This is a genomic window from Streptomyces sp. NBC_01428, from assembly GCF_036231965.1.
Classification (GTDB): domain Bacteria; phylum Actinomycetota; class Actinomycetes; order Streptomycetales; family Streptomycetaceae; genus Streptomyces.
In genome coordinates, this window is sequence record NZ_CP109499.1 from 4058778 (window position 1) to 4116448 (window position 57671).

The 57671-nt window shown below is 71.0% G+C and carries 47 protein-coding genes and 1 riboswitch (2 of these 48 cut by a window edge); of the genes, 14 read left to right on the forward strand and 33 right to left on the reverse strand.

What is annotated here, in order from left to right; all coding sequences use genetic code 11:
- The 10 genes in view from OG406_RS17540 to OG406_RS17585 are tightly spaced (at most 6 nt apart) and all read right to left on the reverse strand, a layout consistent with a single transcriptional unit that may run on beyond the window.
- A protein-coding gene (locus tag OG406_RS17540; RefSeq protein ID WP_329186562.1) for an NADH-quinone oxidoreductase subunit N crosses the window boundary here: on the reverse strand, window positions 1-435 show its start. The gene continues 1065 nt to the left of window position 1, outside the view; 435 of the gene's 1500 nt are visible here — the first part of the coding sequence; the start codon lies at window positions 433-435; the stop codon falls past the left edge of the window.
- Complete coding sequence (locus OG406_RS17545; protein ID WP_329186563.1) at window positions 432-2006, reverse strand: complex I subunit 4 family protein; 1575 nt, start codon at window positions 2004-2006, stop codon at window positions 432-434. The genes OG406_RS17540 and OG406_RS17545 overlap by 4 nt, the downstream gene beginning before the upstream one ends.
- Window positions 2007-2012: 6 nt before the next feature.
- The gene (locus tag OG406_RS17550) at window positions 2013-4004 is read right to left on the reverse strand and encodes an NADH-quinone oxidoreductase subunit 5 family protein (protein WP_164373194.1); all 1992 of its coding nucleotides are present in this window, start codon (window positions 4002-4004) and stop codon (window positions 2013-2015) included.
- Window positions 4001-4381, reverse strand: coding sequence for an NADH-quinone oxidoreductase subunit NuoK (gene nuoK, locus OG406_RS17555; protein WP_164373195.1), 381 nt, complete (start codon window positions 4379-4381; stop codon window positions 4001-4003). The genes OG406_RS17550 and nuoK (OG406_RS17555) overlap by 4 nt, the downstream gene beginning before the upstream one ends.
- Window positions 4381-5061, reverse strand: coding sequence for an NADH-quinone oxidoreductase subunit J family protein (locus OG406_RS17560; protein WP_404125616.1), 681 nt, complete (start codon window positions 5059-5061; stop codon window positions 4381-4383). The genes nuoK (OG406_RS17555) and OG406_RS17560 overlap by 1 nt, the downstream gene beginning before the upstream one ends.
- The gene (locus OG406_RS17565; protein WP_329186566.1) at window positions 5058-5831 is read right to left on the reverse strand and encodes a NuoI/complex I 23 kDa subunit family protein; all 774 of its coding nucleotides are present in this window, start codon (window positions 5829-5831) and stop codon (window positions 5058-5060) included. The genes OG406_RS17560 and OG406_RS17565 overlap by 4 nt, the downstream gene beginning before the upstream one ends.
- 2 nt (window positions 5832-5833) lie before the next feature.
- Window positions 5834-6802, reverse strand: a complete 969-nt coding sequence (locus OG406_RS17570; protein WP_329186567.1) for a complex I subunit 1/NuoH family protein — start codon at window positions 6800-6802, stop codon at window positions 5834-5836.
- A complete protein-coding gene (locus OG406_RS17575; protein ID WP_329186569.1) occupies window positions 6799-8355 on the reverse strand; it encodes an NADH-quinone oxidoreductase subunit C in 1557 nt (518 codons plus the stop codon). Before OG406_RS17575 ends, OG406_RS17570 begins: the two co-directional genes overlap by 4 nt.
- Window positions 8352-9077, reverse strand: a complete 726-nt coding sequence (locus OG406_RS17580; RefSeq protein WP_239154680.1) for an NADH-quinone oxidoreductase subunit B — start codon at window positions 9075-9077, stop codon at window positions 8352-8354. Before OG406_RS17580 ends, OG406_RS17575 begins: the two co-directional genes overlap by 4 nt.
- On the reverse strand, window positions 9068-9481 hold the full coding sequence (locus tag OG406_RS17585; protein WP_081218818.1) for an NADH-quinone oxidoreductase subunit A: 414 nt from the start codon (window positions 9479-9481) through the stop codon (window positions 9068-9070). Before OG406_RS17585 ends, OG406_RS17580 begins: the two co-directional genes overlap by 10 nt.
- A 305-nt stretch (window positions 9482-9786) precedes the next feature.
- Here OG406_RS17585 and OG406_RS17590 point away from each other — a divergent pair, with 305 nt between their 5' ends.
- The 5 genes from OG406_RS17590 to OG406_RS17610 all read left to right on the forward strand — a co-directional run bounded on the left by OG406_RS17590 (window position 9787) and on the right by OG406_RS17610 (window position 17128).
- Window positions 9787-10986 (forward strand): sensor histidine kinase, encoded by a 1200-nt coding sequence (locus OG406_RS17590; RefSeq protein WP_329186570.1) that lies wholly within the window; start codon window positions 9787-9789, stop codon window positions 10984-10986.
- A 518-nt stretch (window positions 10987-11504) separates the two neighbouring features.
- Window positions 11505-12860, forward strand: coding sequence for a sensor histidine kinase (locus OG406_RS17595; protein WP_266847487.1), 1356 nt, complete (start codon window positions 11505-11507; stop codon window positions 12858-12860).
- A gap of 357 nt (window positions 12861-13217) precedes the next feature.
- Window positions 13218-13877 carry a response regulator transcription factor gene (locus OG406_RS17600; RefSeq protein ID WP_277625246.1) on the forward strand — a complete coding sequence of 220 codons (660 nt, stop codon included), beginning with the start codon at window positions 13218-13220 and terminating at the stop codon, window positions 13875-13877.
- 235 nt (window positions 13878-14112) lie between these two features.
- Window positions 14113-16056, forward strand: coding sequence for a 2-oxoacid:acceptor oxidoreductase subunit alpha (locus OG406_RS17605; RefSeq protein ID WP_329186572.1), 1944 nt, complete (start codon window positions 14113-14115; stop codon window positions 16054-16056).
- A complete protein-coding gene (locus OG406_RS17610) occupies window positions 16049-17128 on the forward strand; it encodes a 2-oxoacid:ferredoxin oxidoreductase subunit beta (protein WP_329186574.1) in 1080 nt (359 codons plus the stop codon). The genes OG406_RS17605 and OG406_RS17610 overlap by 8 nt, the downstream gene beginning before the upstream one ends.
- Window positions 17129-17230: 102 nt before the next feature.
- On the opposite strand, the gene OG406_RS17615 is transcribed toward OG406_RS17610, so the two are convergent.
- Entirely contained in the window at window positions 17231-17647 is a 417-nt protein-coding gene (locus tag OG406_RS17615; RefSeq protein WP_164369630.1) for a winged helix-turn-helix transcriptional regulator, read from the reverse strand.
- A 91-nt stretch (window positions 17648-17738) separates the two neighbouring features.
- On the opposite strand from OG406_RS17615, the gene OG406_RS17620 reads away from it, so the two are divergent.
- From OG406_RS17620 to OG406_RS17630, 3 genes are all read left to right on the forward strand, one after another.
- On the forward strand, window positions 17739-18593 hold the full coding sequence (locus OG406_RS17620) for an SDR family oxidoreductase (RefSeq protein ID WP_329186576.1): 855 nt from the start codon (window positions 17739-17741) through the stop codon (window positions 18591-18593).
- A gap of 256 nt (window positions 18594-18849) precedes the next feature.
- Window positions 18850-19818, forward strand: coding sequence for an EamA family transporter RarD (gene rarD, locus OG406_RS17625; protein WP_267051571.1), 969 nt, complete (start codon window positions 18850-18852; stop codon window positions 19816-19818).
- Between the two features lie 202 nt (window positions 19819-20020).
- Window positions 20021-20485: a VOC family protein gene (locus OG406_RS17630; RefSeq protein ID WP_329186579.1), complete on the forward strand. Its 465-nt coding sequence runs from the start codon at window positions 20021-20023 to the stop codon at window positions 20483-20485.
- Window positions 20486-20506: 21 nt separating this feature from the next.
- On the opposite strand, the gene OG406_RS17635 is transcribed toward OG406_RS17630, so the two are convergent.
- Complete coding sequence (locus OG406_RS17635; protein WP_326842567.1) at window positions 20507-21211, reverse strand: hypothetical protein; 705 nt, start codon at window positions 21209-21211, stop codon at window positions 20507-20509.
- A 113-nt stretch (window positions 21212-21324) separates the two neighbouring features.
- Window positions 21325-22680 carry a tetratricopeptide repeat protein gene (locus tag OG406_RS17640; RefSeq protein ID WP_329186582.1) on the reverse strand — a complete coding sequence of 452 codons (1356 nt, stop codon included), beginning with the start codon at window positions 22678-22680 and terminating at the stop codon, window positions 21325-21327.
- 563 nt (window positions 22681-23243) lie between these two features.
- On the opposite strand from OG406_RS17640, the gene OG406_RS17645 reads away from it, so the two are divergent.
- Window positions 23244-23828 carry a flavodoxin family protein gene (locus OG406_RS17645; RefSeq protein ID WP_164369624.1) on the forward strand — a complete coding sequence of 195 codons (585 nt, stop codon included), beginning with the start codon at window positions 23244-23246 and terminating at the stop codon, window positions 23826-23828.
- Between the two features lie 21 nt (window positions 23829-23849).
- On the opposite strand, the gene OG406_RS17650 is transcribed toward OG406_RS17645, so the two are convergent.
- The 4 genes from OG406_RS17650 to OG406_RS17665 form a co-directional block, all read right to left on the reverse strand.
- The gene (locus tag OG406_RS17650; protein ID WP_329186585.1) at window positions 23850-24905 is read right to left on the reverse strand and encodes an ABC transporter permease; all 1056 of its coding nucleotides are present in this window, start codon (window positions 24903-24905) and stop codon (window positions 23850-23852) included.
- The gene (locus OG406_RS17655) at window positions 24892-25887 is read right to left on the reverse strand and encodes an ABC transporter ATP-binding protein (RefSeq protein ID WP_329186587.1); all 996 of its coding nucleotides are present in this window, start codon (window positions 25885-25887) and stop codon (window positions 24892-24894) included. Before OG406_RS17655 ends, OG406_RS17650 begins: the two co-directional genes overlap by 14 nt.
- 31 nt (window positions 25888-25918) lie before the next feature.
- Window positions 25919-27181 (reverse strand): LolA family protein, encoded by a 1263-nt coding sequence (locus tag OG406_RS17660; protein ID WP_266615711.1) that lies wholly within the window; start codon window positions 27179-27181, stop codon window positions 25919-25921.
- A gap of 309 nt (window positions 27182-27490) precedes the next feature.
- The gene (locus OG406_RS17665) at window positions 27491-28501 is read right to left on the reverse strand and encodes a polyprenyl synthetase family protein (RefSeq protein ID WP_081218804.1); all 1011 of its coding nucleotides are present in this window, start codon (window positions 28499-28501) and stop codon (window positions 27491-27493) included.
- A gap of 340 nt (window positions 28502-28841) precedes the next feature.
- On the opposite strand from OG406_RS17665, the gene OG406_RS17670 reads away from it, so the two are divergent.
- From OG406_RS17670 to OG406_RS17680, 3 genes are all read left to right on the forward strand, one after another.
- Entirely contained in the window at window positions 28842-30338 is a 1497-nt protein-coding gene (locus tag OG406_RS17670) for a peptide MFS transporter (RefSeq protein WP_164369620.1), read from the forward strand.
- A gap of 10 nt (window positions 30339-30348) precedes the next feature.
- Complete coding sequence (locus OG406_RS17675; RefSeq protein WP_329186590.1) at window positions 30349-32346, forward strand: CocE/NonD family hydrolase; 1998 nt, start codon at window positions 30349-30351, stop codon at window positions 32344-32346.
- A 536-nt stretch (window positions 32347-32882) separates the two neighbouring features.
- Window positions 32883-33043, forward strand: a riboswitch (cyclic di-AMP (ydaO/yuaA leader).
- 4 nt (window positions 33044-33047) lie between these two features.
- The gene (locus OG406_RS17680) at window positions 33048-33767 is read left to right on the forward strand and encodes a LysM peptidoglycan-binding domain-containing protein (protein WP_081218802.1); all 720 of its coding nucleotides are present in this window, start codon (window positions 33048-33050) and stop codon (window positions 33765-33767) included.
- A 261-nt stretch (window positions 33768-34028) separates the two neighbouring features.
- On the opposite strand, the gene OG406_RS17685 is transcribed toward OG406_RS17680, so the two are convergent.
- Entirely contained in the window at window positions 34029-34838 is an 810-nt protein-coding gene (locus tag OG406_RS17685; RefSeq protein WP_266615704.1) for an HAD family hydrolase, read from the reverse strand.
- A 319-nt stretch (window positions 34839-35157) separates the two neighbouring features.
- On the opposite strand from OG406_RS17685, the gene OG406_RS17690 reads away from it, so the two are divergent.
- Entirely contained in the window at window positions 35158-36165 is a 1008-nt protein-coding gene (locus tag OG406_RS17690; protein ID WP_329186593.1) for a hypothetical protein, read from the forward strand.
- A gap of 36 nt (window positions 36166-36201) precedes the next feature.
- On the opposite strand, the gene OG406_RS17695 is transcribed toward OG406_RS17690, so the two are convergent.
- Window positions 36202-37422, reverse strand: a complete 1221-nt coding sequence (locus OG406_RS17695; RefSeq protein WP_164369617.1) for an FAD-dependent oxidoreductase — start codon at window positions 37420-37422, stop codon at window positions 36202-36204.
- 27 nt (window positions 37423-37449) lie between these two features.
- The gene (locus tag OG406_RS17700; protein WP_329186595.1) at window positions 37450-38721 is read right to left on the reverse strand and encodes a carboxylate--amine ligase; all 1272 of its coding nucleotides are present in this window, start codon (window positions 38719-38721) and stop codon (window positions 37450-37452) included.
- Window positions 38722-38949: 228 nt separating this feature from the next.
- On the opposite strand from OG406_RS17700, the gene fahA reads away from it, so the two are divergent.
- A complete protein-coding gene (gene fahA / locus OG406_RS17705) occupies window positions 38950-40179 on the forward strand; it encodes a fumarylacetoacetase (protein ID WP_164369615.1) in 1230 nt (409 codons plus the stop codon).
- Window positions 40180-40448: 269 nt separating this feature from the next.
- Here the strand turns inward: fahA and recQ are convergent, their stop codons facing one another.
- The 13 genes from recQ to OG406_RS17770 form a co-directional block, all read right to left on the reverse strand.
- Entirely contained in the window at window positions 40449-42503 is a 2055-nt protein-coding gene (gene recQ, locus OG406_RS17710; protein WP_329190853.1) for a DNA helicase RecQ, read from the reverse strand.
- A gap of 310 nt (window positions 42504-42813) precedes the next feature.
- Window positions 42814-44472: an NADH-quinone oxidoreductase subunit NuoN gene (nuoN, locus tag OG406_RS17715; RefSeq protein ID WP_329186597.1), complete on the reverse strand. Its 1659-nt coding sequence runs from the start codon at window positions 44470-44472 to the stop codon at window positions 42814-42816.
- Window positions 44469-46040: an NADH-quinone oxidoreductase subunit M gene (locus OG406_RS17720; protein ID WP_164369614.1), complete on the reverse strand. Its 1572-nt coding sequence runs from the start codon at window positions 46038-46040 to the stop codon at window positions 44469-44471. Before OG406_RS17720 ends, nuoN begins: the two co-directional genes overlap by 4 nt.
- A 5-nt stretch (window positions 46041-46045) precedes the next feature.
- A complete protein-coding gene (gene nuoL, locus OG406_RS17725) occupies window positions 46046-47959 on the reverse strand; it encodes an NADH-quinone oxidoreductase subunit L (RefSeq protein WP_329186599.1) in 1914 nt (637 codons plus the stop codon).
- Window positions 47960-47973: 14 nt separating this feature from the next.
- Window positions 47974-48273 carry an NADH-quinone oxidoreductase subunit NuoK gene (nuoK, locus tag OG406_RS17730; protein ID WP_164369613.1) on the reverse strand — a complete coding sequence of 100 codons (300 nt, stop codon included), beginning with the start codon at window positions 48271-48273 and terminating at the stop codon, window positions 47974-47976.
- Complete coding sequence (locus OG406_RS17735; protein ID WP_329186600.1) at window positions 48270-49085, reverse strand: NADH-quinone oxidoreductase subunit J; 816 nt, start codon at window positions 49083-49085, stop codon at window positions 48270-48272. Before OG406_RS17735 ends, nuoK (OG406_RS17730) begins: the two co-directional genes overlap by 4 nt.
- A complete protein-coding gene (nuoI, locus tag OG406_RS17740) occupies window positions 49082-49723 on the reverse strand; it encodes an NADH-quinone oxidoreductase subunit NuoI (protein ID WP_239154676.1) in 642 nt (213 codons plus the stop codon). Before nuoI ends, OG406_RS17735 begins: the two co-directional genes overlap by 4 nt.
- Window positions 49716-51089 carry an NADH-quinone oxidoreductase subunit NuoH gene (gene nuoH / locus OG406_RS17745; RefSeq protein ID WP_081218790.1) on the reverse strand — a complete coding sequence of 458 codons (1374 nt, stop codon included), beginning with the start codon at window positions 51087-51089 and terminating at the stop codon, window positions 49716-49718. Before nuoH ends, nuoI begins: the two co-directional genes overlap by 8 nt.
- Complete coding sequence (locus tag OG406_RS17750; protein ID WP_329186603.1) at window positions 51086-53590, reverse strand: NADH-quinone oxidoreductase subunit G; 2505 nt, start codon at window positions 53588-53590, stop codon at window positions 51086-51088. The genes nuoH and OG406_RS17750 overlap by 4 nt, the downstream gene beginning before the upstream one ends.
- Window positions 53587-54936 (reverse strand): NADH-quinone oxidoreductase subunit NuoF, encoded by a 1350-nt coding sequence (gene nuoF, locus OG406_RS17755; protein WP_164369610.1) that lies wholly within the window; start codon window positions 54934-54936, stop codon window positions 53587-53589. The genes OG406_RS17750 and nuoF overlap by 4 nt, the downstream gene beginning before the upstream one ends.
- On the reverse strand, window positions 54936-55775 hold the full coding sequence (gene nuoE / locus OG406_RS17760; protein ID WP_164369656.1) for an NADH-quinone oxidoreductase subunit NuoE: 840 nt from the start codon (window positions 55773-55775) through the stop codon (window positions 54936-54938). Before nuoE ends, nuoF begins: the two co-directional genes overlap by 1 nt.
- Window positions 55776-55804: 29 nt before the next feature.
- Complete coding sequence (locus OG406_RS17765; RefSeq protein WP_164369609.1) at window positions 55805-57145, reverse strand: NADH-quinone oxidoreductase subunit D; 1341 nt, start codon at window positions 57143-57145, stop codon at window positions 55805-55807.
- Window positions 57142-57671, reverse strand: the 3' portion of a protein-coding gene (locus OG406_RS17770) for an NADH-quinone oxidoreductase subunit C (RefSeq protein ID WP_164369608.1). 211 nt of this gene lie beyond the right edge of the window; only the last 530 of its 741 coding nucleotides appear in the window; its start codon lies off the right edge, out of view — the gene reads right to left on this strand; the stop codon is at window positions 57142-57144. The genes OG406_RS17765 and OG406_RS17770 overlap by 4 nt, the downstream gene beginning before the upstream one ends.

Sequence of the window (57671 nt, forward strand, 5' to 3'; positions counted from 1 at the left end):
CAGGGCGACGATGAGAGTGGCGAGGTCGCGGGAGGCGGGGAGCAGGGCGGCGCCCGCGGCCGAGGAGAGCAGCAGGAACCAGTACTCCCCTTCGGGGAGTTCCTTGTCGGCGTCCTTGAGGGCGGTGACCGAGAGCAGGGCCGCGAGGAGCGCGCCGCCGAGGACCAGGAGCTGGACGACCAGGGTGAAGCGGTCCGCGACGTAGCTGCAGGCGTCCGCGTCACCGGTCAGGCAGAACGTGGCCCGGTCCCCGTCGAGGAGGGGCAGCAGCAGCAGCGCGGACGCGGCGAGGCCCGCCACCGAGACCCAGCCCAGTACGGCCTTGCGGGCTTCACCGATGACGAGGTCGGCGACGAGCACGACGAGTCCGACGACCGCCGCGAGGGTGGGCGGCGCGATGGCGAGCCAGTCGACGGACTGGACCAGGGAACTCATCGGGTGCCTCCTGCGAGGAGCTGCTGTACGGCCGGGTCGGTCAGGCCGAGGAGGGCCCGGGGCCACAGGCCGGCGACGACGGTGAGGGCGACGAGCGGCGTCCAGGCGGCGAACTCGTAGGTCTGCACGTCGGCGAGTTTCGGCGCCTCCTGGGAGACCGGGCCCATACAGACGCGGCGCACCACGACGAGCATGTACGCGGCGGTGAGCAGGGTGCCGAACGCGGCGATCGCCATGAACGTCAGATAGGCGGGCCTGCTGAGGGCCTCGGCGGGCTTGAACGCGCCGAACAGCGCCAGCATCTCGCCCCAGAATCCGGCGAGGCCTGGCAGCCCGAGCGAGGCGACGGCGGCGAACGCGAGCAGGCCGCCGAGGCGCGGGGCCTTGCCGTACAGCGCGGCGCCGGTCCGGTCGGCGAGGGTGTCGAGGTCGGTGGTGCCCGTGCGGTCCTTCAGCGCCCCGACCAGGAAGAAGAGGAGGCCGGTGATGAGGCCGTGGGCGATGTTGGCGAACAGCGCGCCGTTCACGCCGGTCGGCGTCATGGTCGAGATGCCGAGCAGGACGAAGCCCATGTGGCCGACGGAGGAGTAGGCGATGAGCCGCTTGAGGTCGCCCTTCGCACCCTGCTTGGCGAGGGCCAGACAGGCCAGCGAACCGTAGATGATCCCGACCACGGCGAGCGCGGCGAGGTAGGGGGCGAAGGTGCGGAAGCCGTCCGGGGTGATGGGCAGCAGGATCCGCACGAACCCGTACGTGCCCATCTTCAGCATGACGCCGGCCAGCAGGACCGAGCCGACGGTCGGCGCGGCGGTGTGGGCGTCCGGCAGCCAGCTGTGCAGCGGCCACATCGGCGTCTTGACCGCGAGCCCGATCCCGATCGCCAGAACGGCGATGACCTGCACGGATGTGCTCAGCGACCGGCCGTTGTCAGTGGCGAGTGCCACCATGTCGAATGTGCCCGCCCTGATTCCGATCAGGAGCAGGCCGAGCAGCATGACGACCGAGCCGAGCAGGGTGTAGAGGATGAACTTCCAGGCCGCGGCCTGACGTTGGGCACCTCCCCACCGTGCGATGAGGAAGTACATCGGGATGAGCACCATCTCGAACGCGAGGAAGAACAGCAGCAGGTCGAGGACGGCGAAGGTCGCGAGGGTGCCGGCCTCGAGGACGAGCAGCAGCGCGACGAATGCCTTCGGGGTCGGGCCCGCGGGCATCTTGAAGTAGGAGTACAGCGCGCAGAGGAAGGTCAGCAGCGCGGTCAGCACCAGAAGGGGGAGGGAGATGCCGTCGATGCCGAGGTGGATCCGCACGTCGAGTGCGGGGATCCAGCTGATGTCCGTCGTGGCCTGCATCTTCGACGGGTGGTCGTGGTCGAAGCCGAGCGCGAGGACGATCGCGGCGATGAGGACGACACCGGTGACGACGACGCCGTGCCGCAGCACCGCCTGCTCGGGCGACTTCCCCTTCAGTCCGGGCGGGGCCGGCAGCAGGGCCGCGGCGGCCCCGATGAGCGGCCCGACGACGATCAACGCGAGAAGAAGCTGCATCACGGACTCACTGATATCGATCACGCCTGCTCACGCTCCCGTGGCGACGAGGACGGCGGCGACCACCAGGACGACGGTGCCGGCGAGCAGCGCGCTCACATAGGTCTGCACGTTGCCGGTCTGCGCCCGCCGTACGGCGGCGCCGAGCCAGCGGGGTAGGGCGCCCGCGCCGCGTACGTACGTGTCGACGACCTCGCGGTCGAGGAACCGGACGAGCTGGGCTCCGGCCTGGACCGGGCGGACGAACAGCGCGTGGTACACGGCGTCGAGGTGGAAGCCGACGGCCGCGTGGCGGTGCAGCGGGCCGAGCAGCAGCCTGCCCGGGTCCGCGGGGTCGGGCACGTAGGCCACGTCTCCGAACGCGGGTTCGTGGCTGGCGATGGCCTCGGCCTCGACCAGTCCGGCATCGGCGTCGGGGTGGGCCGCGACCGCACCCAGCGGGACGCGGAGCGCCATCGCGGTGGTGTGCCGCCAGGCCCCGTAGGTGATGACCACGCCGACCAGGGCGAGGCCGGTGCCGAGCACCGAGGTGGTGAGCACGGGCGTCAGGTCGCGGCCGTCGAACCAGTCGGGGAGCGGCCCGTAGGTGAGGCCGAAGGCGAGCGAGGGCACGGCGAGCACCCACAGGACGGCGGTCATGGTGACCGGCTGCCTGCCGTGGTCGGGGGCCTCGGTTCCCTGTCCGTGGAAGGCGAGGAGCCACAGCCGGGTCGCGTAGGCGGCGGTGAGGACGGCGGTGACCATGCCGGTGATCAGGACGATCCAGCCCGCGGCGCCGGGAGCGTGCTCGGTGTGGCCGGTGGCGACGTGCTCGGCGGCGCCGAGGACGGCCTCCTTGGAGAAGAAGCCGCTGAAGGGCGGGATGGCGGCGAGCGCGAGGAGGGCCACGGTCATCGTCCAGTACGCGTCGGGCACGCGGTTCCGCAGGCCCTTCATCCGGGACATGACGGCGAGCGAGTTGGTGCCGGAGGCGTGGATGACGACACCGGCGGCGAGGAACAGCAGTGCCTTGAAGGCGCCGTGCGCGAGGAGGTGGAAGACGGCGGCACCGCGGTCGCCGACGGCGAGGGCGCCGGCCATGTAGCCGAGCTGGCCGATCGTCGAGTAGGCGAGGACCCGCTTGATGTCGTCCTGGGCGAGCGCGGCGAGGCCGGACCCGGCCATCGTGACGCCGGCCATGACGGCGAGGACGACCATCGCGGCCGAGGAGGCCTGGAAGACGGGAAGGAGCCGGGCGACGAAGTAGATGCCGGCGGCGACCATCGTCGCGGCGTGGATCAGCGCGGAGACGGGGGTGGGGCCCGCCATCGCGTCGGGCAGCCAGGTGTGCAGCGGGAACAGCGCCGACTTGCCCGCGACGCCGGCGAGGAGGAGCAGTGCGACCAGCGTCGGGTGGTGCAGTCCGCCGCTCGCGACGGTGCCGAGGACCGAGGTGATGCGGAAGGAGCCGGCGTCGGTGGCCAGCGCGAACAGGCCGATGAGGAAGGGGACGTCGCCGAGTTTGGTGACCAGGAAGGCCTTGAGGGAGGCGGCGCGGGCCTCCGGGGTCTCCCAGTAGTGGCCGACGAGGAAGTACGAGCAGATGCCCATGATCTCCCAGCCGACCAGGAGCACCATCAGGTCGCCGGAGTAGACGACGAGCAGCATCGCGGAGGTGAAGAGGGAGACGAGAGCGGCGTACGAGGGGTAGCGCGGGTCGTCGCGCAGGTAGCCCGTCGAGTAGATCTGCACGCAGGTGGCGACGACGCCGACGAGGACGGCGACGAGGGCGGCGAAGCCGTCGATGTGCAGGGCCAGCTCGATGGGGACGGAGCCGGTCGGGGTGAGTTCGGTGTGCGCGTCGATGGCCTGCCCGCCGCCCTGGCGGACGGCGACGGTCACGGCGAGGACGAGTGACGCGAGCGGGGGCAGGACGGCGAGCGGCCGGACGAATCCGGGCGACGTGCGGCCCAGGAGGAGACCGGCGGCGGCGCCCAGGAACGGCAGGAGGGGGACGAGGACGGCGAGGGTGGTCGTGGTCACGCGGTGGCCTCAGCCTTCTCGGCCACGGGGGCGTCGCTGTCGGGGTCGTCGGGGCCGTGGCCCTCGGCGGTGTCGCGGAGCTTGTCGATGTCCGAGGTGCCGCGGTTGCGGTACACGGACAGGACGATCGCGAGGCCGATGCCGATCTCGGCGGCGGCGATGGCGATGGTGAACAGGGTGAGGGCCTGGCCGGAGTGCAGGGTGTCTCGGGCCGCCTTGGACAACCACACGTCGAAGGCGACGAGGTTCAGGTTGACGGCGTTGAGCATGAGCTCGACCGACATGAGGACCAGGATCGCGTTGCGCCGCGCGAGGACTCCGTACAGACCGGTGCCGAACAGGAGGGCTGCCAGCACGGCGGGATAGGCGAGGTGCATCAGCGGGCCCCCTGCTTGTCTTCGTGTTCCGTGCCGTTGCGGCCGCCCGGGACACGCGGGCCGGCCGTCGCGCCCGTGCCCGTGCCGGCGTTCGCCTCCGTCTTCGCCTTGCGGGAGAGCACGATCGCGCCGACCAGGGCGGCGAGGAGGAGGACGGAGAGGGCTTCGAAGGGGAGGACCCAGTTCTGGAAGAGGCTCGCGCCGGTGACCTCGGTGGAGCCGGCGGCGGGACCGTTCAGGTCGACCCAGGTCGTGCGGAAGGCGTCGACGACGACCCAGACGAGGGCGCCGGTCGCGGCGACGGCGACGGTGAGGGCCGCCCAGCGGTTGCCCGAGTCGGCGTCCGGGGAGCGCCCGATGGGGGCCTTGGTGAGCATCAGGCCGAAGAGGAGGAGGACGACGACGGAACCGACGTAGATGAGGACCTGCACCCAGGCGATGAACTCGGCCGTCAGCAGCAGGTACTCGACGGCCAGACCGCCGAGCGCCACGACCAGCCAGAGGGCGGCGTGCACCAGCTGCTTGGTGGTGACGGAGACGAGCGCGGCGCCGAAGGTGACCAGGCCGACGAGGACGAAGGCGATCTCGACACCCGTCGGGGACAGGAAGCCGTGATGTCCGGCGGCGACGGTGGTGGTCGCGCGGGCCGCCACCGTGGCGGTGGCTGCTGCGAAGGTCACGACTGGCCCTCCTGAGGACCGGAGGGCGGTGCGGCCGGGGGCTCAGGTCGTCCGGGCGGGGCGGTCGGCTCACCGGGAGCGGCCGCCTGACCGCCCTCGGCGGGATCGGCCTGAGCAGGGTCGCCCTGCGCGGGATCGGCCTGCGCTGCCCCCGCCTCCGTCTGTGCCGCCTTCGTCCCTGCTGCCTTCGTCTCTGCTGCCTTCGCCTGCGCCGCCTCTGCTTCCGCTGCCTCCGCGCGCGCCGCTTGTTCGGCGGCGAGTTTGTCGGCGGTCTTGCGGGCGGCGGCGATCTCCTTGGGTTCCTCGGCGGCGGGGTCGAGGGCCGGCGGGGCCGGGACGGTCCACATCCACTCGCGGAGCTTGTCGCGTTCGTGGGTGAGTTCGTGGATGTCGGTCTCCGCGTACTCGAACTCCGGGGACCAGAACAGCGCGTCGAAAGGACAGACCTCGATGCAGATACCGCAGTACATGCACAGGGAGAAGTCGATGGCGAAGCGGTCGAGGACGTTGCGGCTGCGCTCGCGGCCACCGGGGGCGGCGGGCGGCACCGTCTCCTTGTGGGAGTCGATGTAGATGCACCAGTCCGGGCACTCGCGGGCGCACAGCATGCAGACCGTGCAGTTCTCCTCGAAAAGGCCGATGACACCGCGGGTGCGGGGCGGGAGTTCGGGCTGGGCGTCGGGGTACTGCGCGGTGACGGTCTTCTTCGTCATCGTGCGGAGGGTGACGGCCAGACCCTTGGCGAGGCCGGAGCCGGGGACAGGAGCCATGGTTACGCGATCACCACCTTGACGATGCCGGTGAGGGCGATCTGGGCGAGGGAGAGGGGGACGAGGACGGTCCAGGAGAGTTTCTGGAGCTGGTCCTCGCGCAGGCGGGGGTAGGTGACGCGGAGCCAGATGACGACGAAGGCGAGGATCGCGGTCTTCAGCAGCGTCCACACCCAGCCGAGGCCGTCGGCACCCCAGGGACCGTGCCAGCCGCCCAGGAAGAGGACGGTGGTCAGCCCGCACAGGACGACGATTCCGGCGTACTCGGCGAGCAGGAACAGGGCGAAGCGCAGTCCGGTGTACTCGGTGTACGCGCCGAAGATGATCTCGGAGTCGGCGACGGGCATGTCGAAGGGGGGCCGCTGGAGTTCGGCGAGGCCGGCGACGAAGAACACGATCGCGCCGACGATCTGCCAGGGCAGCCACCACCAGTGGAAGGCGTCCACGATCCCCGGCAGCGACACCGTGCCGGCGGCCATCGCGACCGAGGCGGCCGTCAGGAGCATGGGGAGTTCGTAGGCGAGGAGTTGCGCGGCGGTGCGCAGGCCCCCGAGGAGGGAGAACTTGTTCGCGGAGGCCCAGCCCGCCATGAGCGAGCCGAGGACACCCACGCCCATCACGGCGAGGACGAAGAAGATGCCCGCGTCGACGACCTCGCCGACCGCGCCCTCACCGGGGCCGATGGGGATCGCGAGGAGGACCAGGAGGTACGGGAGGAGGGCCACGGCGGGCGCGAGCTGGAAGACCCGGCGGTCCGCCTCCGCCGGGACGATGTCCTCCTTCTGCGCGAACTTGACTCCGTCCGCGACGAGTTGGGCCCAGCCGTGGAACCCACCCGCGTACATCGGGCCGAGGCGGCCCTGCATGTGGGCCATCACCTTGTGCTCGGTCTGACCGACGATCAGGGGAAACGTCAGGAACACGACGAAGACGACGATCAGGCGGAGGGCGACGTCGAGAGCGTCGTTCACTGCGGTCCTCCTGAGGAATCGTCGTCGGGGCTTCGGGTGGGCGCGGCCTCGGGGGCTGGTCCGGGGGCCGGTTCAGGGGCGGGTTCGGGCTCGCGGTCCGACTCAGAGTCCCGGTCGGACCCAGAGTCCCGGTCGGACCCAGAGTCCCGGCCCGACTGAGAGTCGCGGTCCGACCCAGAGGTCCGGTCGGGGTCCAAGGCCGCTCCGGACTTCGGACCACGCGCCTGATCAGTACCGGAGCCGGACTCGGCATCAGGCTCGGCCCCGGGCGCCGGGTCGGCCTTCGGCCCAGACTGGGCGCCGGGCTCAGGCTCGGGCTTCGGCCCAGCATCGGACGCGGGCTCGGGCTCGGGCTCGGCCTTCGGCCCAGCATCGGACGCGGGCCCGGGCTCGGGCCTCGGCCCAGCATCGGACGCAGGCTCAGGCCCGGACGCAGGCCCGGGCTCGAGCTCCGCCCCCGGCTGCCCCGCCGTCTTCGGCCCCTGCTTCGGCCCCTGCTTCGGCTTCGCGTCCTCGAACGCGGGCTTCGGCTGGTGCCAGGGGGCGTCGGCTGCCGGGGTCGTGTGAACCTCCGGAGGGGTCGGCTCGGCCTGAGGTGTGTCCCCGGACGGAGTGCTCGGACCGGAAGCCGGCTCCCCGGCATCCGTGGCCCCCGCCTCCGTCGGCGTCACCGTCTCGGCCGCCCGTTGGCTCGCCGATCCCTGCCCCGCGCCGCGCGTGCGGCGGGCCGGCCGGGCCGGGCGGGCCGTCTCGGTTCCGGAGGCGGCACCCTCACCGGCTGAGGCCGTACCTGCGGCTGCGGGAGCGGCACCCTCGGGAGCCTCGCCCGCGACCGCGCCTGTGGCCGCCGCCTGCGGGCCGGCGCCCGCTGCGGAACCCGGAGCTGTCTGGCCGGCCGAGCCCTCGGCCGCCGTGCGGGTCCGGCGGACCGGACGGTCACCCGCCGCGCGGGCCGCGCCGCGGGCGGGGCGGGACGGTGCCGGGGGGAGCTGGCCCTTGAGCGGGCCCCACTCGTTGGGGTCGGGGACGCCGGGCGGGAGCATCTGGCGGCGCTTCGGGCCGCCGTGCTCGGACTCGCCCGGTTCCTTCGCGCCGGGCCACGCCTTGGCGACGCGGGCGGCCAGGACGAAGTCCTTGCGGAGGGGGTGGCCCTCGAAGCCCTCCGGCAGCAGCAGCGGGTCGAGGCCGGGGTGGCCCTCGAAGTCCACGCCGAACATCTCGTGGGTCTCGCGCTCGTGCCAGCCGGCGCCCGCGTAGACGGAGACGGCCGACGGGAGGACCGGACCGGTGTGCGGGACGGTCGTCCGGACGAGGAGGCGGCGGACCGGGGACAGGGCCACGACGTGGGCGCTGACGCGGAAGCCGGTGCCGGGTTCGTCGACGGCGCTCAGCCAGTCGAAGTAGGTGCAGCCGAGGGTGTCACGGGCCGTTTCGAGGGCCGCGATCCAGGCGGTGGGCGGTACGTCGACGGTGAGGACCTCGTAGGACTCCTCGGCCGTGGCGTCGGGGCCGAAGAGTTCCTCGGCGGGGGCGGGGAGCCAGCCGACGGTCATCGGTCCTCCTCGCCCGAACGGGGAGCGGGATCCGGAGCGGGGGCGGGATCGGGAGCATCGGTCGCGGCCGGTGACGCCTCGGGGGCCGGTGAGGAGGTACGGCCCTCCTCCGCCTCGGGCGGCTGCGGCGCCGCGCTCGCGGGGACGGGCGGCTTCACCAGGCCGCTCTGCAGGGCGGCGGTGGACGGCCGGGCCGTGCCGTACCGCTCCCCCAGCGACTCCCGGGCGATCTTCTCCTGGAGCTTGAGGATGCCCTGGAGCAGCGCCTCGGGGCGGGGCGGGCACCCGGGGACGTACACGTCGACGGGGATGATCTGGTCGACGCCCTTGGTGACGGAGTAGGAGTCCCAGTAGGGGCCGCCGCAGTTGGAGCAGGCGCCGAAGGAGATGACGTACTTCGGCTCGGGCATCTGCTCGTACAGGCGCTTGACGGCGGGGGCCATCTTGTCGGTGACCGTGCCGGACACCACCATCAGGTCCGCCTGGCGGGGGCCGGGCGCGAAGGGGATGACGCCGAGCCGGATGAAGTCGTGGCGGGCCATCGACGCGGCGATGAACTCGATCGCGCAGCAGGCGAGGCCGAAGTTGAAGACCCAGAGCGAGTAGCGGCGGCCCCAGTTGAGGACCACCTTCATCGGCTCGGGGGCGAGCCGGGCGAGCGCGCCGAGCCGCTTGGGCTCGGGCAGCAGGACCGGCTCCGGGGCGGAGGGGGTCACGTCCATGTGAGGACGCCCTTCTTGTATGCGTACAGCAGGCCCACGGCGAGGAAGCCGAGGAAGATGAACATCTCGACGAGCGTGGCGGCGCCGTAGCCGGGAGCGGCGAAGACCGTGGCCCAGGGGAACAGGAAGATCGAGTCGACGGCGAAGATGACGTAGAGGAACGCGTACACGTAGTAGCGGACCTGGGTGTGGGCCCAGCCCTCGCCGACGGGGTCGACGCCGCACTCGTACGTCAGGAGTTTCTCGGGGGTGGGGACCACGGGCCGCAGCAGGCGGCCGGCCCCGAACGCGACGGCGACGAAGAGCACGCCGACGACGGCGAGCAGTCCGACGACCGAGTACGACTGGAAGTAGTCCGCCGCGACGACGGACCCGGTCGCCGTGACAACGGTCGGTTCCGGCACGTCAGCCCCTCACTCCCTGACCTCGTTGCGCCCCGCCGTGCGCCGTCGCGCAGTCGGTGATGCGCCGTGTTCGACGATCTGTACGGACGGGAGTCTAGGGCCTGCTAAAGAGAGCGTAAGCAGCCCGTCACGCCTCGACCATCCCCCGACCACCGGGCACGCGTTCACGTCTCACGGTGTGAACGGCTCCCCACCGGCATCGCGCGTCCTGCCCCGCCGTCACCCCTGAGGGTGGGGTTATCCCCAGTGCATCGCGGCGGCCCACCTCATGGCGCGGCGGCGCGCCGCCGGGCAGGCTAGCGGATATGACCGAACGCATCACGCCCACCGGTCCGTCGGACGGACCGTCCGACGGCGACCGGCTGCCTCCAGCGCGCTTCGCCCTGGACCGGCAGACCTGGAAGGAGATCGCGCATCTCCTGCTGAATCTGCCGGCCTCGCTCGTCGGCTTCGTGTACGTGGTGACGATGCTGGCCACCGGCGCCGGGCTGGCGGCGACGGTGATCGGACTGCCGCTGCTCGCGGGCGGGCTGCGCGGCTCACGGCAGCTGGGCAAGGCGGAGCGGGCGCGGGCACGGCGGCTGCTGGGGCTGCGGATCGACGAGCCGAGCCCGCTGCCGGTGCGGCGGACCGGTCTCTTCGGCTGGCTGTGGTCGAGCCTGAAGGACCCGGTGGCCTGGCGGGCCACGCTCTACGACTTCATACGGCTGCCCTGGGGCATCGCCACCTTCACCATCACGCTGGTGTCGCTGTTCGTACTGTGGCCGGTGCTGCCGTTCCTGGCGCGGGGGCTGACGAACGTGGACCGGGCGCTGGTGCGCGGACTGCTGTCGCCCGACGACGCGCTGGAGAAGCGGATCGCCGAGCTGGAGTCCGACCGCGGGGTGGTGGTGGACGCGGCGGCCGCCGATCTGCGGCGCATCGAACGCGATCTGCACGACGGGGCGCAGGCCCGGCTCGTGGCGCTGGCGATGGGGCTCGGTCTGGCCAAGGAGAAGCTGCTGGAGGATCCCGACGCGGCGGCGGTGATGGTCGACGAGGCGCACGGCGAGGTGAAACTCGCCCTGCAGGAGCTGCGCGATCTGGCCCGGGGTATCCACCCGGCGGTCCTCACCGACCGGGGTCTGGACGCGGCCCTGTCCTCCGTGGCCTCGCGCTGCACGGTGCCGGTGAAGGTGACGGCCGACCTGGAGGCGCGGCCGGCCGCGGCCATCGAGGGCATCGCCTACTTCACCGTCTCCGAGCTGCTGCAGAACGTCAGCAAGCACAGCGGTGCGCGCTCGGCGTCCGTCGACGTCTGGCGGTCGGACGACCGTCTGCTCATCCAGGTCAGCGACGACGGCCACGGCGGCGCGGGCCTCGACGGCGGTACGGGCATGGCGGGGCTCGCCGACCGGCTGGGTGCGGTGGACGGCCTGTTCGTCGTCGACTCGCCGGAGGGCGGCCCGACGGTCGTCACGGCCGAACTCCCGTGGCGGGCACGCGAGGACGGGCCCGCACGGTAACGAGCGGGCGGCGGCACGCACGCGCCCCGGGCCGAAGGCCGCACGGTGGACCACCGTGCGGCCTTCGGCGTCCGGCGGGTGCGGGAGGGGCGGCCGTACGTCCCGTGTACGGGAGGGACGGCCGCAGGGCCCGTGTACGGGAGAGACGGCCGCAGGGCCGGTGCGGGGGGCCGGCGCAGGGCCGGTGCTGAAGGGCCCGGTGCTGAAGGGCCCGGTGCGGGAGGGGCCGGTGCGGGAGGGCCCGGCGCAAGTCCGGTACCCGAGAGGCGGTCGCAGGTCCGGTACCCGCGAGGCGGGCGTAGGTCCGGTACCCGCGAGGCGGGCGTAGGTCCGGTACCCGAGGGGCGGTCGTAGGTCCGGTACCCGAGGGGCGGGCGGCCGTAGGTAGGGAAAACCCCCGGGCCGAGACGCCGACCCGCTCCATGGTCCGCGGGCCGCGCGGACAGCAGAGTAGGGGTACGAGCCGACGCGCGGAACGAGTCGAGGCGCAGGACGCGACGAGAGAAACGGACGGACCGATGGCCACGGAGTACGGAAACGGATACGGGCACCGGAGCGGGCCCGGATTCGACGGGGCGGGCGCCGGCGAGCGGCGACACCGTCTTCCGGCCCCGCTCCGGGCACCGATCGAGGCCCGGAGCTGGCGGGAGTTCGGCTACGTGATGCTGGGCCTGCCGCTCGGCATCCTCATGTTCACGTTCGCCGTCACCATGGTGTCGCTGGGCGCGGGCCTGCTCATCACCTTCCTGGGCGTCCCGGTGCTCGCCGCCGCGCTGGCCGGCTGCCGCGGCTTCGGCTCGCTGGAGCGGGCGCGGGCACGCGGGCTGCTGGATGTCGAGGTGGCCGACCCCGAGCCGCTGCGGGTGCGCAAGCAGGGCCCGATGGCGTGGATGGGCGCGGTGCTCAGGAGCGGTGCCTCGTGGCGGCACCTGCTGTACGCGGTGGTCCAGTTCCCGTGGGCGGTGTTCTCCTTCACGGTGGCGCTGAGCTTCTGGGTGTACGGGTGGGCGCTGCTGACGTATCCGCTGTGGTTCTGGGTCTTCCCGATGTACGCGGGCCAGGGCGGCCTCCAGCTGTACGGCGACGGAACGCACTCCGTGTACCTGGACAACCCGTTCGAGATCACGATGACCGCGCTGCTCGGGCTGCTGTTCACGATGGCGACCCCGTGGATCGTGCGGGCGTTGACGAGCGTGGACCGGCTGATGGTGCGCGGGCTGCTCGGCCCGTCGCGGCTGGCGACCCGTGTGGTGGAGCTGGAGTCCGACCGGGGCGCGGTCGTCGACACCGCGGCGGCCGACCTGCGGCGCATCGAGCGCGATCTGCACGACGGGGCGCAGGCCCGGCTCGTCGCGCTGGCGATGGACCTGGGGCTCGCCAAGGAGAAGCTGACCGAGGACCCGGAGGCCGCCGCGCGGATGGTGGGCGAGGCGCACGGTGAGGTGAAGACGGCCCTCCAGGAGCTGCGGGACCTCGCGCGCGGCATCCACCCGGCGGTGCTGACCGACCGGGGGCTCGACGCCGCGCTGTCCTCCGTGGCCTCGCGGTGCACGGTGCCGGTGCGGGTGGAGGTCGACCTGCCGTCCAGGCCGATGCCCGCCATCGAGGGCATCGCCTACTTCACCGTCTCCGAACTGCTCCAGAACATCAGCAAGCACTCCCGGGCGACCCGGGCGAGCGTGGACGTGTGGCGGGTCGAGAACCGGCTGATGCTCCAGGTCGTGGACAACGGGGTGGGCGGCGCCGACGCCTCCTCGGGTTCGGGCCTCGCGGGACTCGCGGAACGGCTCGACGCGGTCGACGGGATCCTCGTCGTGGACTCGCCGGTGGCCGGCCCGACGCGGATCACGGCGGAACTGCCCTGGCGGGGCTGAACCACCCTGCGGGCCGCCGCCCCACCACGGGGCGGTCACGGCCCGGCGGGACCGACCGACCGGGCGGGGCCGCCAGGCCCCGCCACACCCGCGCGTCCGCTCCGGCACCACCGGACGGGCGCGCGGCACAGCCGTCCGGAACCGCCGGCCGGTCTGCTGCATCACCCTCCATCCCCCTCCGGAACGACACCTCCACAGACCCCTGGCGTATTCACGCCGCCCGGGCGCGCCCCGATCGGAATGCTGGAATGCTGGGGGCTGTCGTACGAGCGCTGTCGTACGAGCGGGGACGAACCCGGCGGGTCCGGGGACGGCCCGGGGCGGGCTCTGGGGGGCCGAAGAATCGTGGAGGACAGGGTGCGGGTCGTCATCGCCGAGGATTCAGTGCTGCTCAGGGAGGGCCTGACCCGGTTGCTGACCGACCGGGGGCACGACGTGGTGGCGGGGGTCGGGGACGGCGAGGCGCTGATCAAGACCATGGCGGAGTTCGCGGCGCAGGGCGCGCTGCCGGACGTGGTGGTCGCCGACGTACGGATGCCGCCGACGCACACCGACGAGGGCGTGCGGGCGGCCGTGCAGCTGCGCAAGGCGCATCCCGGACTCGGTGTGCTCGTGTTGTCACAGTACGTGGAGGAGCGGTACGCCACCGAACTGTTGGCCGGTTCCAGTCGTGGCGTCGGTTATCTGCTCAAGGACCGGGTCGCCGAGGTGCGCGAGTTCGTGGACGCCGTGGTGCGGGTGGCCCAGGGGGGTACCGCACTCGACCCGGAGGTCGTGGCGCAGTTGCTCGGCCGCAGCCGCAAGCAGGACGTGCTGGCCGGACTGACGCCGCGGGAGCGGGAAGTGCTGGGGCTCATGGCCGAGGGCCGGACCAACTCCGCCGTCGCGCGCCAGCTGGTGGTGAGCGACGGGGCGGTCGAGAAGCACGTCAGCAACATCTTCCTGAAGCTCGGCCTGTCCCCGAGCGACGGGGACCACCGGCGTGTTCTGGCCGTTCTGACCTATCTGAACTCCTGACCATCTGACACTGTGTCAGTTGTCGGACAGAACCAGGAGGCAGACCGGGAGCGTCGTTCGGGGAGAGAACCGAGGGCGGGGAAATCATGACAAGTCAGGGCGTCAGGCCGTCTCAAAATGGTGTCCATCATGCGAATGGCCGAAGGAAGGCGACCCTTACGGACGTAGGGTTGAAAAGGGAAGGGTCTACGGCAGGACCCCTCCCGGACAGCCGCCTCAAAGGAGGTCCAGTTCAGTGACGAGCCAGGTCAGTAGCCCAGCGGAGCAGGCCGACGAAGCCCTCGTGGGAGAACAGCGCAAACCGGTGGGGACGAAGGACGTCCGCCGGCTCGACCGGGTCATCATCCGGTTCGCGGGGGACTCCGGTGACGGGATGCAGCTCACCGGTGACCGTTTCACTTCGGAGACGGCCTCGTTCGGCAACGACCTCTCGACGCTGCCGAACTTCCCGGCCGAGATCCGCGCGCCCGCAGGAACCCTGCCGGGCGTTTCTTCTTTTCAACTGCACTTCGCCGACCACGACATCCTCACCCCGGGTGACGCGCCGAATGTGCTGGTGGCGATGAATCCGGCGGCGTTGAAGGCGAACATGGCGGATGTGCCGCGGGGTGCGGAGATCATCGTGAACACGGACGAGTTCACGAAGCGGGCGATGCAGAAGGTCGGGTATGCGACCAGTCCGCTGGAGGACGGTTCGCTGGATGGTTACAGCGTTCATCCGGTGCCGTTGACGACGATGACGGTGGAGGCGCTGAAGGAGTTCGACCTCTCGCGCAAGGAGGCCGAGCGGAGCAAGAACATGTTCGCGCTGGGACTGTTGTCGTGGATGTACAACCGGCCGACGGAGGGTACGGAGAAGTTCCTGGCGACGAAGTTCGCGAAGAAGCCTCAGATCGCGGCGGCGAACCTGGCGGCGTTCAGGGCTGGTTGGAACTTCGGGGAGACGACGGAGGATTTCGCGGTCTCCTACGAGGTGGCTCCGGCGGCGCAGACGTTCCCGACGGGTACGTACCGCAACATCTCGGGGAATCTGGCGCTGTCGTACGGTCTGGTCGCGGCGTCGCGGCAGGCGGATCTGCCCCTTTATCTGGGTTCGTATCCGATCACTCCGGCGTCGGACATCCTGCATGAGCTGAGCCGGCACAAGAACTTCGGTGTGCGCACGTTCCAGGCGGAGGACGAGATCGCGGGGATCGGGGCGGCGTTGGGGGCCGCGTTCGGTGGTTCGCTGGCGGTCACGACGACGTCGGGGCCGGGTGTGGCGCTGAAGTCGGAGACCATCGGGCTCGCCGTCTCGCTCGAACTGCCGCTGCTGGTCATCGACATCCAGCGCGGTGGCCCGTCCACGGGTCTGCCGACCAAGACGGAGCAGGCCGACCTGTTGCAGGCGATGTACGGCCGCAACGGCGAGGCCCCGGTCCCGATCGTCGCGCCCATGACGCCGGCCGACTGCTTCGACGCGGCGATGGAGGCCGCGCGGATCGCCCTGGCCTACCGGACGCCCGTACTGCTCCTCTCGGACGGCTACCTCGCCAATGGCAGCGAGCCGTGGCGGGTCCCCGAGGTGGACGAACTCCCGGACCTGCGCGTCCAGTTCGCCCAGGGTCCGAACCACACCCTGGACGACGGCACCGAGGTGTTCTGGCCGTACAAGCGCGACCCGCAGACACTGGCCCGTCCCTGGGCGGTCCCGGGGACGCCGGGGCTCGAGCACCGGATCGGCGGGATCGAGAAGCAGGACGGCAGCGGGAACATCTCCTACGACCCCGCGAACCACGAGTTCATGGTCCGCACCCGGCAGGCCAAGATCGACGGGATCGACGTCCCCGACCTCGACGTCGACGACCCCACCGCGGGGACCGACGAGGCCGCCGACACCCTTGTCCTGGGCTGGGGCTCCACCTACGGGCCCATCACCGCTGCCGTGCGCCGACTGCGTGCCGCGGGCGTTCCCATCGCGCAGGCCCATCTGCGCCACCTCAACCCCTTCCCGCACAACCTGGGCGAGGTGCTGGGGCGTTACGACAAGGTGGTGATCCCGGAGATGAACCTCGGGCAGCTCGCCACCCTGATCCGGGCCAAGTACCTGGTGGACGCCCACTCGTACAACCAGGTCAACGGCATGCCGTTCAAGGCTGAGCAGCTCGCCACCGCGCTCAAGGAGGCCATCGATGGCTGAGACGTCCACGGAAGGCACGGGCACGATCGAGGCGCTTTCACTCGTCCCCAAGGCCGAGGCCAGACAGTCCATGAAGGACTTCAAGTCCGATCAGGAAGTGCGCTGGTGTCCGGGCTGTGGTGACTACGCGGTCCTGGCGGCCGTGCAGGGTTTCATGCCGGAGCTGGGGCTGGCGAAGGAGAACATCGTCTTCGTCTCCGGGATCGGCTGCTCCTCGCGGTTCCCGTACTACATGAACACCTACGGGATGCACTCGATCCACGGGCGTGCCCCCGCGATCGCCACCGGACTGGCCTCCTCGCGGCGGGATTTGTCCGTGTGGGTCGTCACCGGTGACGGCGACGCGCTGTCCATCGGCGGCAACCACCTCATCCACGCCCTGCGCCGCAACGTGAACCTGAAGATCCTGCTGTTCAACAACCGGATCTACGGCCTGACCAAGGGCCAGTACTCGCCGACCTCCGAGGTCGGGAAGATCACCAAGTCGACACCGATGGGCTCGCTCGACGCCCCGTTCAACCCGGTGTCCCTGGCGATCGGCGCGGAGGCCTCGTTCGTGGCCCGCACGGTCGACTCCGACCGCAAGCACCTCACCGACGTCCTGCGCCAGGCCGCCGCCCACCCGGGCACCGCGCTGGTGGAGATCTACCAGAACTGCAACATCTTCAACGACGGCGCCTTCGAGGTCCTCAAGGACAAACAACAGGCCGAGGAAGCCGTCATCCGCCTCGAACACGGCCGGCCCATCACCTTCGGCACCGACCACTCCAAGGGCGTCGTCCGCGACCCCGCCACCGGCGACCTGAAGGTCGTGGCGGTCACGGACGACAACCGGGCGCAGATCCTCGTCCACGACGCCCACTCCCCCAGCCCCACCACCGCGTTCGCGCTGTCGCGCCTCGCCGACCCGGACACCCTGCACCACACCCCCATCGGTGTGCTCCGCAGCGTCGAACGGCCGGTCTACGACACGCAGATGGCGGACCAGTTGGACGCGGCCATCGAGCAGAACGGCAAGGGAGACCTCGCGGCACTGCTCGCCGGCGGCGACACGTGGACGGTCGTGGGCTGAGGCCCCCGGCCGGACCGCGGCTCGGCCGATTCCTTCGGCCGGGCCGCGCGCGGTTCGCGGTTCGCTGCGCGCGGTTGGCCGTTCGCCGTTCGCGGTTCGCCGTTACGAGGAGACCCGGGCCCTGAGCGCCCGGGTCTCGTCGTACGCGGTGCGGGACTGCTCGACGTCGGCCATGCGCTTCTTGGTCCACATCGCGAGTCCCCGCACCTGCTCCGCGGCCTCGCGGCCCAGCTCGGTGAGTGAGTAGTCGACGCGCGGCGGGATCACCGGCTTCGCGTCACGGTGGACCAGCCCGTCCCGCTCCAGGGTCTGGAGGGTCTGGGTCAGCATCTTCTCGCTGACGGGCCGGCCGACCCGGCCCACCGCCCTGCGCAGCTCGCTGAACCGGTACGGGCGCTCCAGCAGCTCGATCAGGACGAGGACGCCCCAACGGCTCGTGACGTGTTCCAGGACCAGGCGGTAGGGGCACATCGCCTCACCGGCGTCGTACCCGTCCGCTGCCTTGCTGCTTACTGCCATGCCAGTACCTTACTTCAAGGTGGGTACTTTCCAAGAGTTAGCGCACCTCCTATGGTGAGTGTCATCCGCACCCCACAAGGAGATGTACGTCATGAGCATTGTCGTCACCGGAGCCACCGGACACCTCGGCCGTCACGTCGTCGAGCAGCTGCTGGAGAAGGTCCCGGCCGAGCAGATCACCGCCGTCGTACGTGACGAGGCCAAGGCCTCCGACCTCGCGGCCCGGGGCGTACGGCTCGCGGTCGCCGACTACAACGCGCCCGCCACCTTCGACGGCCTCTTCTCGGCCGGCGACAAGGTGCTGCTGATCTCGGGCAACGAGTTCGACAAGGGCCGCGTCGGACAGCACCAGGTCGTCATCGACGCCGCCAAGGCGGCCGGTGTCGCCCTGCTCGCCTACACGAGCGCCCCCGGCGAGCTCACCGCCGCCCTCGCCGACGACCACCGCGCCACCGAGGAGGTCCTCCTCGCCTCCGGAGTGCCCTACACGCTGCTGCGCAACGGCTGGTACCACGAGAACTACACCGAGAACCTCGCCCCCGTCCTGGAGCACAACGCCGTCGTGCAGGCCGCCGGTGACGGCCGGGTCGCCTCCGCGTCGCGCGCCGACTACGCCGCCGCCGCGGTCGCGGTGCTGACCGGCGAGGGCCACGAGAACGCGACGTACGAGCTGAGCGGCGACGAGGCGTGGGGATTCGTCGAGTACGCCGCCGAGCTGAGCCGGCAGACCGGCAAGGAGATCGTCTACAGCCCGGTCTCGCCCGAGGCCTTCACCGGCATCCTGACCGGCGCCGGACTGCCCGAGGTCCTGGCCGGGATCCTCACGGGTGTCGAGTCCTCCATCGAGAAGGGCGAGCTGGCCGCCACCAGCGGCGATCTGTCGCGGCTGACCGGGCGTCCGACCACCCCGCTCGCGGAGGCCGTCGCCACCGGACTCAAGGGCTGATCCCGCAGGACCGAGGACCGGTCCGGCCGGCGCCGAGGGCCGGATCCGGCGGCACGCCCGCCCGCCTCGGTCGCCGGACTCCGGGTGCCGGGGCCACACCGCTGCCTGTCATGACCGTATGGCGATACGGGCATGACAGGCAGCGGTGTGCGGCGCTACCGTCTTGGAGGCCGCACGCAGGGTTCCGACGGCTCGGGACCGGCCGGGCGGTGGGGGCGCGGTGGGCGTCCGTGACGCGCGCGAGAAGGAGTTGCCGGTGGCCGGGAAGCCGAGGGGCGAGCAGCACACAGGTCTGCTGAACGGCTTCGCCGCGTACGGCATGTGGGGGCTCGTCCCCCTCTTCTGGCCGTTGCTCAAACCGGCCGGAGCGGCCGAGATCCTCGCCCACCGGATGGCGTGGTCGCTGGTCGTCGTCGGTGCCGTGCTGCTCGTCATGCGGCGGTGGGCCTGGGCGGGCGAGCTGCTGCGGCAGCCGCGCAAGCTGGGCCTCGTCACCGTCGCGTCCGCGGTCATCACCGTCAACTGGGGCGTCTACATCTGGGCGGTGAACTCCGGGCACGTGGTCGAGGCCTCGCTCGGGTACTTCATCAACCCCCTCGTGACCATCGCGATGGGCGTGCTGCTCCTCAAGGAACGGCTGCGTCCGGTGCAGTGGGCCGCCGTCGGGGTCGGCCTCGCCGCCGTCGTCGTCCTGACCATCGGGTACGGCCGGCCGCCGTGGATCTCCCTCTGCCTCGCCTTCTCCTTCGCCACGTACGGCCTCGCGAAGAAGAAGGTCAACCTCGGCGGCATCGAGTCGCTCGCCGCCGAGACGGCGATCCAGTTCCTGCCGGCGGTGGCGTACCTGCTCTGGCTGGGGTCACGGGGTGACGCGACCTTCGGTACGGAGGGCGCGGGGCACGCGGCGCTGCTCGCGGCGACCGGCGTGGTCACCGCGATCCCCCTCGTCTGCTTCGGCGCCGCCGCGATCCGCGTACCGCTGTCCACGCTCGGCCTGCTCCAGTACCTGGCGCCCGTCTTCCAGTTCCTCCTCGGCATCTTCTACTTCCACGAGGCCATGCCCGCCGAGCGGTGGGCCGGGTTCGCGCTCGTCTGGGTCGCCCTGTCGCTGCTGACGTTCGACGCGCTGCGGACGGCCCGGCGCGGGGCGCTGGCACTGCGGGAGGCGGCCCGGGCCGGGGCCACCAGCGAGGTGGCGGTCCCTGTCGTACCGGAGCGCGCGTAGCGCTGCGCCGGGCGGCGGGTGGTGGCGGGTCCGGTGCGGCCGGGTGCGTGATGCGGCCATGCGGCCCCTGCGACGCCTGAGGAGCCGGGTCCGGGGCGCAAGCCCCAGGACAGGGCCGAGGGACAGGGCCGAGGGACAGGGCCGAGGGGGCGAAAACCTGCTTCACGCGCGAGGGGCGTGAAGGGTGCGTATAAGTGAAGGCATGACGCCGACTCCCGTACCCGTCCACTGGAAACTCGTCATCGACGCCGCCGACCCCCACGCCCAGGCCGACTTCTGGTCCGCCGCGCTCGGGTACACGGCCGAGGACAACAGCGCCCTCATCGAGCAGCTGCTCGGTCTGGGCGCCCTGCCGGCCGAGGCCACCGTCGACTTCCACGACCGCGCGGCCTTCCGGGACCTGATCGCCGTACGGCACCCCGACGACCCCTACGACACCGAGCGCGGCACCGGTCTGGGGCGGCGGATCCTCTTCCAGCGGGTCCCCGAACCCAAGACGGGCAAGAACCGCCTCCACCTCGACCTGCACCCCGGCGAGGGACGCCGTGACGACGAGGTCGAGCGGCTGCGTGCCCTGGGGGCGGCCATCCTGCGGGACGTGAAGGAACCGTCCGGCGCGTGGGTGGTGATGGCGGACCCCGAGGGGAACGAGTTCTGCGTGCACTGAGGGCCCGCACGGGCCCCGTCCTCAGCGGTGGTGGGCCCGGGTCGGGGACGGGGCGGGTGCCCGTCGGGCGGCGGGCGGCCTGCGGGTCATTTCCCGGGTCGTCTCGACGCGTTCCTCGTTCAGTGCCCGCGCGGCCGCCGGGGCCGGCCCCAGGCGCAGATGGGACGCCACCGTCGGCGGCAGCTTCCCGCCGACCGCCAGATCGGTCGCGACGTGGGAGCGGAGTGCCGCGACCACCGCCAGGTGACGCCGCAGCTGCTCCGGTGGGAGCGACGCGACGGAGACGTTCACGGCGGCGCGTACGTCCGCCGGGTTCGTCGGGATGGGCGCGGCGCCCTGCACGTTCGGTGTGCGGGAGCCGGGCGCCGAAGGGCGGCTGTGTGCGTTCCCGTCGCCCGGACGGCCCGAGGGGTCGGACGCCGGCGACGGGACCGTGCGCCAACTCATCATGCCGGTCAGCTCGTTGACGCTCACCACCACGCGGGGGCGCGGTGCCGTCCCGGTGGGGGCGCCGTGGGACACCGGTGAGCGGCTGTACGCGGCGGTGACCCGGGCGCGATCGAGTACCGGGGAGAGGAGCGCGCCGGACGTGCGGGCGGCGCCGCTCGTGGCAGGGGTGGGGGCGGGCTGCTGCGGCGCGAGTGCGGGCCTGTTCCCGATCTCGTCGGCGGACCTCTCGGCTCGTCGCCCGCCGGGCACTCTCCGCTGTCCCGATCGCCTCCCCATCGGCTGATCCCCTTCCGTCACCGGTTCCCGTGGATCTGCTTCTTCCCCTTACCTCCCCCTGATGCGCCGCCGTCACTCGCCCCGGGAGCCGCGGGCCGGCCGGGACGGGTCGTTCACAGGGAGCGGGCGCGCTCGGTGAGGCGCCCCATGCGGGTGCGGGCGGACTCCAGCTGTCCGATGTCGTCGGCCGCCGGACCGCCGTCGGCGGCGAGTTCGGCCCAGACACCGATCAGGTCCCGCCCGAGGTGCAGACCCTGGAGCGGATCGCGCACGGCCCGCCACGCGGTGGCCGCGCTCTGCACGTTGCCGTACGCGCCCTCCGCGTCCCGCTGCCGCCGCCGCACCCGTGCCAGATCGAGCGACAGGTGGAACGACCTCAGCGCGTCACCCGCCAAGTAGGCGATGTAGGCGGTCAGTTCGCGCAGCTTCAGCACCTCGGGGTGTTCGTCGCCGAGTGCCTGTGCCGCTGCCGCGACCGTGCGTTCCGCCGTCCCCGCGGCCTCGTCGATACGGCCCATCTTCACGGCCTCGTTGATCCGGGCGACGGGCTCGGCGTAGAACGCCGTCGTGCCCCTCCCCGGGTCCGAGGTGTCCGGGTCCGGCGCGAGCACGGCCTCGGCCACCGCGTCGAAGCCGCGCACGGGAGCGGGCTTCGGCTCCGGTTCCCGTTCGGAAGCGAGCAGGGACAGCGCCTCCGTCGCCGGGGCCGAAGGCTTCGGCGTGGGAGCGGACGGCGGCTCGACGACGGGGGCCGCCATCACCGGTGCGGGTCCGAACCGCCCCAGCGGAGCGGGCACCGGTTCCGGCGCCGACCTCAGCACCTGGGTCACCCCACCGCCGGGCAGGGGCAGGAACTCCGGCTGGGGATCGGCGTCGGGCTCGACGAGCGGCTGCGGCCGCAGCTTGCGCAGGACCACGGTGGACGGGGCGGAGGTCACGGGCTTCACCGTTTCGGCGGGCCGGGTCGGCTCGACGGGCTCGGGCGCCCTCACGGGTGCCGGTGCGGATGCGGATGCGGGTTCAGGTGCGGGTGTGGATGCAGGTGCGGGCGCCGGCCGGGGGGCCGACGGCGCCGCTTCCGGACGCGGCGGCGTCCCTTCCGGGCGCACCGACGTCCGTACCGGCTCACCCGTGTAACGACTGGAGCCGTCGGCGGACACCTGGAGGGGTACGACGAAGCCGATGCGCTCGTCGTGCACGCTGGCGAGGACGGGGTGGCCGACGGCCAGCGCGAGGCGGTGGAGGTGCCTGAGGATCGCGGCCTGCACCGGCTCCCCCGGCTTGGCCACGATCGGCCTTCCGTCGGCCGTCGCCACCACGGAGGCGCCGTCGGCGGACGCCGGGGCGGCGGGCGTCGCCGGTACGCGCACCTCGATCGGGGTCTCCCCGGTGGCCGGCTGCCCCCCGGCACCGGCCGCCGGGTACTGCCGCTGAGGTTCTCGCTGCTGATCGCGGCTGAGTCGAGACATCGGTTCCCTCACGAAGGGGTGGTCGGGGGCGAGGACGGGATGGGGTGCGGGGACGAGCAACGGGGCGGTGACGGCGGGTGCGGCGTGTCCGCCGTCGACGCGGTGGACGCGGGCCGGCGGAGTGGGTGCGGGCCGCTGCGGGACGGGGTCGCGGCCGTGACCGTGGTCCCTGTGCTCGTACCCGCTCGGCGGCGTGTACGCACACCCCCGCTACGCCACCCGGTCGCTCTCGTACGCGTGGTCCTCATCCTCGCCTCCCCCCATCCTTCGGTCCCCGCCGGGGTTCCGGATCCGCGGACGGCCGCTCTTCACGCCGTGAGGTGGAGGTGCGGACCGGCCGGATGGCTTCCGCCGTCCCACGATCAGCTCCCGCCGCTTCCCGGTCCGGTCGGCCCCGCCCAGAGTCGAGTCTCCCCGATCCCCCTTGTTTCCCAGGTCACCACGACGTCACAGGCTCGTCCCAGGGCAGGTCGGGCACCCTGGACAACTAGATGCGTACGCATATATTGTCCACGCATGCAGTCGCCGCGTCGCGTTCCGTGGCGCGTACCCCAGGGGGAGCCATGACCCGGAATTTCCTGTTCGTGCTGGGCAGCAGCCGCGCCGAGGGCAACACCGAGCTGCTGGCCCGCAAGGCCGCCGAGCAACTGCCGCCGGACGTCGGGCAGCGCTGGCTGAATCTGGCCGATCACGCTCTCCCCGACTTCGTGGACCTGCGCCGCGACAGCGACCACGTCCGTCCGCCCACCGGCACCGTCCCGGGGCTGCTCCTGGACGCCACGCTCGCGGCCACCGACATCGTGATCGCCTCGCCGCTGTACTGGTACTCGGTGTCCGGCCTCACCAAGCGCTACCTGGACTACTGGTCGGGCTGGCTCCGCACGCCCGGCATCGACTTCAAGGAGACCCTCGCCGGGCGCACCCTGTGGGGTGTCACCGCCCTCGCGCACGAGGAGCAGGCGGTCGCCGATCCCCTGGTGGGCACGCTGAACAACTCGGCCGCCTACATGGGGATGCGGTTCGGCGGGGTCCTGCTCGGCAACGGCAGCCGGCGCGGCGACGTACTGAACGACGCCGACGCCCTGGCCCGGGCGAAGACCTTCTTCGCGCAGGAACCGCCGCTCGCCCGCTTCCCGTACGAGGCGTGAGCACCCCGCGTCCGGATGCCGTCAGGCGGTGATGTCCTTGGCCGTGAAGCGTGCCCACGCCGCCGAACCGAACACGGCCGCGTACAGCGCCTGGAGGCCGAGGTTGCGGGTCAGGTCGTCCCAGTAGACCGGGTCGCGCATGAGGTCGGCGAAGGACAGCCAGTAGTGGGAGAAGAAGTACGGCTGGAGCGCGTGCAGCTGGGGGATCTGGTCGAGGATCTGGACGGTGATGAGCAGGCCGACCGTCGTCGCCATGGCCGCGATGCCGCTGTTGGTGAGGGTCGAGACGAACAGGCCGAGCGCGGCGACGCCGATCAGTGACGCGGCGACGGCGAGGGCGATGAGCAGCGCCCGGCCGAGGCCCTCGGTGAAGCTGATGCGGGTGCCGGAGATGGTGGTCAGCTCGCCCAGCGGGAACAGCAGTGCGCCCACCGTGAGCGCCGACACCGCCACGACCAGGGTCGCGACCAGGCAGAACGTCATCGTGGTCGCGTACTTGGTGAGGAGCAGCCGGGTGCGGCCCGCGGGTGCGACGAGGAGATAGCGCAGGGTGCCCGCGTTGGCCTCGCCGGCGATCGCGTCGCCCGCGATGACCCCGACCGCCATCGGCAGGAAGAAGGGGAGGGTCGCGGCCAGCGCTGTGAACACCAGGAACAGGCCGTTGTTGGTGATCTGCGCGATGAACGCGGGGCCCTCGCCGCCGCCTCCGCCCGCGGACGACCCGTCGCTCGTCTCGATCCGGATCGCCACCCCGATGAGGATCGGCACGGCCGCGAGGACGCCGAGCAGGGCGATCGTCCGCCAGCGCCGGAAGGTGGTGACCAGTTCGCTGCGGAAGAGACCGAGGGTCCAGAGGGGGTTCGGTTTCCGGCTCGGTTTCCGGCCGGTCCGCGGGCTGCGTGCCGGGGAGGCGGCGGGGCGGGGCGGCGTCGTGTCCGGCCCGCCCGTCCCGGGGGTGGCCGGCGCGCCCGCTGCCGTGTCCGTCGCGACGTCGGCACCCTCCCCGGTGCGGCCCGTCTCCGGAACGCCACCCTCCCCGGTGCGGCCCGTCTCCGGAACGCTTTCAGCCCGCGACATCGAAGCCCTCCCCCGTCAGTGCCACGAAGGCGTCCTCCAGCGAGGCCCGTTCGACCCCGAAGCCGCGGACCCGGACACCCGCCGTGACCAACGCTGCGTTCAGGTCGGCGAGTTCGCGGTCCGGTGGTTCGGCGGTCACGCCCGTCTCCGTCACGACGAGATCCGTCACGCCCTGCTCCTTGAGCACCCGGGCCGCGTCGCCCCCGTCCGGGGTGGTCACGACCAGCCGTCCGCGTGCGCCCGCCGCGAGGTCGGCGACGGCGCCCTGGGTGATGAGCCGGCCCCGCGCCATCACGGCGGCGTGGGTGCAGACCTGCTCGATCTCGTCGAGGAGGTGCGAGGAGAGGAAGACGGTGGTGCCGTCGGAGGCCAGTTCCCTGACCAGGGAGCGGATCTCGCGCATGCCCTGCGGATCGAGGCCGTTGGTCGGTTCGTCCAGGACGAGCAGGCGGCGCGGCTGGAGCAGCGCGGCCGCGAGCCCGAGCCGCTGCTTCATGCCCAGGGAGTACGCCTTCGCCTTCTTGGTGCCCGCCGCGGTCAGCCCGACCCGGTCGAGGGCGGCGGCGACGCGGGCCCGCCGGGTGCGGGGGTCGGCCGCCGGGTCGGCGGCGTCGTACCGCAGGAGGTTGTCCCGCCCGGAGAGGAAGCCGTACAGCGCGGGGCCCTCGATCAGGGCCCCGACGTGCGGGAGCACGGCCCGCGTGGCCCGGGGCATGGGCTGCCCCAGGACACGGGCCGTGCCCGAGGTCGGCTCGATCAGGCCCATCAGCATGCGGATGGTGGTGGTCTTGCCCGAGCCGTTCGGCCCGAGGAAGCCGAAGACGCTGCCCGCCGGGACGGTCAGGTCCAGACCGTCCACGGCGAGCTGTCCGCCGCGGTAGCGCTTGCTCAGTGAGCGCGTGACGATCACGGCGTCGTCGTCGGACGCGGTGCCGCGCGCGGCGTTCGCCGGATCGGGCTCGGCGGCGGACAGCTCCTCCATGGGCTCCCTCGGTTCGGCGTGCCTGCGGGAATCAGTGGGCCGCGTCGGCCGCCTTCACCAGCGCGGCCTTGGTGACGGCACCGGCGTACACCTTGCCGTCGTCCGTGATCAGCGCGTTGACCAGGCGGGTGGAGAAGACCGTGCCCGAGCCGAACTTGCCGGTGACGTGGTCGCCGAGGGAGTTCAGGAAGCCGTCGACGTCACTGTTGCCGGACGAGCCCTTCGCGCCGGAGGGCATGCCCTTGCCGCCCGTGTCGAACTCCGCGATGGTGCTCCAGCCCTTGCCGATGGTCTTCACCCCGTCGAGACCGGCCAGGTCCTTGTCGCCCTTGCGGAGCGACTCGTCGCCCTTGGGGAACGCCTTGTCCGGACCCTGGTGCCCCGGCGTCTTCCCGGCGCTCTCGTGGTCGTCGCCCTCGGTGACCTTCGCGCCCTTCGGCGGGGTGAAGGCGAACGTCGACGCGGCGGGCCGGGAGAAGTCGACCTTGGTGAAGCCCGCGTCCACGACGGCCGCGCCACCGCTCGCCGGGGTCAGCGTGAACTTCAGCGGCAGCCCGGTCTTCGCGTCCACCGCGATGCTGATCGCGCCGACCGTGGAGCCGGACTGCCGGGGCTTGACGACCAGCTTGTACGCGTCGCGGCCCGCAACCTGCGCGGTGCCGTCGACGGTCACGGACGTCGTGTCGTCCACGGACTTGAGGGCCTCGTCGGCGAGGTCCTTGGGAGTGGCCGGCACGTCGTGCGGCGCCTTGCCCTTCGCACCCGCGGACTCGGGGGCGGTCGCGTGGTAGACCTCGTTCGACTTGCTGTCGTACCCCCACACGTCCTTGCCGTTGTGGATGACGCTGTACTCGGAGGCGTTGTCGAGGAGGGAGACCTTGCCCTTGTCCGGGCCGTCGGCGGCGACGCGCAGCGTGTGCGTGCCGGAGGCCAGCTCCATGAGCTTGGACTGCGGGTCGGCGGAGGAGCCGCCGTCACCCTTGACGGCGCCGGACGCGAAGCCGCTCGCCAGGCCGCCCAGGTCGGGCAGTCCCAGGTCGGTGGTGATCTTGACCGTGCCGGACAGCTGCTGGACGTCCGACTTGGCGATCTTCTCGATGAGTTGCTGCGCGGTGACCTTCGGCAGGTCGGGGTCTCCGGACGAGGCGAGTGCGGGGACGAGCCCGATGGTCGCCGCCGCCACCCCCACCACCGCGACCGGAACGACGTACCGCGCGGCCCTGTGTCGCCCGGTCCGCACGTCGTCGGCCTCGTCGGCGGCCTGCGCGCTGTCGTCGGTTTCGTACGGTGCCATGTGTGCCTTACCTCCGTCGTCGGCGGCGGCTCTGTGGTCCTGCCCCTGCTCCACCCCTAAGCCGCCATTCTCACCCGAACCGGTGAGGAGTGGTGCTCTCCATATGACCAAATCGGCGCGATGGAAGCGTCAGCCCGCGGAATCAACTCCGCGTAGTCCTGCGGTATGACACGAGAGGGCGGCGCCTGCCCCGACCCGTAGGGGTCGTACCGGGGCGGGCGCCGCCCTCTCGGCACGGCGGGGCACCGACGGCCCGGAAGAACCGTCGGGAACGCCCGTGTCGGCTCGGACGACAGGCAGGCGGGCCGGTCAGCCGGCCCGGTGCACCACGGCGTCCGCCAGCTCGACCAGAGCGGCCTTGGCGTCGCACTCGGGCAGCGGGGCCAGCGCGGAGCGCGCGTCCTCCGCGTACCGCACGGTGTCCCGGCGGGCCTGCTCCAGCGCGGGGTGCTCCCGCAGCCGGGTCAGGGCCTCGGCGTGCCGCGCGTCGTCCGTGAGGTCGGAGTCCAGCAGCTCGCACAGCGCGATGTCCTCGGCGAGGCCCAGCCGCTCCGCGCGCTCGCGCAGCCGCAGCACCGGCAGCGTGGGGATGCCCTCGCGCAGGTCGGTTCCCGGGGTCTTGCCCGACTCGTGCGACTCGGAGGCGATGTCGAGGACGTCGTCCGCGAGCTGGAAGGCGACGCCGAGGCGCTCGCCGTACTGCGTCAGCACGTCGACGACCGTCTCGTCGGCGCCGGACATCATCGCGCCGAAGCGGCACGCGACGGCGACCAGCGAGCCGGTCTTGCCGCTCAGCACGTCGAGGTAGTGATCGACCGGGTCCCGGCCGTCGCGCGGTCCCGCGGTCTCCAGGATCTGGCCGGTCACCAGCCGCTCGAACGCCTCGGCCTGGATGCGGACCGCGTCGGGCCCGAGGTCGGCCAGGATGTACGAGGCGCGGGCGAAGAGGAAGTCTCCGGTGAGGACGGCCACCGAGTTGCCCCAGCGGGCGTTCGCGCTGTCGACACCGCGCCTGACCTCGGCCTCGTCCATCACGTCGTCGTGGTACAGCGTGGCGAGATGGGTCAGCTCGACGACCACGGCCGAGGGCACGACACCCGGCGCGTAGGGATCACCGAACTGCGCGGCGAGCATCACGAGCAGCGGCCTGAACCGCTTTCCCCCGGCACGCACGAGGTGCTGGGCGGCTTCCGTGATGAAGGGGACCTCGCTCTTGGTGGCTTCGAGCAAGCCCTCCTCGACAGCCGCCAATCCGGCCTGGACATCGGCTTCGAGAGCCTGGTCCCGCACGCTCAGCCCGAACGGCCCGACGACGGTCACGAGAGGTTCTCCTGTCTGCTGACGATCACATGGCGAACTCGGTCGATCATTCGGTCGATGACACGGTTTGTCGATGTGTCGCTGCCATCACTCAAGTCAGCGTATCCGGTCACGTTTCGATCACCACGAGCGCCCACCGTCCCCCGGCCGAGTCGACTCCGCCAGGACGTACGCGGGATGACACCTGTAGGGCACACGCAACACACCCGTCTGCCTCGCTCCGCGAGTACCCCTCCTCCCGGGCAGTATCCGGAGGCCGACGGTATGTTCATGATCAGTTGATACGAGCTGACATACGACGACATGTACCGAGGTCCGAGGTACGCGGAAGAGGGTGGCAGTGTCCCGCAGCTCCGTGGAAGCCGAACCCGGCCCGCCCCCGGCCGACGACACCGCCTTCCTCGGCCAGCCCAGGGGGCTCCTGACGCTCTCCGGCCTGGAGGTCTGGGAGCGGTTCTCGTTCCTCGGCATGCAGGCGATCCTCGTCCTCTACTTCGCCGACACCGTGTCCCACGGCGGGCTCGGCATGGCGCCGGGCACCGCCGCCTCGGTCTCGGCGGCCTACGGAACGCTCGTCTACCTGGTCTCCGTCGCCGGCGGCTGGCTCGCCGACCGGATGCTCGGCGCGTACCGCGCGGTCCTGTGGGGCGGCATCCTGATCGCCTGCGGCCACTACGCCATGGCGATCCCGGCGGCCGCCGCGACCTGGGCGGGCCTCGGCCTGATCAGCGCGGGCACCGGCCTGCTCAAGCCGAACGTCGCCACCATGGTCGGCAAGCTCTACCGGACCGACGACGAGCGCCGCGACGCCGGTTTCGCCCTCTACTACATGGCGATCAACATCGGCGCCTTCGCCGGTCCCCTGATCACCGCCTGGCTCGGCGACCACGAGGGCTGGCACTGGGGCTTCTCGGCGGCGGCGGTCGGCATGACCTTCGGCCTGATCCAGTACGTGGCGGGCCGCCGTCACCTGGCCGGGCGCACCCGCGCGGCGGAATTCGCCCTCGCGCCGGACGCCATGCGCCGCGCCGTCCGCGGGATCGTCCTCGGACTGCTGGCCGTCGCGGTCCTCGCCGTGCTCCTCGCCTCCGTCGGCTGGCTGACCATGGACCGCTTCGTCGACCTGCTGACCGTCGTCTCGGTGATCCTGCCCGTCGTCTATTTCTGGGTGATGTTCACCAGCCCCCGGGTGACGTCCGAGGAACGCGGCAGGCTGCGCCCCTACGTGGTCCTCTTCCTCGCCTCGACCGTCTTCAACTTCATCCTCTTCCAGGCCTACTCGACGATGATCCTGCTGGCCTCGTCGAACGCCGAGTCGACGATCTTCGGCTTCGACTTCCCGGCCGGCTGGTACGCCTCCGCGCTGGGTGCCTTCGAGGTCGCCCTCGCGCCGGTGGTGGCCGCCGTCTGGATGCGGATGGGCACCCGCCAGCCGCACGCCTCGAACAAGATCGCCCTCGGGGTCGTGCTCGGCGGTCTGTCGTTCCTGCTCATCGTGCTGCCGACCTCCGGCCACAGCGGGGACGACTACCTGATGTCGGTCTGGTGGATCGTCGGCTCCTATCTGCTGCTCGGCCTCGGAGACGTCCTCCTGGAGACGTCCGGCCTGTCCGCGACCACCAAGCTCGCCCCGGCCGCCTTCTCCAGCCAGACGATGTCCCTCTGGTTCCTGTCCCTCGCGCTCGCCAACGGCATCCAGGCCCAGACGGTGAAGCTCTACGACGACGTCTCCAAGCCCGCCTACTTCGGCGTCAACGGCGCGATCGCGGTGGCGGCGGGCCTGGCCGTGATGGCCCTCGCCCCCTGGCTCCGCCGCACGATGCATCCCGTCCACTGAGGTGACCCGCATGCGCATCCGTACGTCCTTCCCCTACGAGACCGTTCACGAGGACGTCCTCGTCCCGCTCCCGGACGGCACCCGGCTGTACGCCCGGATCTGGCGGCCGGTGACGGAAGAGCCCGTACCGGCGCTCCTGGAGTACCTCCCGTACCGGCTGACCGACTGGACGGCACCGCGCGACTGGCAGCGCCATCCCTGGTACGCCGGGCACGGCTACGCCTCCGTCCGCGTCGACGTGCGCGGCCACGGCAACTCGGAGGGCATGCCGGGCGACGAGTACTCGGAGACCGAGCTGGCCGACGGGGTCGCCGTGGTGGAGTGGCTGGCCGCCCAGCCGTGGTGCACCGGCCGGGTCGGCATGTTCGGGATCTCCTGGGGCGGCTTCAACTCCCTCCAGATCGCGGCCCTCGCGCCCGAGGCGCTCAAGGCGGTCGTCACGGTCTGCTCGACGGACGACCGCTATGACAACGACGTGCACTACACGGGTGGTTCCGTCCTCGCCGTCGACATGCACGCGTGGGCGGCCACCATGCTCGCCTTCGTCGCCCGCCCGCCGGACCCGGTGCACGTGGGTGAGGTGATGTGGCGCGACATGTGGACCGAGCGGCTGGAGGCCGTCGACCCGTTCATCCACACCTGGCTGGCGCACCAGACCCGGGACGCCTACTGGCGGCACGGCAGCGCCTGCGAGGACTACGGCGCGATCCGTGCGGCGGTCCTCGCGGTCGGCGGCTGGCACGACCCGTACCGCGACACGGTGCTGCGCCTGGTCGAGAACCTGCCGCCGGACCGCGTCCGCGGTCTCATCGGCCCCTGGTCCCACCAGTACCCCGACCGGGGCCTGCCGCCGGGCCCGGCGATCGGCTTCCTCCAGGAGACGCTCCGCTGGTGGGACCACTGGCTCAAGGACGAGGACTCGGGCGCGCTCGCCGTCCCCCTCCTGCGCTCCTACGTGATGGACGCGCATCCTCCGGCGACGGTGTACGCGGAGCTCCCGGGCCGCTGGGTCGGCGACCCGGCGTGGCCCTCGCCGTCGGTCACCCCCGTCCCGTACGCGTTCCAGGGCGCCCCGCGCCTGGTGCGCTCCCCGCAGCACACGGGGGTCGACGCGGGCCGCTTCTTCCCGTTCGGGAACGACGCGGACCTGCCGCCGGACCAGCGCGAGGAGGACGCCAGGTCCGTCTGTTTCGAGTTCGAAGTGCCGCAGGAGACGTGGGTGTTGGGCCGCCCCCGGGTCCGGCTGCGGCTGATGTCGGCGTCCGCCCGGGGCCAGGTGATCGCCCGGCTGTGCGACGTGGCCCCCGACGGCGCCTCCACCCTCGTCACCCGGGGTGTCCTCAACCTGTCGGCACGCACGGGCCGTGACCAGGCGGTTCCCTGGGAGCCGGGCACCACGGAGGACGTGGAGTTCGAGCTGAACGGCATCGGCTACGCGTTCCCCCCGGGCCACCGCATCCGCCTGAGCGTCTCCTCGGCGTACTGGCCCTGGGTCTGGCCGCAGCCCGGCTCCGAGGCCGGCTTCACGCTGGACCCTGCGGGCAGCAGCCTGGAACTCCCGGTACGGGCACAGGAGTCGGACCCCTCCATCACCTTCGGCGAGGCGGAGGAGGCCGAGCCGCTCGGCGTGGTGGTCCCGGTGACGCTCGACGAGCCGCGCCCGGAGCGCCTGGTCCTGCGTGACGTGGCCGCGGGCACCTGGCGGCTCGACGTGGACCCCCGCTACGGCGGCACCCGCGTGTATCCCGACGGTCTGGAGTTCACGGAGGAGGCGCGGGAGACGTACACGATCGACGAGACGGACCCGCTCTCCGCCCGCGCCCGCTCCACCTGGTCGGTCCGGCTGCACCGCCCCGACCTTCCCTGGGACGCCCGCGTCGAGACGACCTCGGCCATCACCTGCGACGCGCGGGACTTCATCACGTCCAACGAGGTCGTCTGCCGGGACGGCGACGAGGTCGTCTTCCACCGGACCTGGGAGAAGCGCATCCCGCGCACCGCGGGCTGAAAGGACTTGACGGGGGCGGCAGTTCACCGGCCGCCCCCGGTTCGGCTCCCGTCCGGCATCCGCCCGGCCCGCCTCCGGATTTCGCCCGGCTCGCGTCGTGATGTCGCCTGCCGTCCGACGGGAAGCCGTCAACTCCGAGCCCACGCCGCACCTTTCGCCGGCGCCCCCTCCGGCGCCGCCCTCCCGCACCCCGCGCCTCCCGCACCCGGCGGGGCCGTCCCGGCGTGCGTCCGAGAACTCCCCGCGCCGCACAGAGCGGTGGCGTAATGCCCGACTTGCCCGGCATGCCGTCTTGGTGACCCCTCGGCGCGTGAATTGGGTCACGCGCGGACCAGTGGATCACCCCTCGCCCACCCCGTGCCGACCCCTTTGCCAAAGGGAAGTTGAGGATTCAATTCCGGTCTAATCGGACGTATTGCCCGCGCTCTAAACAGGCAAAAGCGATCTTCACCGCCACATCAGGCCTTGTTCCCGACATGTGCAGTCGCATACGTTCTCGTCGCACCGGGCGGATCGCCTAATCCTGCCGTCGCCCGGTAACCCACCCACCCACGCACGGCAGGAGCGGGGGAACCACAGGTAAGCCGCCGATCCGGGAGACCGGAACGGCTTGGGGTGAAGCCGCGCCCACCAGCGCGGCCGGGCATCTCCCGCCCGAACCCGACAGCTCACCTCGCAGGCGTCGGAGAGGACATTTCGTCATGCCCGCAGGAACGCAGCGTCACGGCCGTACCACCTTCATCACCCGCGGAGTGATCGCCGCCGGAACGGGCGCCCTCGCCCTCGCCCTCCCGCTCATGAGCGCGACCGGCGCCCACGCCGCGACCCCCCAGGTCGCCAAGACCGCGACCGTCCCGAACGTCTCGCTCGTCACCTACAAGGTGGTCGCCGGCGACACCCTGACCAAGATCGCGAAGAAGTACCCGTCGAGCGGCGGCTGGCAGAAGCTGTACGCGGCGAACCGCGCCGTCATCGGCGACAACCCCGCCCACCTCCGCACGGGCCTGACCCTGACGGTCGGCACGAAGACCGGGAAGGCTCCGGCGAAGGCGGCCACGGCCGCCAAGACCACCGCCACCCAGGCGTCCGCCACCACGTACGCCAACAACCTGGACGGCTGGATCAAGCAGTCCCTGGACATCATGGGCAAGGCGGGCATTCCGGGCAGCTACGACGGCATCTACCGCAACGTGATGCGCGAGTCCTCCGGCAACCCCCAGGCCATCAACAACTGGGACTCCAACGCGGCCGCGGGCATCCCCTCGAAGGGCCTCCTTCAGGTCATCGACCCGACGTTCCAGGCCTACCACGTGGCCGGCACGTCGATGGACCCCTACGACCCGGTCGCCAACATCACGGCCGCCTGCAACTACGCCGCCGACAAGTACGGCTCGATCGACAACGTCAACGGCGCCTACTGATCGCACCGGCGCACCCGCGCCTCTCGCACGACACCGGCCGGCGGCACCTTCGGGGCCGCCGGTGGTGACGGACCGGCCTGTCGGCGATGAACGACCGGGCCCGCGGGACGGTGACGGACCGGGTGTGCGGGGCGGTCCCCACCAGAAGTACGAAGGGCACGGCCCGGGGCATCGGCGGACGCCCCGGGCCGGCTCACATCCTGGGGCCGGGCATCGCCCGGCCCGCCCTTCGGGCCGGCGACGCGCCGTCGCGGGGACGCCCTAGAACCCGAAGATCCGTTCCAGGACCACCGCGATCCCGTCGTCCTCGTTCGACAGCGTGACCTCGTCCGCCACCGCCTTCAGTTCCGGATGGGCGTTGGCCATCGCGACCCCGTGGGCGGCCCAGTCGAACATCGGGATGTCGTTGGGCATGTCACCGAAGGCCAGCGTCGCCGACGGGGTGAGACCGAGGTGCGTCGCGGCCAGCGCGAGACCGGTGGCCTTGGTCACCCCGCATGGCTGGAGTTCGACGGTCCCCGGCCCCGACATGGTGACCGTCGCCAGCGAACCGACCACTCCCCGCGCCGCCGAGGCCAACTCGTCGTCGGACATCGTGGGGTGGCGGAGCAGCACCTTGCTGATCGGCTGCGCCCAGAGGTCGTCCCGGCGCCGCACCCGCACCGCAGGAAGCGTGGGGTGCGGCATCACATAGCCCGGCTCGATGAGCGTCAGCCCGTCCACGCCGTCCTGGTCCACCGCCGCGTACAGCAGGCCGACCTCCGCCTCGATCTTTCCGAGCGCCGTCTCCGCCAACTCCCTGTCCAGGGTCACCGACCACAGCAGCCGGTCCGTCCCCGCGTCGTACAGCTGAGCGCCCTGACCGCACACCGCCAGCCCCGCACCGCCGAGATCGTCGAGCAGCGGTCGAACGCGCGGTGCGGGACGGCCCGTCACCACCAGGTGCTGCGCGCCCGACGCGGTCACCTTCGCCAACGCGGCCCGTGACCGGTCGGAGAGCGTGTCGTCGCCGCGCAGCAGCGTTCCGTCCAGGTCAGTGGCGATGAGTGAATATGCAGTCGGAGCGGCCATGATCCGAAGAATACGGATCGAACGACACATCGGCCCGGCGTGAACCGGACGACGTCCGGTATCCCGTCAGCAACGCCGTTCGCCGTACGGTGGCAGGCGCGTTGCGACCGGTTGGGATCACGCAGGGCCCGCTTCCGCCCAGACGGACTTTCCCGTGCAGGACCGATCACAACGGCTCAACTCCCTGATCCGGGGCTACGATCACCGGCGCCGGGGTCGGGGTACGGGTCCGGCGAGGCCGACTCCGCGGGGCACTCGCCACGGCGGGGACGCCAGACGTCAGCGGCGGGAAACCGTCATCGAGAATCCGGGGAGATCCATGACGTCCGAGCCCATCGCACGACGGCCCGCGCACGCGCGCCTCGACGCCTCCCCCGCGGGGGACCGCTTCCGGCACCATCTGCGCACCGCCGCCGAAGCCGTCGTCCGGCGCTTCCCGGAGGCCCTGCGGCCCGAGATCTACGCGCTGTCCCTCCGCGTCTGGCGCGTCGACGGCGACGAGCGCCACCCGTACGTGGCCATCGGCTACAACACCGAGACCCAGTACGCGAAGGAGACCTTCCCGCAGGACCCCGGCGAGGCGCGCTGGAACTACGCCCTCTGGCTGCTCGACGGATTCGAGATGCTGGGCAACGTCCCCGAAGACCCCGTCGGTGGGCCCCTGTTCGTGGAGGCGGCCAAGGAGCAGGGGATCTGGTTCGAGGGTGACTACGACTTCCTCGCCATGGACCTGCCGGAGGACGAGGAGGACGAACTGGACTTCGCCTCCGAGATGCTGCGGCTCCAGTTCCACGCCGACTGCGTCGACCTCGCCCGGCGCCTGCACGCCGACGGAACCCTCACGGAGATCTTCGGCCGCGCCCTGCCGGTCGTCGTCTTCGACATGGACAGTCCGGGCTGGGAGGTCAAGGCCACCCGGGCCGCCAACCCGCCCGGGGTGATCGAGGACTTCATGGTCTGGCAGACGGCGGCGGTCTTCGAGAACGCCCCGCGGACCGAGGAGTTCCTGATCGACCTGGACGCGGAGTGGCTCGCCTACTTCCGCGAGATGGCGGACGTGCTCGTGACCCGCTTCGGCGTCTCGCGCGCGGAGGCCGTCGCGCGCGTCAACGAACGCCATGTGGGCGAGGATCTCGCGCCCATGGGTGAGGACCTCCTCGGTCATGAACTCCCGGAGTTCTGGGCGCACCACCTCTACTTCGAACCCGACTCCCTGGGCATGCTGCCCTCGGGCGCCCCGGAGGCGGACGGCGACCTCTCCCGGTGGACCGTCCGGCCCGCCCCACCGGACAACTCGGGCGCCTGGACCCTCAAGAAGGAGTCCTGACCCACGAGTTGCCCGGGGGGCGAGGGGTCCGACGGCTCACCCGTGCGCGGCCGCCAGGTGCCTGGCGAGCCGCGGGGAGGCGAACTCCGTGCCGCACACGAAGCGCATCACCGGACCGTACGAGGACGCCGCCGGCAGGCCCGTGAAATACAGCCCCGGCAGCGAGGAGCGGTACCCGGCGCCCAGCCTCGGCGTGCCGCGGCTCGCGGCCAGCCCTGCTCGGAGCTCATGCCCGAGGAAGTCCATCGCGGCGATGTCGACGCGATAGCCGGTCGCCGCCATGACGTGATCGGCGGTGAGTTCCTCGACCCGGCCCCCATGGGTCCGCACCGTGAGGACGGGTTGTCCGTCGGTGGCCGCCGCGCTGACGATCCGCTCCACCTCACGGACACCGACCTTGCCCTCGAAGCGGTCCCTGAGCCACCAGGCACCGAGGGGTCCGAGCACGCGGCGCACCAGGTAGTGCCGGGCCTCGGCGGGCAGATGACGGTAGGGCTGCGGGTAGTAGCTCAGGGCCCACAGGGACCAGGCGCGGCCGAACGGCGACTCCGGCCGCAGCTTCGGCTGGTCCCACGGAGGCGCACCGAAGTCGACCGCCCCCTTCCCCCGGGACACGACACGGACCTGCGCGCCCGCCTCCGCCGCCAGTGCCGCCGTCTCCAGCGCCGACTGGCCGGCGCCGACGACGATCAGCTCCTTGCCGGAGAAGCGCCGCAGGTCGTGGTGTTGCGAGCTGTGCGAGACCGGGCCGGAGGGCGTGGGACCGTCCGCCGCCGCCCCGGCCAACTCGGGAGGCAGGTGGGCCAGCCCCGACAGCCCGGTGGCGACGACGACCGCGCGGGCGGTGAACGACTCCCCCGAGTCCAGCTTGATGTCGAATCCCCCGGACCCGGCCGCGTCAGGGCCGCTCCTGCGGTCGACCGAGACGACCCGCACCTGCTCCAGCTCGGGCACGAGCTTCTGCCGGAACCACTCCCCGTACGCGATGAACGTCTCGACCGGGATGATGTCCTCGTCCGTGACCAGGCGCGGTATCCCCGCCGCCGCGCAGTAGTCACCGAGGGTGTGCCCCGGCTGGGGGGCGTCGATGTTCGAGGCGGCCGGAGTCGACTTGAGGAGCATTCCCTCGGGCATGTGGTCGCGCCAGCTCACCATGGGCTCGCCGAAGACCCGCACCGGAATGCCCCGCGCCCGCAGATGGGCGGCGGTGGACAGTCCGTACGGCCCCGCGCCGATGACTGCTACCGGATGAATCACGAAGTCCCTCCCCAGGACGTACTACGCCTACTTCGCGGTGGAACTGCTGGTGCTGCCGCGGCGGTTGGTCCGCCACAGGTGGTACAGATGCCTCGCGCCCGGCCGCACGAAGCGCGCGAGCATCGTGAAGAACGGCCGCAGGTCGTCACCCGCGAGCCAGGCCAGCTCCGTACCGCTCGCGCGGGCCGGCGCGTGCGGTGTCGTGTAACCGCTGCGCCGGTAGGCGAGCAGAGCCGGCAGGTCGATGTTCTCCACGATGTACCGGTGGCCGGCGCGCTGTTCCCCCTCCGGAACAGCACGGCCGGTCAGGTTCAGATGCAGGGCACGGACGACGTCGATCCCCGACTCGCTCTCGAAGAGCCGGAACTGAGCGCCCATGCGCGGGTTGAAGTCGAGCAGCTTGTACTGACCGTCGCGTCGGTCGAAACGCAGGTCGAGGTCGATGATTCCGGTGAAGCCGATCTGTTTGATGAAACGTGCGGCGATGTCCGCGAGTTCCGGATTGTCGACGACGTACGCGTTCGCCGTCATGCCCGCGTGCGGCGGCCAGGAGCGGACCTTGACGCCGGTGAACATCGCGAGCGGCGTCGAGTCCGCGTCGAAGCAGGCGTGCACGATCCAGTCCTCCGCGTCCTCCCTCGGCAGGTACTCCTGGAGGATCACGCCGGGTTGCGGCCCCCAGTCCCGGGCGAGGGCCATCAGCCCTTCCCGGGTCGCGATCCGGGTCGTCCCGTTCACCGCCGGCCGGCTGCGTCGCACGAACGCCTCGCGGTTCTTGGCGACGAGCGGGAAGTGCGCCTTCTCGGCGAACGCCTCGATCTCCTCGTACGACTGTGGAAAAGCCGCGGCGGGGCTGGGGATGCCGTGCTCCACGCACAGCTCGTGCAGCCCCTGCTTGCTGGCGAGCCGACGCGGCAGCTTGGCGTCCACCCGCGGGAAGAGGAAGCGGCCGGCCAACTCCTCCTGATGCTCGGCGATCAGTACCGCGGCCTCCTCGTCGGTCGGGACGAGGACGGTGGGTCGCCCGATGCGCCGGCCGACGCGCAGCAGCCCTTCGACGAGCTGTTCGGGTTCCTCCGTCCCCGTGGTCGGCCACACGAACGCGCGCCGCAGATAGCGCGAACTGGCGGCCGGCGTGTACCGGTCCTCGGTGATGGCGTACATGGGTATGCCCAGCCGGCCCAGGCTCCGGATGGCTCCCACCCCGCCGTGGTGCAGCGGATAGGCGCCGAACTTGACTATCAGGCCCGGGACTTCACGGTCGGCGTCGACCGGCACGCCGCTGGAACTCCTGGCCATGCGTCCCCCCACATGTCCCCCCTACGGACCGGACCCACCCCGTCCGTGTCCCCCAAAGGACGCTAAGCCGGAATTACCCAGTCCGACAAGGCCAATCCGGACATTGCAAACTCTTTAGACACTGCCGCTGCGGGCCCACTCCCCCGTAACGTGTGCCCCGACCACAGGAAACGCGTGGAACGCATGGATCACATGGCGCGTACGAATCCGAAAGCGAGGCACCTACCGATGCCCCCCTTCGATGTCCCCGAGGGCGATCCCTTCGGCCCGCACAACCTCCCGTACGGCGTGTTCTCCCCGACCGGCGCGGCAGGTGCCGCCGAGCGGCGCGTGGGCGTGCGCCTCGGCGACCATGTGCTGGACGCGGGTGCCGCCGCCCGCGCACTCGGCTCCCCGTATGCCGGACTGCTCGCGCAGCCGACGCTGGACCCGCTGCTCGCCGCCGGTCGCACCGCCTGGTCCGACGTCCGGCGCGCGCTGACGGCCTGGGTGACCGTGCCGGCCCACCGGGAGACGCTCGCTCCCCACTTCCGTCCCCTCTCCGAGGTGACGCTCCACCTCCCCTTCACCGTCGCGGACTACGTCGACTTCTACGCCTCCGAGAACCACGCCCGGAACGTCGGCCAGATCTTCCGTCCCGACGCCGCCGACTCCCTCACGCCCAACTGGAAGCACCTGCCGATCGGCTACCACGGCCGCTCCGGCACGGTCGTGGTCTCCGGCACGGACGTCGTACGCCCCTCGGGCCAGCGCAAGGCCCCCACGGACGCCGCTCCCGTCTTCGGTCCGTCGGTCCGGCTGGACATCGAGGCGGAGGTCGGCTTCGTCGTCGGCACCCCCACCGAGATGGGCCGGCCCGTGGGACTGGGCGACTACCGCGACCACGTCTTCGGGCTCTGCCTCCTCAACGACTGGTCGGCCCGCGACCTGCAGGCCTGGGAGTACGTCCCCCTCGGCCCGTTCCTCGGCAAGTCCTTCGCCACGTCGGTGTCCGCGTGGATCACCCCGCTCGACGCCCTCGACGAGGCCCGTGTGGCGCCCCCGGCCCGCACGCACCCCCTCCTCCCCTACCTCGACGACGCCTCCGAGGACCCGGGCGGCTACGACCTGCGGATCTCCGTCGCCGTCAACGGCCACGTCGTCTCCGAGCCGCCCTTCTCCACCATGTACTGGACGGCCGCCCAGCAACTGGCGCACATGACGGTCAACGGCGCCTCCCTGCGCACCGGCGACCTGTACGGCTCCGGAACCGTCAGCGGCCCCTCCGACGCGGAACGCGGCTCCCTGCTCGAACTCACCTGGAACGGCCGCGACGCCCTCGAACTCCCCGACGGCAAGCGCACCTTCCTGGAGGACGGCGACGAGGTCACCCTGACCGCGTGGGCGCCGGGCCCGGGCGGTACCCGGGTGGGCCTGGGCGAGGTCCGGGGCCGCATCACCCCGGCCGTCACCCCGTAGCGGGCCGCCCCGTAACGGGCCGCCCCTCGACGGGGATCTCCCCCTTCACGGGGAGTCCGTGACCCGGGGAGTCCGTGTCACGGTGGCCAGGGCCCTGGCCACCGTGGCCCGTTGTCGGACCGGCCGGTGTCGACCCGCCGGTGCGTCCGACGGCGGACCCGGCCGGTGTACCCGCCGGGTGCGTCCGGCCGCGGACCCGGCCAGACGCACCCGGCGATGTCTCCACCGGCGTGCGCGCAGCCGGCGCCCCCGCTCAGGGACCGGGCGCGCTACATCCAGTCCTCGGGCTCGGGCTCCTGGTCCAGCTCGGGCCAGTCCGGGTCGGGTCCGTGGTCGGCCGCGGGAGCAGAGGCCGACGTGGCCGATGCCTGCGCCGGGACGGCTCTCGGTGCGGGTGTCGGGACGGCTCCCGGCGCGGGTGCCTGTGCCGGTGCGCCGCCCAGTGACGCCAGCACCTCGATCACACCCTCCCCGTACGTGGCGAGCTTCTTCTCGCCCACCCCGCTGATGGTGCCCAGGTCTCTCACCGAGGTGGGCCACAGCGTGGCGATCTCCCGCAGCGTGGCGTCGTGGAAGATGACGTACGCCGGGACGCCCTGCTCGCGCGCCTGTTCACCGCGCCAGGCACGCAGCGCCTCGAAGGCGGGCACGAGCTCGGCCGGCAGCTCCGCCGCCGCGGCAGCGGCCTTGGCCTTCCGCTCACCCTTGGAGCCGGACGACCGGGAGGCCACCGGCTTCGGCGGCTCCTTCCGCAGCGGCACGTCCCGCTCGCGTCGCAGGACGGTCCCGCTGGCGTCGGTCAGCACCAGCGTGCCGTACTCGCCCTCGACCGCGATCAGGCCCTGGGCCAGCAACTGTCTCGCGACACCGCGCCATTCGGCCTCGGCCAGCTCCTCGCCGATCCCGAAGACGGACAGCTGGTCGTGGTCGAACTGGATCACCTTCGCGGTCCGCCGGCCGAGCAGGATGTCGACGATCTGCCCCGCGCCGAACTTCTGCCCCCGCTCCCGCTGGAGGCGCACCACGGTGGACAGCAGCTTCTGCGCGGCGACCGTGCCGTCCCAGGTCTCCGGGGGCGTCAGGCAGGTGTCGCAGTTCCCGCACGCCGGGGTGTTCGGGTCCTGGCCGAAGTAGGCGAGGAGCTGCGAGCGCCGGCACTGCGCCGTCTCGCACAGGGCGAGCATCGCGTCCAGGTGGGAGGCGGCCCGCCGGCGGAACGCCTCGTCCCCCTCCGAGCCCTGGATCATCTTGCGCTGCTGGACCACGTCCTGCAGGCCGTACGCCATCCACGCCGTGGACGGCATGCCGTCCCGGCCGGCCCGGCCCGTCTCCTGGTAGTAGCCCTCCACCGACTTCGGCAGGTCGAGGTGGGCGACGAACCGTACGTCCGGCTTGTCGATGCCCATGCCGAAGGCGATCGTGGCGACCACCACGAGTCCTTCTTCCCGCAGGAAGCGCGACTGGTGGGCGGCGCGGGTCCCCGCGTCCAGGCCCGCGTGGTACGGCACCGCCTCGATGCCGTTGCGCGAGAGGAACTCGGCCGTCTTGTCGACGGAGTTGCGCGAGAGGCAGTAGACGATGCCCGCGTCGCCCGCGTGCTCCTCGCGTAGGAAGGACAGCAACTGCTTCTTGGGGTCGGCCTTGGGGACGATCCGGTACTGGATGTTCGGGCGGTCGAAGCTCGCCTCGAAGTGGCGGGCCGCGGGCATGCCCAGGCGCTGGGTGATCTCCTTGTGCGTCGCGCGGGTGGCCGTGGCCGTCAGCGCGAGCCGCGGGACGTCCGGCCAGCGCTCGCCGAGCAGGGACAGCGCCAGATAGTCCGGGCGGAAGTCGTGGCCCCACTGTGCGACACAGTGCGCCTCGTCGATGGCGAAGAGGGAGACCTTGCCCCGGGAGATCAGATCCAGCGTGGATTCCAGGCGCAGTCGCTCCGGGGCGAGGTAGAGCAGGTCGAGCTCCCCGGCCAGGAACTCGGCCTCGACCACGCGCCGCTCGTCGAAGTCCTGCGTGGAGTTCATGAACCCGGCGCGCACACCCAGGGCCCGCAGCGCGTCCACCTGGTCCTGCATGAGCGCGATGAGCGGCGAGACCACGATGCCCGTACCTGGCCTGACCAGCGACGGAATCTGGTAGCAGAGGGACTTGCCGCCACCGGTCGGCATCAGGACGACGGCGTCACCGCCCGCCACCACGTGCTCGATGATCGCTTCCTGCTCGCCGCGGAAGGCGTCGTACCCGAAGACCCGGTGGAGGGTGGCCAGTGCCTCGCTCTCGCCCAGCGTCTCCGTCGCGTCCGCTCCGGTCATCACACCCGTCCCGCCCATCGTCCTGTCCCCCGTACGTCGCGCCTCGACCACTGCGTCCACGATAGGGGTCCGCGCCGACAGTCCGAGAGTTGTCCACAGGCTGCGACCGCCCGACTTCCCTACGCAGCGAAAAGCGTCGGAATGCTTCGGAAGACGCCAGAAGACGTCAGAAGTCGTCAGAACGTGTTCGGCCCGCGACCGACGCCCGCCGCGGACTCGGCCCGCCCGCGCACTCGGCCCACGGGCTGCCGGCCTCACGGGGCCCACGCGAACGGGCCGGGCCCCGCTCCCGGAGAGGGAGCGGGGCCCGGCCCGTGGGACGCGGTGTTCAGCGCACGAAGACCCCGGCCTGACCGGCCAGGTCCAGGAAGTACTGCGGTGCCACACCCAGCACCAGCGTGACCACCACGCCCACCGCGATGGCGGTCATGGTCAGCGGCGACGGCACGGCGACCGTCGGCCCCTCGGGCTTCGGCTCGCTGAAGAACATCAGCACGATCACACGGATGTAGAAGAACGCGGCGATCGCCGACGAGATCACACCGACCACGACCAGCGCGCCCGCGCCGCCCTCCGCCGCCGCCTTGAACACGGCGAACTTTCCGGCGAACCCTGAGGTCAGCGGAATGCCGGCGAAGGCGAGCAGGAAGATCGCGAACACGGCGGCCACCAACGGTGACCTGCGTCCGAGCCCCGCCCACTTGGACAGGTGCGTGGCCTCGCCTCCCGCGTCCCGGACGAGCGTGACGACGGCGAAGGCGCCGATCGTGACGAACGAGTACGCGCCGAGGTAGAAGAGCACCGAGGAGACGCCGTCGGGCGACGTCGCGATGACACCCGCGAGGATGAATCCCGCGTGCGCGATCGACGAGTACGCCAGCAGCCGCTTGATGTCGGTCTGGGTGATCGCGACGATCGCGCCGCCCAGCATGGTGACGATCGCCACCGCCCACATGACCGGCCGCCAGTCCCAGCGCAGGCCCGGCAGGACGACGTACAGCAGGCGCAGCAGCGCGCCGAACGCGGCCACCTTCGTCGCCGCCGCCATGAAGCCGGTGACCGGGGTCGGCGCTCCCTGGTAGACGTCCGGTGTCCACATGTGGAAGGGCACCGCGCCGACCTTGAAGAGCAGGCCCATGACGATCAGGGCGGTGCCGATGAGCAGCAGGACGTCGTTGCCCATGGTGCCGGCGAGCGCGGGGTCGACGCTGGTGATCGTGCCGTCGACGACCTGCGAGATCGTCGCGTACGACACGGAGCCGGCGTAGCCGTACAGCAGGGCGATGCCGAAGAGGGTGAACGCCGAGGCGAAGGCGCCGAGCAGGAAGTACTTCACCGCGGCCTCCTGCGACATGAGCCGCTTGCGGCGGGCCAGGGCGCAGAGCAGGTACAGCGGGAGCGAGAAGACCTCCAGCGCGATGAACAGCGTCAGCAGGTCGTTGGCCGCCGGGAAGACCAGCATGCCGCTGATCGCGAAGAGCAGCAGCGGGAACACCTCGGTGGTGGTGAACCCGGCCTTCACGGCCGCCTTCTCGCTGTCGCTGCCCGGCACGGACGCGGCCTGCGCGGCGAAGGAGTCGACGCGGTTGCCGTGCGCCTCGGGGTCGAGGCGCCGCTCGGCGAAGGTGAACACGCCGAGCAGTCCGACCAGCAGGATCGTGCCCTGGAGGAACAGGGCCGGTCCGTCGACCGCGACGGCTCCCATCGCGGCGATGTGCGCCTTGGTGGTGCCGTATCCACCGGCCGCGAGCGCCACCACCGCGGCGAACGCGGCGGCGAGTGCGACGACGGAGACGAACAGTTGTGCGTAGTAGCGGGACTTGCGCGGCACGAAGGCCTCGACCAGGACCCCGATGATCGCGGCGCCGAGAATGATCAAGACGGGGGACAATTGCCCGTATTCGATCTTCGGTGCGTTGATCTTGGGGATCGGGCCGGCCGCGACTGCCGCCGTTGTCCACAGGCTGTGGACGGCTGATGCGCTCACTTGGCCGCCTCCACCTCGGGCTGGGGGTCCGTCTTGTGTACGTCTGACATGGTCTGCTTGACCGCCGGGTTGACGATGTCGGTGACCGGCTTCGGGTAGACGCCCAGGAAGATCAGCAGTGCGATCAGCGGGGCGACCACCAGGAGCTCGCGCACCCTGAGGTCCGGCATCTCGGCGACCTCCGCCTTGACCGGGCCCGTCATCGTCCGCTGGTACAGGACGAGGGTGTAGAGCGCGGCGAGGACGATGCCGAAGGTGGCGATGATGCCGACGACGGGGTAGCGCGTGAACGTGCCCACCAGGACCAGGAATTCACTCACGAAGGGCGCGAGCCCCGGGAGCGAGAGGGTCGCGAGACCGCCGATCAGGAACGTGCCCGCGAGCACCGGGGCGACCTTCTGCACCCCTCCGTAGTCGGCGATGAGGCGCGAACCACGACGCGAGATCAGGAAGCCGGCCACCAGCATCAGGGCGGCCGTCGAGATCCCGTGGTTGACCATGTAGAGCGTCGCGCCCGACTGGCCCTGGGTGGTCATCGCGAAGATGCCCAGGATGATGAAGCCGAAGTGCGAGATCGACGCGTACGCGACCAGCCGCTTGATGTCCCGCTGTCCGACCGCGAGCAGCGCACCGTAGATGATGCTGATCAGCGCCAGGACGAGGATCACGGGCGTCGCCCACTTGCTGGCCTCCGGGAAGAGCTGGAGGCAGAAGCGGAGCATCGCGAAGGTGCCGACCTTGTCGACGACCGCCGTGATCAGCACCGCGACCGGGGCGGTGGCCTCACCCATGGCGTTGGGCAGCCAGGTGTGCAGCGGCCACAGCGGCGCCTTCACCGCGAAGGCGAAGAAGAAGCCGAGGAACAGCCACCGCTCGGTGCTGGTCGCCATGTGCAGCGATCCGTCGGCCCGGGCCTGGACGATCTCCTGGAGCGAGAAGTTCCCCGCCACCACGTACAGCCCGATCACCGCGGCCAGCATGATGAGGCCGCCGACCAGGTTGTAGAGGAGGAACTTCACCGCGGCGTACGAGCGTTGGGTCGCCGCCGCCTCGTCGCCGTGCTCGTGGGCACGGTCCCCGAAGCCGCCGATGAGGAAGTACATCGGGATGAGCATGGCTTCGAAGAAGATGTAGAAGAGGAAGACGTCGGTGGCCTCGAAGGAGATGATCACCATCGCCTCGACGGCCAGGATCAGGGCGAAGAAGCCCTGCGTCGGCCGCCACCGCTTGTTGCCGGTCTCCTGCGGGTCGGCGTCGTGCCAGCCCGCCAGGATCACGAACGGCATCAGCAGCGCGGTGAGCGCGACGAGCGCCACCCCGATGCCGTCCACACCCAGCTCGTACCGCACACCGAAGTCCGCGATCCAGGCGTGCGATTCGGTGAGCTGGTAACGGTCACCGCCCGGGTCGAAGCGCACCAGGGTGACCACGGCGAGCGCCAGGGTGCCCAGGGAGACCACCAGCGCGAGCCACTTGGCGGCGACGCGCCGTGCGGCCGGCACGGCGGCCGTGGCGATCGCCCCGAGGGCCGGGAGCACCGCCGTCGCTGTCAGTAGAGGAAAGGACATCGGTATCAGACCGCCCTCATCAGCAGGGTCGCGGCGACGAGGATGGCCGCACCGCCGAACATCGAGACCGCGTAACTGCGCGCATAGCCGTTCTGCAGCTTGCGCAGCCGCCCGGAGAGGCCGCCCACCGAGGCCGCCGTTCCGTTGACGACCCCGTCGACCAGCGTGTGGTCGACGTACACCAGGGAGCGGGTGAGGTGCTCACCGCCGCGTACCAGCACGACGTGGTTGAAGTCGTCCTGGTACAGGTCGCGTCGGGCCGCCCGGGTGAGTACGGAGCCGCGCGGGGCGACGACCGGGACGGAGCTGCGGCCGTACTGGAGGTAGGCGATACCCGCGCCGACGACCAGCAGCACCATCGTGGCCACCGTGACCGTGAGGGCGCTGACGGGCGAGTCCCCCTCGGAGTGCCCGGTGACCGGCTCCAGCCAGTGCAGGAAGCGGTCGCCGATGCTGAAGAAACCGCCCGCGAAGACCGACCCGAAGGCCAGCACGATCATGGGGATCGTCATGGAACGGGGCGACTCGTGCGGGTGCGGCTCGTGGCCGTCCGCGTCGGGGCGCCAGCGCTTCTCTCCGAAGAACGTCATGATCATCACGCGCGTCATGTAGTACGCGGTGATCGCGGCGCCCAGCAGGGCCACGCTGCCGAGGATCCAGCCCTCGGTACCGCCCTTGGCGAAGGCCGCCTCGATGATCTTGTCCTTGGAGAAGAAGCCGGACAGGCCCGGGAAGCCGATGATCGCGAGGTAGCCGAGGCCGAACGTCACGAACGTGACCGGCATGTACTTCCGCAGACCGCCGAACTTCCGCATGTCCACCTCGTCGTTCATGCCGTGCATGACCGAACCGGCGCCGAGGAAGAGCCCGGCCTTGAAGAAGCCGTGCGTCACCAGGTGCATGATCGCGAAGACGTAGCCGATGGGGCCGAGGCCCGCGGCGAGCACCATGTAGCCGATCTGCGACATGGTCGAGCCGGCCAGCGCCTTCTTGATGTCGTCCTTCGCGCAACCGACGATCGCACCGAACAGGAGGGTGACCCCGCCCACCACGGTGACGACGAGCTGGGCGTCGGGCGCCGCGTTGAACACGTTGGCCGAACGCACGATCAGGTACACACCGGCGGTCACCATGGTCGCGGCGTGGATGAGGGCCGAGACCGGGGTCGGGCCCTCCATCGCGTCCCCGAGCCAGGACTGCAGCGGCACCTGGGCCGACTTGCCGCAGGCCGCGAGGAGCAGCATCAGGGCGACAGCGGTGAGCTTGCCCTCACTGGCGTCCCCGACCAGGCCCGGGTGCTCCTCGGTGCCGAGCACCGGCCCGAAGGCGAAGGTCCCGAAGGTCGTGAACATCAGCATGATGGCGATGGACAGGCCCATGTCGCCGACGCGGTTGACCAGGAAGGCCTTCTTCGCGGCGGTGGCGGCGCTGGGCTTGTGCTGCCAGAAACCGATCAGCAGATACGAGGCGAGACCGACGCCCTCCCAGCCGACGTACAGCAACAGGTAGTTGTCGGCGAGGACGAGCAGCAGCATCGCCGCCAGGAACAGGTTCAGATAGCCGAAGAAACGGCGGCGGCGCTCGTCGTGCTCCATGTACCCGATCGAGTACAGGTGGATGAGCGAGCCGACGCCGGTGATCAGCAGCACGAACGTCATCGACAGCTGGTCGAGCTGGAAGCCGACGTCCGCGCGGAAGCCCCCGACGGGGATCCAGGTGAACAGGTGCTGGGTCAGGGACCGGTCCTCGGCGCCCTTCCCCAGCATGTCGGCGAAGAGCACGGCGCCGATCACGAAGGAGGCCGCCGCGAGCGCGGTGCCGATCCAGTGGCCGACGGCGTCCAGCCGCCGGCCGCCGCACAGCAGTACGGCCGCTCCGAGCAGAGGCGCCGCGACGAGCAGCGCAATCAGGTTCTCCACGATTCAGCGACCCCTTACAGCTTCATCAGGCTGGCGTCGTCGACCGAGGCCGAGTGGCGGGAACGGAACAGCGACACGATGATCGCGAGCCCGACCACGACCTCCGCGGCGGCGACGACCATCGTGAAGAAGGCGAAGATCTGGCCGTCGAGATTGCCGTGCAGGCGGGAGAAGGCGACGAACGCGAGGTTGCAGGCGTTGAGCATCAGCTCGATGCACATGAACACCACGATCGCGTTCCGCCTGATCAGCACACCGGTGGCGCCGATCGTGAACAAAAGGGCGGCGAGATAGAGGTAGTTGACCGGATTCACTTGGACGCCTCCTCCGTCTTCGTGCGCTCCAGGCGCTCCTCGGCGCGCTGTTCCAGCGCCTTCAGGTCGCTGAGCGCCTCGGTCGACACGTCACGGACCTGCCCGCGGTCGCGCAGCGTCTTCATGACGGTCAGCTCGGACGGCGTGCCGTCCGGGAGCAGGCCGGCGATGTCCACCGCGTTGTGCCGGGCGTAGACGCCGGGGGCCGGCAGCGGCGGTACGTGCTTGCCCTCACGGACGCGCTGCTCGGACAGCTCGCGCTGCGTCTTGGGACGCTCGGTGCGCTCACGGTGCGTCAGCACCATGGCGCCGACGGCGGCCGTGATGAGCAGGGCGCCGGTGATCTCGAAGGCGAACACGTACTTCGTGAAGATGAGGGCGGCGAGGCCCTCAACGTTGCCGTTCGCGTTCGCCTTCGCCAGGCCGTCGAAGTCCTTGATGGACGCGTTGCCGATCCCGGCGAACAGCAGGACGCCGAAGCCCAGTCCGCAGACCAGGGCCAGCCAGCGCTGCCCCTTGATGGTCTCCTTCAGGGAGTCCGCCGCGGTGACACCGACGAGCATGACGACGAAGAGGAACAGCATCATGATCGCGCCGGTGTAGACGACGATCTGGACGATGCCCAGGAAGTACGCGCCGTTGGCGAGGTAGAACACCGCCAGGATGATCATGGTCCCGGCGAGGCACAGCGCGCTGTGCACGGCCTTCCTCATGAAGACGGTGCACAGGGCGCCGATCACCGCGACCGTACCGAGGACCCAGAACTGGAAGGCCTCACCGGTGGAGGTCGAGTACGCGGCCAGCTCGCTCATGCCTCCGCCCCCTTCTCGGCCGCCGAGCCCGAGGGGCTTCCCGAGGGGCTCCCCGACGGGTGGGACTCGCCCTTGGAGACGGCCGTCTGACGCTCGGTGCCGGGCGCCGCCTCGGTCACCAGACCCCGGTAGTAGTCCTGCTCGTCCGTGCCCGGGAAGATCGAGTGCGGCGAGTCGACCATGCCCTCCTCCAGACCGGCGAGCAGCTGCTCCTTGGTGTAGATGAGGTTGGCGCGGCTGCTGTCCGCGAGCTCGAACTCGTTCGTCATCGTCAGCGCGCGCGTGGGGCACGCCTCGATGCACAGGCCGCACAGGATGCAGCGGGCGTAGTTGATCTGGTAGACGCGGCCGTAGCGCTCGCCCGGGGAGTAGCGCTCCTCCTCGGTGTTGTCCGCGCCCTCCACATAGATGGCGTCCGCGGGGCAGGCCCAGGCGCACAGCTCGCAGCCGACGCACTTCTCCAGGCCGTCCGGATGACGGTTGAGCTGGTGCCGGCCGTGGAACCGAGGCGCTGTGGTCTTCTGCTGCTCCGGGTACTGCTCGGTCAGCCGCTTCTTGAACATGGCCTTGAAGGTCACGCCGAAACCGGCGACGGGGTTCTGGAAACCCGGTTTGGTCTCCTTCGGCTCCTCAGCCATCGGACCCCTCCTTTCCGTCACGAGATCCGGCGATCGATCCGTCACTCGCAGTATCGGGCCCGCCACTGACAATCAACTCCCGCTCCCGGCGCGGGCTGCGCCGCGGTACCGGCGGCAGCTCCTGCCCGGGCAGCGGCGGCACGGGGAACCCGCCCGCCATCGGGTCGAAGGCGGCGGGTTCGGCGGGTACGTCCTCGGCCTTCTGCTTGTCGCGGAAGATGTCCGCCGCGAACGACAGCAACAGCAGGACGAGGACGCCTCCGCCCACGTACAGGGCGATGTCCGCGAAGTCGTAGTTCTCGTTGCGCAGCGTCCGGACGGTCGCGACGAGCATCAGCCAGACCACGGAGACCGGGATGAGGACCTTCCAGCCCAGCTTCATCAACTGGTCGTAGCGCACACGCGGCAGCGTGCCGCGCAGCCAGATGAAGAAGAACAGCAGCAACTGCACCTTCACCACGAACCAGAGCATCGGCCACCAGCCGTGGTTGGCGCCCTCCCAGAAGGTGCTGATCGGCCACGGGGCCCGCCAGCCGCCCAGGAAGAGCGTCGTCGAGACGGCCGAGACCGTCACCATGTTCACGTACTCGGCGAGCATGAACAGCGCGAACTTGATGGACGAGTACTCGGTGTTGAAGCCACCGACGAGGTCGCCCTCGGACTCCGGCATGTCGAACGGGGCCCGGTTGGTCTCCCCCACCATCGTGATGACGTAGATGATGAACGACACCGGCAGCAGCAGGATGTACCAGCGGTCGTGCTGCTGCTCGACGATCGTCGAGGTCGACATCGACCCTGAGTACAGGAACACCGAGGCGAACGCGGCACCCATGGCGATCTCGTACGAGATCATCTGCGCGCAGGACCGCAGGCCGCCCAGCAGCGGATAGGTCGATCCGGAGCTCCAGCCGGCGAGCACGATCCCGTAGATGCCCACCGAGGCCACCGCGAGGATGAAGAGCATCGCGATCGGGAGGTCGGTGAGCTGCATCGTGGTGCGCTGGCCGAAGATCGAGACCTGGTTGTCGGCGGGCCCGAAGGGGATCACCGCGATCGCCATGAACGCCGGGATGGCGGCGACGATCGGTGCGAGGACGTAGACCACCTTGTCCGCGCGTTTGACGATGACGTCTTCCTTCAGCATCAGCTTGACGCCGTCGGCGAGCGACTGGAGCATCCCCCACGGACCGTGCCGGTTGGGGCCGATGCGCAGCTGCATCCAGGCGACGACCTTGCGCTCCCACACGATGGAGAACAGCACGGTCACCATCAGGAAGGCGAAGCAGAACACCGCCTTGACGACGACCAGCCACCAGGGGTCCCGGCCGAACATCGAGAGGTCTTCAGCGGCGAGGTACGGCGTCATGCCTCCACCTCCTTGGGGGCCTCGGCGGCGATGGTCGCCGGGCCGATGCGGACGAGTGCGCCGGGCAGCGCCCCGGTGTCGGAGGCGACGCCCCCGCCGGTCGAGTTCAGCGGGAGCCAGACCACCCGGTCGGGCATCTCGCTGACCTGGAGCGGGAGTTCGACGACTCCGACGGGGCCCGTCACGGCGAGGAGATCGCCGTTCTTGACGCCTGCCTCGGCGGCCGTGGCGGCCGACACGCGCGCGTGTGCGGCGTGCCGGGTCCCGGCGAGCGCGTCGTCACCCTGCTGCAGGAGCCCCTGGTCGAGGAGCAGCCGGTGCCCGGCCAGCACGGCCTCACCGGCGGCCGGACGCGGCAACTGCGCTCCGGCCTCCCGGGGTTCGGAGGCATGCGCCCCGCCCCAGGCGCCGAGCCGGTCCAGCTCGGCTCGGGCGGTCCGCAGGTCCGGCAGCCCCAGGTGGACGTCCATGGCGTCGGCGAGCATGTGCAGCACGCGCGCGTCGGTGGGCGACAGATTGCGGGTCACCTGCTCGGGCTTGAGAGCCGCCCCGAAGGAACGAACCCGGCCCTCCCAGTTGAGGAAGCTGCCGGACTTCTCGGCGACCGCGGCGACCGGCAGGACGACGTCCGCGTGGTCGGTGACCTCGCTGGGCCGCAGTTCGAGCGAGACCAGGAAGCCCACCTCGGCGAGGGCCTCACGCGCGCGGGCCGGGTCGGGAAGGTCGGCGACCTCCACACCGGCGACCACCAGGGCGCGCAGTTCGCCTCCCGCGGCGGCCTCGACGATCTGGCCGGTGTCGCGGCCGTAGCGGTGCGGGAGTTCGGAGACGCCCCAGGCGACCGCGACCTCCTCACGCGCGCGCGGGTCCGTGGCCGGGCGTCCGCCCGGCAGGAGCGACGGCAGCGCGCCCGCTTCGATCGCGCCCCGCTCGCCCGCCCGGCGCGGAATCCACACCAGCCGGGCGCCGACGGCGGAGGCGGCCCGTACGACAGCGGTGAGACCGCCGGCCACGGCGGCCAGCCGCTCACCGACGGCGATCACCGCGCCCTCGGCGCGCAGCGCCTCGGCGGCCGTCGCACCGTCTCCTTCGAGACCGACACCGCTCGCGAGCGCGTCCAGCCACTCGGTCTCGGTGCCCGGCGCGGCCGGCAGCAGGGTGCCGCCCGCCTTCGCCAGCCCGGGGGTGGCATGGGTGGCGAGTGCGTAGGTCCTCTGACCGTGCCCCCGCCAGGCCTTGCGCAGCCGCAGGAAGACGCCGGGCGCCTCCTCCTCGGACTCGAAGCCCACCAGCAGAACGGCGGGCGCCTTCTCCAGCAGCGTGTAGGTGACGCCCGTGCCGTCGAGATCCCGTCCGCGTCCGGCGATCCGGGATGCCAGGAAGTCGGCCTCCTCGGAGCTGTGCACGCGCGCGCGGAAGTCGATGTCGTTCGTGTCGAGGGCCACGCGCGCGAACTTGCTGTACGCGTAGGCGTCCTCGACGGTGAGCCGGCCACCGGTCAGGACACCGGTCCGGCCGCGGGCCGCCGTCAGACCCTGCGCCGCCGCCTCCAGTGCCTCCAGCCAGGACGCCGGCTCCAGGACGCCCTCGGCGTTGCGCACCAGCGGGGTGTCGAGACGGTCGCGCTGCTGCGCGTACCGGAACCCGAACCGCCCCTTGTCGCAGATCCACTCCTCGTTGACCTCGGGGTCGGTGGCGGCGAGGCGCCGCATGACCTTGCCGCGCCGGTGGTCGGTGCGCGTCGCGCAGCCGCCGGAGCAGTGTTCGCACACCGACGGCGAGGAGATGAGGTCGAAGGGGCGCGAGCGGAACCGGTACGCCGCCGACGTCAGCGCGCCCACCGGGCAGATCTGGATCGTGTTCCCGGAGAAGTACGACTCGAAGGGGTCGCCGTCACCGGTGCCGACCTGCTGGAGCGCGCCCCGCTCGACCAGCTCGATCATCGGGTCGCCCGCGATCTGGTTGGAGAAGCGGGTGCAGCGGGCGCAGAGCACGCACCGCTCGCGGTCGAGCAGGACCTGCGTGGAGATCGGGACCGGCTTCTCGTAGGTCCGCTTGCGGCCCTCGAAGCGTGACTCGGCGTTGCCGTGCGACATCGCCTGGTTCTGCAGGGGGCACTCGCCGCCCTTGTCGCAGACCGGACAGTCCAGCGGGTGGTTGATGAGCAGCAGCTCCATCACACCGTGCTGCGCCTTCTCGGCGACCGGTGAGGTGAGCTGCGTCTTGACGACCATCCCGTCCGTGCAGGTGATCGTGCAGGACGCCATCGGCTTGCGCTGGCCCTCGACCTCGACGATGCACTGGCGGCAGGCGCCGGCCGGGTCGAGGAGCGGGTGGTCACAGAAGCGGGGGATCTCGATGCCGAGCTGTTCGGCGGCCCGGATGACCAGGGTGCCCTTGGGCACGCTGATCTCCACGCCGTCGATCGTCAGCGCGACGAGGCCCTCCGGGGGGACCGCCGCTTCCCCGCCTCCGGAGGGAGCGCTGGTGGTCACTGTCATGCGTTCACCTCCGTGTGCTTGTCGGCCCAGGCCGTCGACCTGGCGGGGTCGAAGGGGCAGCCGCGGCCCGTGATGTGCTGCTCGTACTCGTCACGGAAGTACTTGAGCGAGGAGAAGATCGGCGAGGCGGCACCGTCGCCGAGGGCGCAGAAGGACTTGCCGTTGATGTTGTCGGCGATGTCGTTGAGCTTGTCGAGGTCGGACATGACGCCCTTGCCGGCCTCGATGTCGCGCAGCAACTGCACCAGCCAGTAGGTGCCTTCGCGGCAGGGCGTGCACTTGCCGCAGGACTCGTGGGCGTAGAACTCGGTCCAGCGGGTGACGGCGCGGACGACGCAGGTCGTCTCGTCGAAGCACTGGAGTGCTTTCGTACCGAGCATGGAACCCGCGGCGCCCACTCCTTCGTAGTCAAGAGGGACGTCGAGGTGCTCGTCGGTGAACATCGGGGTCGAGGAGCCGCCCGGCGTCCAGAACTTCAGCCGGTGGCCGGCGCGCATCCCGCCGCTCATGTCGAGAAGTTGGCGCAGCGTGATGCCGAGCGGTGCCTCGTACTGACCCGGGCTGGTGACATGGCCGCTGAGCGAGTAGAGCGTGAAGCCCGGAGACTTCTCGCTGCCCATCGACTTGAACCATTCCTTGCCCTTTTGGAGAATTGCGGGAACTGACGCGATGGATTCGACGTTATTCACAACAGTCGGGCACGCATAGAGTCCCGCGACAGCAGGGAAAGGGGGTCGGAGCCGCGGTTGTCCACGGCGTCCTTCGAGCGAGTCGAGCAGGGCGGTCTCTTCACCGCAGATGTACGCGCCCGCGCCCGCGTGCACGGTGAGCTGGAGGTCGAGTCCGCTGCCCAGGATGTTCTCGCCGAGGTAGCCCGCCTCGTACGCCTCGCGTACGGCTTCGTGCAACCGCCGCAACACGGGGACCACTTCACCCCGCAGATAGATGAACGCATGTGAAGACCGGATGGCGTAACACGCGATCACAATGCCCTCGATGAGGCTGTGCGGGTTCGCGAAGAGGAGCGGGATGTCCTTGCAGGTTCCCGGCTCTGACTCGTCGGCGTTGACAACTAGATAGTGTGGTTTGCCGTCTCCCTGCGGAATGAACTGCCATTTCATTCCGGTGGGGAATCCGGCGCCGCCGCGGCCGCGCAGTCCGGAGTCCTTGACATAGGCGATCAGGTCGTCCGGCGACATGGCGAGTGCCTTGCGCAGGCCCTCGTACCCCTCGTGCCTTTTGTAGACGTCCAGCGACCAGGACCTGTCCTCGTCCCAGAAGGCCGACAGCACGGGTGCGAGCAGCTTTTCGGGACTGGTTTCGTTGATCTCTGCTGCCAAGGTCATCACTCCCCCTCCTCTGCGACCGGACCCGCCGGATGGCTCGGGTCGGAGGCCGCCGTGTCCTGCGGCGCGTCGTGCGAACTCTGGTGTCCGGCAGGCGGCTGCTCCGGCGGCGTCCGGTCCTCGGAGGCCCTCTCCCGGGGCGCCTCTGCGCCGCGCGGATGCACCACGCGCGCGGGGCCGCTCTCCCCCTTGGCCAGCCGCAGGCCGACCAGTGAGGCGTGGCCCGCGCTGCCGCCGGCCTCCACGGCGCCCTCGCGCTCGTCGGGGAAGCCGGCCAGGATCCGGGCGGTGTCCTTGAAGGTGCACAGCCGGGCGCCGCGGGTCGGTTCGACGTCCGCTCCGGTGCGCAGGTCGTCGACGAGGCGCTTGGCCGAGTCCACGGTCTGGTTGTCGAAGAACTCCCAGTTGACCATCACGACCGGGGCGAAGTCGCAGGCCGCGTTGCACTCGATGTGTTCCAGGGTGACCTTGCCGTCGCCGGTGGTCTCCCCGTTGCCCACTCCGAGGTGGTCCTGGAGGGCCTCGAAGATGGCGTCGCCGCCCATCACGGCGCAGAGGGTGTTGGTGCAGACACCCACCTGGTAGTCGCCGCTCGGCTTGCGCCGGTACATCGAGTAGAAGGTCGCGACCGCGTTGACCTCGGCGGTCGTCAGGCCGAGCACCTCCGCGCAGAACCGCTGTCCGGTGCGCGTGACGTGACCCTCCTGCGACTGCACGAGATGCAGCAACGGAAGGAGGGCGGAGCGGGAGTCGGGGTAGCGGGCGATGATCTCGCGCGCGTCCGCCTCCAGCCGGGCTCGGACGTCGTCCGGGTAGTCGGGCGCGGGCAGTTGGGGCATGCCCAGGCTGACGCCCTCGGGGGTGGTGGTCACCGGTCGACGCCTCCCATCACGGGGTCGATGGACGCGACGGCGACGATGACGTCGGCGACCTGGCCGCCCTCGCACATCGCCGCCATGGCCTGCAGGTTGGTGAAGGACGGGTCGCGGAAGTGGACCCGGTAGGGGCGGGTGCCTCCGTCGGAGGCGACGTGCACCCCGAGCTCGCCCTTGGGCGACTCGACCGCGACGTACGTCTGTCCCGGCGGTACGCGGAAGCCCTCGGTCACCAGCTTGAAGTGGTGGATCAGGGCCTCCATGGAGGTGCCCATGATCTTCTTGATGTGGTCGAGCGAGTTGCCGAGACCGTCGGGGCCGAGCGCGAGCTGGGCGGGCCAGGCGATCTTCTTGTCGGCGACCATGACCGGGCCGGGCTGCAGCCGGTCCAGGCACTGCTCGACGATCAGCAGCGACTGGCGCATCTCCTCCAGGCGGATCAGGAAGCGCCCGTAGGAGTCGCAGGTGTCGGCGGTCGGGACCTCGAAGTCGTAGGTCTCGTAGCCGCAGTACGGCTGGGACTTGCGCAGGTCGTGCGGCAGGCCCGCCGAGCGCAGGACCGGGCCGGTGGCACCGAGGGCCATGCAGCCGGCCAGGTCGAGATAGCCGACGTCCTGCATACGGGCCTTGAAGATGGGGTTCCCGGTGGCGAGCTTGTCGTACTCGGGGAGGTTCTTCTTCATCTTCTTCACGAACTCGCGGATCTGGTCCACCGCGCCGGGCGGCAGGTCCTGGGCGAGTCCGCCGGGGCGGATGTACGCGTGGTTCATCCGCAGGCCGGTGATCAGCTCGTAGATGTCGAGAATGAGTTCACGATCACGGAAGCCGTAGATCATGATCGTCGTGGCGCCCAGCTCCATGCCGCCGGTGGCGATGCACACCAGGTGGGAGGAGAGCCGGTTCAGCTCCATGAGGAGCACGCGGATGATCGAGGCGCGGTCGGGGATCTGGTCGGTGATCCCGAGGAGCTTCTCGACGCCGAGACAGTAGGCCGTCTCGTTGAAGAACGGCGTCAGGTAGTCCATGCGCGTCACGAACGTGGTGCCCTGGGTCCACGTGCGGAACTCGAGGTTCTTCTCGATGCCGGTGTGGAGGTAGCCGATGCCGCAGCGGGCCTCGGTGACCGTCTCGCCGTCGATCTCCAGGATGAGCCGGAGCACACCGTGGGTCGACGGGTGCTGCGGGCCCATGTTGACGATGATGCGCTCGTCGTCGGACTTGGCCGCGGACTGGGCGATCTCGTCCCAGTCGCCGCCGGTGACCGTATATACGGTGCCCTCGGTCGTCTCGCGGGCCGAAGCGGCTGATGCCCCTGAAGGGGTCTGCGTGCTCATGAGTACGACCTCCGCTGGTCCGGAGCCGGGATCTGGGCGCCCTTGTACTCGACGGCGATGCCGCCGAGGGGGTAGTCCTTGCGCTGCGGGAAGCCCTGCCAGTCGTCCGGCATCATGATCCGCGTCAGCGCAGGGTGGCCGTCGAAGATCAGCCCGAAGAAGTCGTACGTCTCGCGCTCGTGCCAGTCGTTCGTCGGGTAGACGGCGACGAGGGAGGGGACGTGCGGGTCCGCGTCGGGGGCGCTGACCTCCAGGCGGATCAACCGGTTGTGGGTGATCGAGCGCAGGTGGTAGACGGCGTGCAGCTCGCGGCCCTTGTCCTGCGGGTAGTGGATCCCGGAGACGCCGGTGCACAGCTCGAAGCGGAGCGCCGGGTCGTCGCGCAGGGTCTGCGCGACACGCACCAGGTGCTCGCGTTCGATATGGAAGGTGATCTCGTCCCGGTCGACGACCGTCTTGTCGATGACGTTCTCGGGGACGAGTCCCTGCTCCTCCAGGGCGCCCTCCAGCTCGTCGGCCACCTCGT

Bases quoted from the DNA above. Each gene is read 5' to 3' on its own strand.
- nuoK (WP_164373195.1), bottom strand. From the start codon at position 4,381: ATGCACCTCGCCTATCCCGCCGTGCTGGCAGCCCTCCTGTTCGGCACC.
- OG406_RS17565 (WP_329186566.1), bottom strand. From the start codon at position 5,831: ATGGCTCCTGTCCCCGGCTCCGGCCTCGCCAAGGGTCTGGCCGTCACC.
- OG406_RS17575 (WP_329186569.1), bottom strand. From the start codon at position 8,355: ATGACCGTCGGCTGGCTCCCCGCCCCCGCCGAGGAACTCTTCGGCCCC.
- OG406_RS17580 (WP_239154680.1), bottom strand. From the start codon at position 9,077: ATGGACGTGACCCCCTCCGCCCCGGAGCCGGTCCTGCTGCCCGAGCCC.
- OG406_RS17590 (WP_329186570.1), top strand. From the start codon at position 9,787: ATGACCGAACGCATCACGCCCACCGGTCCGTCGGACGGACCGTCCGAC.
- OG406_RS17595 (WP_266847487.1), top strand. From the start codon at position 11,505: ATGGCCACGGAGTACGGAAACGGATACGGGCACCGGAGCGGGCCCGGA.
- OG406_RS17610 (WP_329186574.1), top strand. From the start codon at position 16,049: ATGGCTGAGACGTCCACGGAAGGCACGGGCACGATCGAGGCGCTTTCA.
- OG406_RS17615 (WP_164369630.1), bottom strand. From the start codon at position 17,647: ATGGCAGTAAGCAGCAAGGCAGCGGACGGGTACGACGCCGGTGAGGCG.
- OG406_RS17620 (WP_329186576.1), top strand. From the start codon at position 17,739: ATGAGCATTGTCGTCACCGGAGCCACCGGACACCTCGGCCGTCACGTC.
- OG406_RS17630 (WP_329186579.1), top strand. From the start codon at position 20,021: ATGACGCCGACTCCCGTACCCGTCCACTGGAAACTCGTCATCGACGCC.
- OG406_RS17635 (WP_326842567.1), bottom strand. From the start codon at position 21,211: ATGGGGAGGCGATCGGGACAGCGGAGAGTGCCCGGCGGGCGACGAGCC.
- OG406_RS17640 (WP_329186582.1), bottom strand. From the start codon at position 22,680: ATGTCTCGACTCAGCCGCGATCAGCAGCGAGAACCTCAGCGGCAGTAC.
- OG406_RS17645 (WP_164369624.1), top strand. From the start codon at position 23,244: ATGACCCGGAATTTCCTGTTCGTGCTGGGCAGCAGCCGCGCCGAGGGC.
- OG406_RS17650 (WP_329186585.1), bottom strand. From the start codon at position 24,905: ATGTCGCGGGCTGAAAGCGTTCCGGAGACGGGCCGCACCGGGGAGGGT.
- OG406_RS17655 (WP_329186587.1), bottom strand. From the start codon at position 25,887: ATGGAGGAGCTGTCCGCCGCCGAGCCCGATCCGGCGAACGCCGCGCGC.
- OG406_RS17660 (WP_266615711.1), bottom strand. From the start codon at position 27,181: ATGGCACCGTACGAAACCGACGACAGCGCGCAGGCCGCCGACGAGGCC.
- OG406_RS17675 (WP_329186590.1), top strand. From the start codon at position 30,349: ATGCGCATCCGTACGTCCTTCCCCTACGAGACCGTTCACGAGGACGTC.
- OG406_RS17680 (WP_081218802.1), top strand. From the start codon at position 33,048: ATGCCCGCAGGAACGCAGCGTCACGGCCGTACCACCTTCATCACCCGC.
- OG406_RS17685 (WP_266615704.1), bottom strand. From the start codon at position 34,838: ATGGCCGCTCCGACTGCATATTCACTCATCGCCACTGACCTGGACGGA.
- OG406_RS17690 (WP_329186593.1), top strand. From the start codon at position 35,158: ATGACGTCCGAGCCCATCGCACGACGGCCCGCGCACGCGCGCCTCGAC.
- OG406_RS17700 (WP_329186595.1), bottom strand. From the start codon at position 38,721: ATGGCCAGGAGTTCCAGCGGCGTGCCGGTCGACGCCGACCGTGAAGTC.
- fahA (WP_164369615.1), top strand. From the start codon at position 38,950: ATGCCCCCCTTCGATGTCCCCGAGGGCGATCCCTTCGGCCCGCACAAC.
- recQ (WP_329190853.1), bottom strand. From the start codon at position 42,503: ATGGGCGGGACGGGTGTGATGACCGGAGCGGACGCGACGGAGACGCTG.
- OG406_RS17720 (WP_164369614.1), bottom strand. From the start codon at position 46,040: ATGTCCTTTCCTCTACTGACAGCGACGGCGGTGCTCCCGGCCCTCGGG.
- OG406_RS17735 (WP_329186600.1), bottom strand. From the start codon at position 49,085: ATGAGCGAGCTGGCCGCGTACTCGACCTCCACCGGTGAGGCCTTCCAG.
- nuoI (WP_239154676.1), bottom strand. From the start codon at position 49,723: ATGGCTGAGGAGCCGAAGGAGACCAAACCGGGTTTCCAGAACCCCGTC.
- nuoH (WP_081218790.1), bottom strand. From the start codon at position 51,089: ATGACGCCGTACCTCGCCGCTGAAGACCTCTCGATGTTCGGCCGGGAC.
- OG406_RS17750 (WP_329186603.1), bottom strand. From the start codon at position 53,590: ATGACAGTGACCACCAGCGCTCCCTCCGGAGGCGGGGAAGCGGCGGTC.
- nuoF (WP_164369610.1), bottom strand. From the start codon at position 54,936: ATGACCTTGGCAGCAGAGATCAACGAAACCAGTCCCGAAAAGCTGCTC.
- nuoE (WP_164369656.1), bottom strand. From the start codon at position 55,775: ATGCCCCAACTGCCCGCGCCCGACTACCCGGACGACGTCCGAGCCCGG.
- OG406_RS17765 (WP_164369609.1), bottom strand. From the start codon at position 57,145: ATGAGCACGCAGACCCCTTCAGGGGCATCAGCCGCTTCGGCCCGCGAG.